The sequence below is a fragment of the Roseomonas sp. CECT 9278 genome, from assembly GCF_918698155.1.
Classification (GTDB): domain Bacteria; phylum Pseudomonadota; class Alphaproteobacteria; order Acetobacterales; family Acetobacteraceae; genus Neoroseomonas.
The window spans coordinates 1-44,901 of record NZ_CAKKLX010000040.1; the positions used below are offsets into that span (position 1 = coordinate 1).

At 71.8% G+C, this 44,901-nt stretch carries 48 protein-coding genes, 1 pseudogene and 2 riboswitches; of the genes and pseudogenes, 29 read left to right on the forward strand and 20 right to left on the reverse strand.

Annotated elements, in window-relative coordinates:
- Nucleotides 1-203: 203 nt before the first annotated feature.
- The 7 genes from LQ222_RS20215 (at nucleotide 204) to terL (ending at nucleotide 8,231) form a co-directional block, all read left to right on the forward strand.
- On the forward strand, nucleotides 204-1,037 hold the full coding sequence (locus tag LQ222_RS20215) for a phage capsid protein (RefSeq protein ID WP_230168654.1): 834 nt from the start codon (nucleotides 204-206) through the stop codon (nucleotides 1,035-1,037).
- A gap of 104 nt (nucleotides 1,038-1,141) precedes the next feature.
- On the forward strand, nucleotides 1,142-1,711 hold the full coding sequence (locus LQ222_RS20220; protein WP_230168655.1) for a hypothetical protein: 570 nt from the start codon (nucleotides 1,142-1,144) through the stop codon (nucleotides 1,709-1,711).
- A gap of 3 nt (nucleotides 1,712-1,714) precedes the next feature.
- The gene (locus LQ222_RS20225) at nucleotides 1,715-3,592 is read left to right on the forward strand and encodes a hypothetical protein (RefSeq protein WP_230168656.1); all 1,878 of its coding nucleotides are present in this window, start codon (nucleotides 1,715-1,717) and stop codon (nucleotides 3,590-3,592) included.
- A complete protein-coding gene (locus LQ222_RS20230; protein WP_230168657.1) occupies nucleotides 3,592-4,032 on the forward strand; it encodes a hypothetical protein in 441 nt (146 codons plus the stop codon). Before LQ222_RS20225 ends, LQ222_RS20230 begins: the two co-directional genes overlap by 1 nt.
- A gap of 191 nt (nucleotides 4,033-4,223) precedes the next feature.
- Entirely contained in the window at nucleotides 4,224-6,503 is a 2,280-nt protein-coding gene (locus LQ222_RS20235; protein WP_230168658.1) for a phage tail fiber protein, read from the forward strand.
- Entirely contained in the window at nucleotides 6,500-6,808 is a 309-nt protein-coding gene (locus tag LQ222_RS20240; protein ID WP_230168659.1) for a hypothetical protein, read from the forward strand. The genes LQ222_RS20235 and LQ222_RS20240 overlap by 4 nt, the downstream gene beginning before the upstream one ends.
- Nucleotides 6,783-8,231 (forward strand): phage terminase large subunit, encoded by a 1,449-nt coding sequence (gene terL, locus LQ222_RS20245; RefSeq protein ID WP_374202179.1) that lies wholly within the window; start codon nucleotides 6,783-6,785, stop codon nucleotides 8,229-8,231. The genes LQ222_RS20240 and terL overlap by 26 nt, the downstream gene beginning before the upstream one ends.
- Nucleotides 8,232-8,282: 51 nt before the next feature.
- Here terL and LQ222_RS20250 read toward each other — a convergent pair whose 3' ends face one another.
- Nucleotides 8,283-8,504, reverse strand: coding sequence for a hypothetical protein (locus tag LQ222_RS20250; protein WP_230168661.1), 222 nt, complete (start codon nucleotides 8,502-8,504; stop codon nucleotides 8,283-8,285).
- Nucleotides 8,505-8,588: 84 nt separating this feature from the next.
- On the opposite strand from LQ222_RS20250, the gene LQ222_RS20255 reads away from it, so the two are divergent.
- Genes LQ222_RS20255 through LQ222_RS20265 form a run of 3 tightly spaced genes read left to right on the forward strand, consistent with a single transcriptional unit; the run spans nucleotide 8,589 to nucleotide 9,738 of the window.
- Nucleotides 8,589-8,924 carry a hypothetical protein gene (locus LQ222_RS20255; protein ID WP_230168662.1) on the forward strand — a complete coding sequence of 112 codons (336 nt, stop codon included), beginning with the start codon at nucleotides 8,589-8,591 and terminating at the stop codon, nucleotides 8,922-8,924.
- Nucleotides 8,921-9,355: a cell wall hydrolase gene (locus tag LQ222_RS20260; RefSeq protein WP_230168663.1), complete on the forward strand. Its 435-nt coding sequence runs from the start codon at nucleotides 8,921-8,923 to the stop codon at nucleotides 9,353-9,355. Before LQ222_RS20255 ends, LQ222_RS20260 begins: the two co-directional genes overlap by 4 nt.
- Nucleotides 9,356-9,381: 26 nt before the next feature.
- A complete protein-coding gene (locus LQ222_RS20265) occupies nucleotides 9,382-9,738 on the forward strand; it encodes a DUF952 domain-containing protein (RefSeq protein ID WP_230168664.1) in 357 nt (118 codons plus the stop codon).
- On the opposite strand, the gene LQ222_RS20270 is transcribed toward LQ222_RS20265, so the two are convergent.
- On the reverse strand, nucleotides 9,711-10,583 hold the full coding sequence (locus tag LQ222_RS20270) for a DMT family transporter (RefSeq protein ID WP_230168665.1): 873 nt from the start codon (nucleotides 10,581-10,583) through the stop codon (nucleotides 9,711-9,713). The genes LQ222_RS20265 and LQ222_RS20270 overlap by 28 nt on opposite strands.
- Nucleotides 10,584-10,687: 104 nt before the next feature.
- Here LQ222_RS20270 and LQ222_RS20275 point away from each other — a divergent pair, with 104 nt between their 5' ends.
- From LQ222_RS20275 to LQ222_RS20285, 3 genes are read left to right on the forward strand one after another with little or no spacing between them, the layout of a single operon-like run.
- Nucleotides 10,688-11,743: a quinone-dependent dihydroorotate dehydrogenase gene (locus LQ222_RS20275; protein ID WP_230168666.1), complete on the forward strand. Its 1,056-nt coding sequence runs from the start codon at nucleotides 10,688-10,690 to the stop codon at nucleotides 11,741-11,743.
- Entirely contained in the window at nucleotides 11,743-12,603 is an 861-nt protein-coding gene (locus tag LQ222_RS20280; protein ID WP_230168667.1) for a TIGR01459 family HAD-type hydrolase, read from the forward strand. The genes LQ222_RS20275 and LQ222_RS20280 overlap by 1 nt, the downstream gene beginning before the upstream one ends.
- Nucleotides 12,600-12,953, forward strand: coding sequence for an MmcQ/YjbR family DNA-binding protein (locus LQ222_RS20285; RefSeq protein WP_230168668.1), 354 nt, complete (start codon nucleotides 12,600-12,602; stop codon nucleotides 12,951-12,953). The genes LQ222_RS20280 and LQ222_RS20285 overlap by 4 nt, the downstream gene beginning before the upstream one ends.
- 165 nt (nucleotides 12,954-13,118) lie before the next feature.
- On the opposite strand, the gene LQ222_RS20290 is transcribed toward LQ222_RS20285, so the two are convergent.
- Nucleotides 13,119-13,460, reverse strand: a complete 342-nt coding sequence (locus tag LQ222_RS20290) for a DHCW motif cupin fold protein (RefSeq protein ID WP_230168669.1) — start codon at nucleotides 13,458-13,460, stop codon at nucleotides 13,119-13,121.
- Between the two features lie 11 nt (nucleotides 13,461-13,471).
- On the reverse strand, nucleotides 13,472-14,062 hold the full coding sequence (locus LQ222_RS20295; RefSeq protein ID WP_230168700.1) for a YqgE/AlgH family protein: 591 nt from the start codon (nucleotides 14,060-14,062) through the stop codon (nucleotides 13,472-13,474).
- Between the two features lie 134 nt (nucleotides 14,063-14,196).
- Between LQ222_RS20295 and LQ222_RS20300 the strand changes: the two genes are divergently transcribed.
- Nucleotides 14,197-14,679: a peroxiredoxin gene (locus LQ222_RS20300; RefSeq protein WP_230168670.1), complete on the forward strand. Its 483-nt coding sequence runs from the start codon at nucleotides 14,197-14,199 to the stop codon at nucleotides 14,677-14,679.
- A 44-nt stretch (nucleotides 14,680-14,723) separates the two neighbouring features.
- Nucleotides 14,724-14,942 carry a hypothetical protein gene (locus LQ222_RS20305; protein WP_230168671.1) on the forward strand — a complete coding sequence of 73 codons (219 nt, stop codon included), beginning with the start codon at nucleotides 14,724-14,726 and terminating at the stop codon, nucleotides 14,940-14,942.
- Nucleotides 14,943-14,944: 2 nt separating this feature from the next.
- Here the strand turns inward: LQ222_RS20305 and LQ222_RS20310 are convergent, their stop codons facing one another.
- Nucleotides 14,945-15,913: a tripartite tricarboxylate transporter substrate binding protein gene (locus tag LQ222_RS20310; RefSeq protein ID WP_230168672.1), complete on the reverse strand. Its 969-nt coding sequence runs from the start codon at nucleotides 15,911-15,913 to the stop codon at nucleotides 14,945-14,947.
- A gap of 186 nt (nucleotides 15,914-16,099) precedes the next feature.
- On the opposite strand from LQ222_RS20310, the gene LQ222_RS20315 reads away from it, so the two are divergent.
- From LQ222_RS20315 to LQ222_RS20340, 6 genes are read left to right on the forward strand one after another with little or no spacing between them, the layout of a single operon-like run.
- Entirely contained in the window at nucleotides 16,100-16,663 is a 564-nt protein-coding gene (locus LQ222_RS20315; protein ID WP_230168673.1) for a GbsR/MarR family transcriptional regulator, read from the forward strand.
- Nucleotides 16,664-16,669: 6 nt separating this feature from the next.
- Nucleotides 16,670-18,013 (forward strand): cytochrome ubiquinol oxidase subunit I, encoded by a 1,344-nt coding sequence (locus LQ222_RS20320; protein WP_230168674.1) that lies wholly within the window; start codon nucleotides 16,670-16,672, stop codon nucleotides 18,011-18,013.
- Nucleotides 18,010-19,023: a cytochrome d ubiquinol oxidase subunit II gene (locus tag LQ222_RS20325; RefSeq protein ID WP_230168675.1), complete on the forward strand. Its 1,014-nt coding sequence runs from the start codon at nucleotides 18,010-18,012 to the stop codon at nucleotides 19,021-19,023. The genes LQ222_RS20320 and LQ222_RS20325 overlap by 4 nt, the downstream gene beginning before the upstream one ends.
- A 29-nt stretch (nucleotides 19,024-19,052) precedes the next feature.
- Nucleotides 19,053-19,811 (forward strand): MBL fold metallo-hydrolase, encoded by a 759-nt coding sequence (locus tag LQ222_RS20330; protein ID WP_230168676.1) that lies wholly within the window; start codon nucleotides 19,053-19,055, stop codon nucleotides 19,809-19,811.
- A complete protein-coding gene (locus LQ222_RS20335) occupies nucleotides 19,808-20,674 on the forward strand; it encodes a hypothetical protein (RefSeq protein WP_230168677.1) in 867 nt (288 codons plus the stop codon). Before LQ222_RS20330 ends, LQ222_RS20335 begins: the two co-directional genes overlap by 4 nt.
- A gap of 1 nt (nucleotide 20,675) precedes the next feature.
- Complete coding sequence (locus LQ222_RS20340) at nucleotides 20,676-21,620, forward strand: tripartite tricarboxylate transporter substrate binding protein (protein ID WP_230168678.1); 945 nt, start codon at nucleotides 20,676-20,678, stop codon at nucleotides 21,618-21,620.
- Here LQ222_RS20340 and LQ222_RS20345 read toward each other — a convergent pair.
- The gene (locus LQ222_RS20345; RefSeq protein ID WP_230168679.1) at nucleotides 21,607-22,815 is read right to left on the reverse strand and encodes an MFS transporter; all 1,209 of its coding nucleotides are present in this window, start codon (nucleotides 22,813-22,815) and stop codon (nucleotides 21,607-21,609) included. The genes LQ222_RS20340 and LQ222_RS20345 overlap by 14 nt on opposite strands.
- Before the next feature lie 107 nt (nucleotides 22,816-22,922).
- Between LQ222_RS20345 and LQ222_RS20350 the strand changes: the two genes are divergently transcribed.
- The gene (locus LQ222_RS20350) at nucleotides 22,923-23,540 is read left to right on the forward strand and encodes a hypothetical protein (RefSeq protein WP_230168680.1); all 618 of its coding nucleotides are present in this window, start codon (nucleotides 22,923-22,925) and stop codon (nucleotides 23,538-23,540) included.
- 3 nt (nucleotides 23,541-23,543) lie between these two features.
- Here LQ222_RS20350 and rnhA read toward each other — a convergent pair whose 3' ends face one another.
- The 3 genes from rnhA to ispH are packed head-to-tail and all read right to left on the reverse strand — an operon-like array spanning nucleotide 23,544 to nucleotide 25,929.
- Entirely contained in the window at nucleotides 23,544-23,996 is a 453-nt protein-coding gene (rnhA, locus tag LQ222_RS20355) for a ribonuclease HI (protein ID WP_230168681.1), read from the reverse strand.
- Entirely contained in the window at nucleotides 23,993-24,973 is a 981-nt protein-coding gene (locus LQ222_RS20360) for a homoserine kinase (protein ID WP_230168682.1), read from the reverse strand. The genes rnhA and LQ222_RS20360 overlap by 4 nt, the downstream gene beginning before the upstream one ends.
- Nucleotides 24,973-25,929, reverse strand: a complete 957-nt coding sequence (gene ispH / locus LQ222_RS20365) for a 4-hydroxy-3-methylbut-2-enyl diphosphate reductase (RefSeq protein WP_230168683.1) — start codon at nucleotides 25,927-25,929, stop codon at nucleotides 24,973-24,975. The genes LQ222_RS20360 and ispH overlap by 1 nt, the downstream gene beginning before the upstream one ends.
- Nucleotides 25,930-26,028: 99 nt before the next feature.
- On the opposite strand from ispH, the gene LQ222_RS20370 reads away from it, so the two are divergent.
- The 7 genes from LQ222_RS20370 (at nucleotide 26,029) to LQ222_RS20400 (ending at nucleotide 33,536) form a co-directional block, all read left to right on the forward strand.
- Nucleotides 26,029-26,577, forward strand: coding sequence for a hypothetical protein (locus tag LQ222_RS20370; RefSeq protein WP_230168684.1), 549 nt, complete (start codon nucleotides 26,029-26,031; stop codon nucleotides 26,575-26,577).
- The gene (locus LQ222_RS20375) at nucleotides 26,574-27,134 is read left to right on the forward strand and encodes a histidine phosphatase family protein (protein ID WP_230168685.1); all 561 of its coding nucleotides are present in this window, start codon (nucleotides 26,574-26,576) and stop codon (nucleotides 27,132-27,134) included. Before LQ222_RS20370 ends, LQ222_RS20375 begins: the two co-directional genes overlap by 4 nt.
- 206 nt (nucleotides 27,135-27,340) lie before the next feature.
- Nucleotides 27,341-27,432, forward strand: a riboswitch (glycine riboswitch).
- Nucleotides 27,433-27,435: 3 nt separating this feature from the next.
- Nucleotides 27,436-27,528, forward strand: a riboswitch (glycine riboswitch).
- Between the two features lie 48 nt (nucleotides 27,529-27,576).
- Nucleotides 27,577-28,686 carry a glycine cleavage system aminomethyltransferase GcvT gene (gcvT, locus tag LQ222_RS20380; protein WP_230168686.1) on the forward strand — a complete coding sequence of 370 codons (1,110 nt, stop codon included), beginning with the start codon at nucleotides 27,577-27,579 and terminating at the stop codon, nucleotides 28,684-28,686.
- Nucleotides 28,687-28,698: 12 nt separating this feature from the next.
- Nucleotides 28,699-29,076 carry a glycine cleavage system protein GcvH gene (gene gcvH / locus LQ222_RS20385; protein WP_230168687.1) on the forward strand — a complete coding sequence of 126 codons (378 nt, stop codon included), beginning with the start codon at nucleotides 28,699-28,701 and terminating at the stop codon, nucleotides 29,074-29,076.
- Nucleotides 29,073-31,988 (forward strand): aminomethyl-transferring glycine dehydrogenase, encoded by a 2,916-nt coding sequence (gcvP, locus tag LQ222_RS20390; RefSeq protein ID WP_230168688.1) that lies wholly within the window; start codon nucleotides 29,073-29,075, stop codon nucleotides 31,986-31,988. The genes gcvH and gcvP overlap by 4 nt, the downstream gene beginning before the upstream one ends.
- Nucleotides 31,985-32,545 (forward strand): NUDIX hydrolase, encoded by a 561-nt coding sequence (locus tag LQ222_RS20395; protein WP_230168689.1) that lies wholly within the window; start codon nucleotides 31,985-31,987, stop codon nucleotides 32,543-32,545. Before gcvP ends, LQ222_RS20395 begins: the two co-directional genes overlap by 4 nt.
- A 40-nt stretch (nucleotides 32,546-32,585) precedes the next feature.
- A complete protein-coding gene (locus tag LQ222_RS20400) occupies nucleotides 32,586-33,536 on the forward strand; it encodes an alpha/beta fold hydrolase (protein WP_230168690.1) in 951 nt (316 codons plus the stop codon).
- On the opposite strand, the gene LQ222_RS20405 is transcribed toward LQ222_RS20400, so the two are convergent.
- From LQ222_RS20405 to LQ222_RS20455, 11 genes and pseudogenes are all read right to left on the reverse strand, one after another.
- Nucleotides 33,537-35,117, reverse strand: a complete 1,581-nt coding sequence (locus LQ222_RS20405; RefSeq protein WP_230168691.1) for an ABC transporter substrate-binding protein — start codon at nucleotides 35,115-35,117, stop codon at nucleotides 33,537-33,539.
- Between the two features lie 137 nt (nucleotides 35,118-35,254).
- Nucleotides 35,255-35,740, reverse strand: coding sequence for a F0F1 ATP synthase subunit B (locus LQ222_RS20410; protein WP_374202180.1), 486 nt, complete (start codon nucleotides 35,738-35,740; stop codon nucleotides 35,255-35,257).
- On the reverse strand, nucleotides 35,740-36,342 hold the full coding sequence (locus LQ222_RS20415) for a F0F1 ATP synthase subunit B' (RefSeq protein ID WP_230168692.1): 603 nt from the start codon (nucleotides 36,340-36,342) through the stop codon (nucleotides 35,740-35,742). The genes LQ222_RS20410 and LQ222_RS20415 overlap by 1 nt, the downstream gene beginning before the upstream one ends.
- A gap of 128 nt (nucleotides 36,343-36,470) precedes the next feature.
- Nucleotides 36,471-36,695 (reverse strand): ATP synthase subunit C family protein, encoded by a 225-nt coding sequence (locus LQ222_RS20420; RefSeq protein WP_198372814.1) that lies wholly within the window; start codon nucleotides 36,693-36,695, stop codon nucleotides 36,471-36,473.
- Nucleotides 36,696-36,770: 75 nt separating this feature from the next.
- On the reverse strand, nucleotides 36,771-37,526 hold the full coding sequence (locus LQ222_RS20425) for a F0F1 ATP synthase subunit A (protein ID WP_230168693.1): 756 nt from the start codon (nucleotides 37,524-37,526) through the stop codon (nucleotides 36,771-36,773).
- Between the two features lie 43 nt (nucleotides 37,527-37,569).
- Nucleotides 37,570-37,860, reverse strand: coding sequence for an AtpZ/AtpI family protein (locus LQ222_RS20430; RefSeq protein ID WP_230168694.1), 291 nt, complete (start codon nucleotides 37,858-37,860; stop codon nucleotides 37,570-37,572).
- A 108-nt stretch (nucleotides 37,861-37,968) separates the two neighbouring features.
- Nucleotides 37,969-39,834, reverse strand: coding sequence for an ABC transporter ATP-binding protein (locus tag LQ222_RS20435; protein WP_230168695.1), 1,866 nt, complete (start codon nucleotides 39,832-39,834; stop codon nucleotides 37,969-37,971).
- A gap of 45 nt (nucleotides 39,835-39,879) precedes the next feature.
- The gene (locus tag LQ222_RS20440; protein WP_230168696.1) at nucleotides 39,880-40,338 is read right to left on the reverse strand and encodes a VOC family protein; all 459 of its coding nucleotides are present in this window, start codon (nucleotides 40,336-40,338) and stop codon (nucleotides 39,880-39,882) included.
- A gap of 132 nt (nucleotides 40,339-40,470) precedes the next feature.
- Entirely contained in the window at nucleotides 40,471-42,828 is a 2,358-nt protein-coding gene (locus tag LQ222_RS20445; protein WP_230168697.1) for a bifunctional diguanylate cyclase/phosphodiesterase, read from the reverse strand.
- Nucleotides 42,829-42,838: 10 nt separating this feature from the next.
- Complete coding sequence (locus tag LQ222_RS20450; RefSeq protein ID WP_230168698.1) at nucleotides 42,839-43,312, reverse strand: molybdopterin-dependent oxidoreductase; 474 nt, start codon at nucleotides 43,310-43,312, stop codon at nucleotides 42,839-42,841.
- Nucleotides 43,313-43,387: 75 nt separating this feature from the next.
- A pseudogene (locus tag LQ222_RS20455) lies at nucleotides 43,388-44,901 on the reverse strand (AAA family ATPase); the annotation flags it as partial.

Below are 44,901 nucleotides of genomic sequence, written 5' to 3' on the forward strand. Positions count from 1 at the left end.
CCGGCGGCCCCGCGCGCCTGGCGCGCGGCGGCCCGGGGCGGGCGCGCGCGCCCTGAACCAGGCCGCGCCGCCCGCCCCGTGAGTTCCCGGCCCGCGCACAACCCCTTCGGGGGCGCGCGGGCCGCGCCACGCCCGGCCCCTCTGCGGCCAACCGGGCTCACGGCGCATCCCCCCGCACACATCCATCATGAAAGGGCACCCGCATGTCGGGCACCATCGAACAGGCCTTCGTGAAGCAGTTCGAAGCCGAGGTCGCCGAGGCCTACCAGCGCCAGGGCAGCAAGCTGCGCCCGGCCGTGCGCTCCAAGACCGGCGTCAAGGGCGCGTCCACCATCTTCCCGCGCGTCGGCAAGGGTGTTGCCGCCGCCAAGGCGCGCAACGGCGTCGTACCGGTGATGAACCTGGAATACTCGAACGCCGAGTGCTTCCTGCAGGACTACTACGCCGGCGAGTGGATCGACCGCCTGGACGAGATCAAGACCAACATCGACGAGCGCACGGTCATCGCGAACGCCGGCGCCTATGCCCTGGGTCGCAAGACCGATGAGCTGATCGTCGCGGCACTCGACACCGCGACGGCCGAAGCCACCGGCACCGGCACCGGCCTGACGGACACCGATGGCCTCACCAAGCAGAAGGTGTTGATGGCCTTCGAGATGCTGGGCGGCGCCGACGTGCCCGATGACGGCAACCGCTTCGCGGTGGTCGGCTGGAAGCAGTGGAGCGAGCTGCTCGCGATCGACGAGTTCGCCCGCAGCGACTACGTGGGCGACGACGCGCTGCCCTGGAAGGGCACGCAGGCCAAGCGCTGGCTCGGCGCGCTGTGGATGCCGCATTCCGGCCTGACCAAGACCGGCGTGCTGCGCTACTGCTACTTCTTCCACAAGACCGCGGTCGGCCACGCCGTGGCGTCCGAGGTGGTGACCGACATCACCTGGCACGGCGACCGCGCCGCGCACTTCGTGAACAACATGATGTCGCAGGGGGCGGTGATGATCGACCCGACCGGCGTCGTGCGGATGCGCGCGAAGGAATAGCAAGGTCGGGGGGAGGGAACTCCCCCCGAACCCCCCTCCTTTTTCTGGCACTTGGGAACTGGCCGCGAAGGTCGGTTCCCATCCCCTTTTCCGGAGGTTCACCGATGGCGCTTTCCGCCCTCGCGCTCTGCTCGCGCGCGCTGCTCAAGATCGGCGCGCAGCCCGTCGCCTCGCTCGACGAAGGCACGGCCGAGGCCGAGGTCGCGGCCAACCTCTACCCGGGGATCCGCGACGCGCTGCTGTCCTTCCACCCGTGGTCCTTCGCCACCGCGCAGGCCGCCCTTGCGCGCCTGTCCGCCACGCCGCGCGCCGATTTCTCGGCCGCCTTCCAGCTGCCCGCGGGCTTCCTGCGCGCGCTGTCGGCAGGCACCGCAGGGCGTGCGCGCGGCATCGTCTACCGCCTGCAGGAGGACCGCCTGTTCACCGACGTGCAGGAGGTCGCGCTGACCTACATCTTCCGCCCCGACGAGAGCGCCTTCCCGCCGTACTTCGCGCAGGCCCTGGTCGCGCGCCTGGCCGCCGAATTCTGTATCCCGCTGACCGAGAACTCGTCGCGCGCCGAGATGCTGTTCCGCCTGGCCGAAGCGGAACTCCGCCAGGCCCGCCAGGCCGACAGCCAGCAGGCCAGCGCGCGCGTGCTCGAAGGCTTCACCCTCATTGACGTGCGGGGCTGAACCATGCCCGCCGTCAAGCGTGCCAAGACCAGCTTCGCCGCAGGTGAACTGGCCCCCGAACTCCTCGGCCGTGGCGACCTGCGCGCCTTCGAGAACGGCGCGCGCCGCCTGCGCAACGTCTTCATCCAGCCGACCGGCGGCGTGACGCGCCGGCCCGGCCTGCGCCATGTGCTGCCCCTGCCGGGCGCGGCGCGCCTGGTCCCCTTCGAATTCAATACCGAGCAGACCTACGTCATGGTGCTGACCGACGGTGCGCTGCGCGTGCTGCAGGGCGATGCGGTGGTGGCAACTCTGGCCGGGCCCTGGTCCGCGGCGATGCTGCCGCAGCTCGGCTTCACGCAATCCGCCGACACGCTGCTGCTGGTGCATCCGGCGATGCTGCCGCAGCGCGTCACGCGCACGCTGTCGGGCTGGACGATCGCGCCCTGGACCTTCGTGCGCGAGCCCTTCTTCCGCTTCGCCCCCCTCAGCGTGGCGCTGACGCCGAGCGCGACCGGCGGCTTCATCACCATCGCCGCGAGCGAGGCCGTGTTCGTGCCGGGCCACCTGGGTGCGCGGCTGCGCATCGGCGGCAAGCGCGTGGTCGTGACCGCCGTGCCGTCCGCCACGCTGGTGAATGCCGCGGTCGAGGAAGGGCTGTCCGGCACCGCGGCCACCACCGACTGGGACGAGGCCGCCTTCAGCAACGCGCGCGGCTGGCCGGTGAGCTGCGGCTTCCACCAGGACCGCCTGGTGGTGGGCGGGTCGCGCGACCTGCCGAACCGGCTGTGGTTCTCGCGCACCGGGGACCTTTTCAACTTCGACACCGGCAGCGGCCTCGATGACGAGGCGATCGACTTCGGCCTCGTCTCCGACCAGGTGAACGCGATCCGCGGCGTCTTCTCGGGCCGGCATCTGCAGGTCTTCACCTCGGGCGCCGAATGGATGGTGACGGGCGACCCGCTGACGCCCTCCTCCATCCAGCTCAACCGCCAGACGCGCGTGGGTTCGCCTGTCGATCGCCTGGTGCCGCCGGTGGATGTGGACGGCGCGACGGTCTTCGTCGCGCGTGGCGGGCAGGGCGTGCACGAATTCGCCTATACCGATGTCAGCCAGGCATATCAGGCGAACGACCTCGCGATCCTTGCGCGGCACATCGTCTCGACGCCGGTCTCCATGGCCTATGACCAGCGTGCGCGGCTGCTGCACATGGTCATGGCGGATGGCGGCATCGGCACGCTCACGCTCTATCGCGCCGAGCAGGTCACTGCCTGGACGCGGCAGGAGACCGCCGGCGCCTTCCGCGCGGTGGCGGAATCCGATGGCACCGTATGGGTCGTGACGGAACGCGACGGCGCCTTCGCGCTGGAGCGCTTCGAACACGGGCTCGCGCTCGATGCCGCGCTGACCGGCAGCGCGCCGGCGCCGCAGGATGCCTGGAGCGGGCTGTCGTACCTCGAGGGCCGCGAGGTCGGCGTGCTCGCCGATGGCGCGCCGCGCGATTCCGCGACCGTCGCCGGCGGCGCCGTGGTGATCGACCCGGCAGCGAACAGCGTGCAGATAGGGCTGTCCTATCGGCACGAGGTCGAACCGCTGCCGCCGGACATCATCACGCCCTCGGCCGCCGCGACCGGGCCGCTGCGCCTGGTCGCGGTGACCTTCCGGCTGCTCGCCACATCGGCGCTGTCGGTCGACCTCGGCCGCGGTGCGGAGGCCGTGCCGTTCCGCCGGCTGGATACCTCGCTGCTCGATGCCGCGCCGCCATCCTTCACCGGCGACGTCACGCTGCGCGGCCTTGGCTGGCGGCGTGACCGGCTGCGGCCGCTGTGGCGCGTCGAGGGCGATGCGCCGCTGCCCATGACGCTGCTTTCCGTCACCACCGAGATCAGGATGAACGACTGATGGCCCAGCTCGCTTCCCTCGCCTCGCTCGCCGGCACGGGCCTCGCCGTCTTTGGCCAGGTCCGCCAGGGCCAGCAGCAGCAGGCCACCGCGCGCGCGCAGGAGGAGAACCTGCGCGCGCAACAGGCCGCGCAGCAGGACCAGGTCGCGGTGCAATCCGCCGTCCAGGACCGCGAGCGGCAGGATCGCCTGGCGCGCACCATCGCCTCGGCCCGCGCGCGGCTCGCCGCCGGCGGCGTCGCGCCGGACGAAGGATCGGCCGCCGCGCTGACCACCGGCCTGCGGCGCGATGCCGCGCAGGACGCCGCGGAGGAGGCGGCGGTCACCGGCGCGCGGCTCGCGGCCGGGCGACGGTCGCTGCTCACGCCCGATGGCAGCCTCAGTTCCTTCCTGCGCGCCGGGCAGACGCTCGGCGGTGCGGTGCGATCGCTTTTGGATTGATCCCTCAGGCGGCGGGCGCCGGCCGTACGGCCGGCTTGCCTGCGCGCCATGCGCTGGTGCGCTGGCGGCGACGGATGGTCTGGGCGCGGTCGCGCCTTGCGCTCTCGGCTCGCGGCAAGGCCGCGAACCGCTTCTGCGTCCAGTTCCGGCCGGCGTCGGCCGCCCCACCCCTTCAAGACATCGAGGACATCATGGCCGAACACATCACGATCGGCGATGTCGCGCCGCGTGTGCAGTATGTCGCGGACGGATCGCTCGCCGACTTCACCTTCCCCTTCCCGATCTTCGACGAGGCCGACCTCGAGATCCGCCTGGACGGCGCGGTGCTGCTCGGCGGCGCGACCATCGCGGGCGCCGGCGCATCCGAGGGCGGCACCGTCACGCTGGCGGAGCCGCCGGCGGCGGGCACGCGCGTCACGTTGCGTCGTCGCCTCAAGATCGCGCGCGCCACCGATTTCCAGGACAACGGCATCCTGCGTGCCCGCGCGCTGAACGACGAGCTGGACTACCAGGTCGCCGCCATCCAGCAGGTGGCGGACGAGGTGTCGGGCACGGTGCGGCTCGATCCCGCCGATGGCGGCGCGTTGGTGCTGCCGCTGCGCGGGGCGCGCGCCAACCGCGTGCTGGGTTTCGATTCCGTCGGCAATGTCACGGTCTTCGACCGCGGCACGCAGTCCCTCGGCGTGCCGTATCCTGGCGGCGTGCCGCGCATGGTCGAGGACAAGCTGGGCGAACGCCTGACCGCGCGCGACTTCGGCGCTACCGGCGACGGCGTGACCGATGACGGCCCGGCGCTGGCCGCCGCCATGGCCGCCGCGGCGGCATCGGGGCGCGTGCTCGAGATCGGCGAGGGATCCTTCCGCTCCACCCAGCCGCTGGTGCTGGGCGGCGGTGCCGCGGGCCTCATCATGCACGGCGCAATCATCTATGCCGGGCCGGCGGGACAGACCGCGCTCACGCTCGGCGACGGCGCGGCGGTGCGCAACGCCGCCAAGCGCTACGAGGGGCTGCGCGTGCTGCGCGCGAGCATTTCCTCCTGGGATGACGAGGCCGACATCGGCCTGGTGATGCGCAACCTCGACGCATCCTTCGTCGAGATCCGCCAGGTGGAAGGCTTCACCATCGGCGTGCGCACGCTGGGCGTCGAGCGCGGCTTCGAGGACAGCACGCTGATGCTCGGCCGCATCGTGAACAACAGGATCGGCCTGGATGTCCGCACCGAGACGGCGGGCGCGTGGAACACCTCCGTGCGCTATTATGGCGGGCATTTCGCGCTCGGCAGCACGGTCTATCCGGACAAGGACCGCTATGGCGTGCGCTTCTCCGCCGCACCGGGCGCCTATGTCTCGCACAACCGCCATGTCTTCGACGGGCCGGGCTTCGAATTGCAGGCCGAGGGCCGCCCGATCAGCGGCATTCCCTTCCTGATCGAGGTCAACAGCCGGTCGGTCTGGGCGCGCGCGCTGCGCATGGAGGGCTGCTCGCCCTTCGTCGCGCGGCACACCGGCGCGGCGCAGGACCACATCTACGAAGTGGCCTGGGCGAGCCAGACCTACCAGGTGGAGGTCGACTACACCGACACCGCGACGCGCGTCGGCGCCGTGGTGCGCGCCTCCCACCAGGCCGCGGCGTTCCGCGAGGCATCGCGCGAGGTCGCGTCGGTGTCGAACCTGCGCGCCGCGCGCATCCGCTGGTCGAACACCGAATGGGGCTTCGAACGCCTCGCCTGCCTGTCCACCAACGTCGCGGGCACGCCGGGCACGCTGGCGGATTTCGCCTTCGCGGCGCTGGACAGCTACGGCTTCAGCAATGACGGCGTGGTGCTGACCGGCGGGCGCGGGCTCGGCTTCGTGGTGGATGCGCGGACCTGCCGCGAATTCGCCCTCGCGGTCGATGCGGATGCGCCGCGGCTTGTCGTGCAGTGCTTCGATGCCGCGCGCAACCTGCTGAGCGACACCGGCACGGCGCTGGTGCGTGCGTCGGGCCAGTCGATGGTCTGGAACGCCGCGGCGCGCTGGTGGCAGGGGTCGGCCGACATGGCGGATGCCACCTTCACCCGCCCGCAGGTGGTGCGGCTCGCGGCCAATGTCGCCTATGCCATCATCGGCGTGGCGCGCATCGGCGCGGATTACGAGGTGCGCGCCATCCGCCTGGCGTGTGATCCGCTGTTCGCGCCGCCGCTGCTGTTCGCGCAGCCGGGCCTGCCGCATGGCGGGCGCGAGCTGGTGGCGGAGGCCGCCTGGGATCCGCCCTCCATCGCCGCCGGCGCCATCGCGCAGGTGAACGTGACGCTGCCCGGCGCGCGGCCCGGCGACTTCGCCTCGGCGGCCTTCACGCTGGCCACCTCGGGCGTGGTGTTCCTGGCGCAGGTGGGGGCGACGGATGTCGTCACCGTCACCGCCTGGAACCGCTCGGCGGTGGCGATCGACCTGGGCGCCGGCACCGTGCGTGCGCGCGTGGTGAAGGCATGACGGGCCGTCGCGAGCCGGTGGTTCGCGGCCCCGACCTGCGCAGCGCGATGGACCTGGTGGCGGAAAGCTACCTCGGCTTCGTGCGCTGCGGGCCGGAGCCCGGCACCGGCGACGACGCCAAGGCGTTCACGGCCCACCACGCCGCCTGCAAGGCCGCGCTCGCGCATCTCGATGCGCTGGTGAAGCTCGCGCGCAGCGTGGGTGCCGCGCCGGCCGAGGCGGAGGAGGCCGCGATCATGGTCATCGAGGCGCGCGAGGCGCTGTCGCAGTTCCAGGAGGATGACGCCGGTGAGGAGCAATGCTGATGCGGGCTTCCTCGAATTCGCCTGGGTGTGGAACCGGCGGCAGCGCATGGAGACGCCGCCGGTCCATCGCCGCATCGCGCGTTGGCTGGAGGCGCGCCAGGCCGCCGGCGAGACGCGCCTGCTGCTGATGGCCTTCCGCGGCTGCGGCAAGTCCACGCTGGTCGGGCTGTGGTGCGCCTGGCAGCTCGCGCGGACGCCGGAGACGCGCATCCTGGTGTTGGCCGCCGATGCGCCGCTGGCGGTGAAGATGGTCGCGACGGTGCGGCGCATCGTCGAACGCCATCCGCTGTGCCGGCACCTGATCCCCGAGGGCGCGGAATCCTGGGCGTCAGACCGCTTCACGGTGGCGCGGGATGGGGCGCTGCGCGATCCATCCATGATGGCGCAGGGCATCGGCGGCAATGTCACCGGGTCGCGCGCCGAGGTGATCGTCTGCGATGACGTTGAAGTCGCGGGCAATTGCGACACGCCCGGCAAGCGCGCCGAACTGCGCGAGCGCCTGGCGGAGGCGGAATTCATCCTCACCCCCGGCGGCACCATCCTGTTCGTCGGTACGCCGCATACCGAGGACAGCCTCTATCGCGACCCCAGGGAGGATGGTGCCTTCCTGCGCGGCTACCGGCGCCTCGCGGTGCCGGTGATGAATGCGGCGGGTGCCTCCGCCTGGCCCGAACGCTTCCCGCGCGAGGCGATCGCCGCGCTGCGCGAGCGCGTCGGCCCGCTGCAATTCCATCGGCAGATGCTGCTGCAGCCCGTCGCGGCCAGCGCGGTGCGGCTCGATCCCGCTGCCATCATCCGCTACGGCGACGAACCCGACTACCGGGAGGCGCAGGGCAGGGGCGTGCTGACGCTGCTGGGCCATCGCCTGGTCTCCGGCGGCGCCTTCTGGGACCCGGCGTATGGCCGGCCGGGGTCGGGCGATGCCTCGGTGCTGGCCTGCTGCTTCTCGGATGGCGAGGGGCGGTTCTTCCTGCATCGGCTCGGCTACCTCACGCATGACCCGTCCTCGCCCATCGACCCCGCCACGCAGCAATGCCGCAAGGTGGCGGCGCTGCTGGGCGAATTGCTGCTGCCGATGGTGCGGGTCGAGACCAATGGCCTCGGCAAGTTCCTGCCGGCGCTGCTGCGGCGCGAGCTCGGCCCGGCCGGCGTCGCCTGCCAGGTGATCGAGCACGCCAGCACGCGGGCCAAGGAGGACCGCATCCTCGCGGCGCTCGAGCCCGCGCTGGCGGCGCGGCGGCTGCATGCGCATGAGAGCGTGTTCCGCACGCCCTTCGCGGCCGAGATGGCGGAATGGCGGCCCGGCGCGCCGGGCGCGCGCGACGATGCGCTGGATGCGGTGGCGGGCTGCCTTCTGGCCGAGCCGGTGCGCCTGGTGCGCGGGGTGCGGCCGGTGCCGCGCCCATCCTGGCGCGGTGCGTAGGGCGCCTTCCGCTCAGCCGGCGGCCATTGCGTGCAGGCGCCGCAGCGGTGCCTAGGCCGCCCGGCGCTTCAGGATCTCGTGGCGATGCCGGTCACGCCCGGCATCGGTGATCTCGAAGCGCCCATCCTCGCGCGGCTGCGCCAGGCCCATCGAGGTCAGCCGGTTCAGGCAGGGCCCGTCCTTCAGCCCCGGCGGACGGCCATGCGGGCCGACCAGCGTCAGCCGGTGCAGCGCCGAACGGCAGCAGGTTTCGAGATACGGCTCGTTCCACATCGCGGCGCGGTCACTCCGGAGATGTCCCCAGGGTGGGCCGGCGGCCGCTTCCCTTCAAGGTTCCAGCAGAAGGCAGTTCAGAGAATGCCGATCCAGATCGAACCCACCTGGTGGATCACCGCCATCGAGGCACCCATCGTCGCCGCGCTGTTCTACATGATCCATGGCCTGCGCAAGGACGTGAACGACCGCATCGAGCGCGGCGACCAGCGCGATTCCGATGCGCTGAGCCGCACGCGCGAGGACCTCGCGCAGTTCAAGATCGAGGTGGCGCGCACCTATGTCCCGCTGTCGCTGATCCGCGACCTGGATCGCCGCATCGCCGACCACCTGGTCCGGATCGAGGAGAAGATCGACGGCGTGACCCGTGCGGGCATCGCCGTGGCCCAGGCGGCGCGCCGCATGGAGGACCGGGAATGAGCGCCGCCCTGCATGTCGGCCCGCGCGAGGCCGCCGCCGAGACCCTGGCCCTGACCCTGTGGGGCGAGGCCGCCGACCGCCCCGTCCGCGCCATCGAGGCGCTGGCCGCGCTGGTGATGAACCGCGTGCGCGCCGGCGTGCCGCATTGGGGCATGGGGGTGGCCGGCGTGTGCCGCGCGCCCTTCCAGTTCCCCTGCTGGAACCGCAACCATCCGCGCCACGCGCGGCTGCGCGAGATCCCGCCGGGCGACGCCGCGCTGGCGATCTGCCGGCGCATTGCCGCGCGTGCGCTCGCCGGCGCCCTGCCCGACCCCACCGCGGGCGCCACGCATGTCCATGACGCGGCGGTGCTGCCGGGCTGGGCGCTCGGGCGGCCGGCGGCGGCGGAGATCGGCGGCCTGTGCTTCTACCGCGCCGAGGACCTGACCTGAGCGACCAGGCGCGCTACACCCGGCCGATGGAACGCCTGATCTACACCCTGGTCCGCGCGGCGGAATGGCGCGCGGCGGAAGCCACCGGTGCCTATGCCGGCAGCGCGGATGATGCGCGCGACGGCTTCCTGCATTTCTCGACCGCGGCGCAGTTGCGCGCATCCGCCGCCAAGCATCGTGCCGGCGTGCCGGACCTGGTGATGGTGGAAGCCGATGCCGCGGTGCTGGGCGATGCGCTGCGCTGGGAACCCGCCGCCGGCGGGTCGCGGCCCGGGCTGTTTCCGCATTTGTACGCGGCGCTGCCGATCGCGGCCGTGATGCGCGCCGTGGCGGTGCCGCTCGGCGCCGATGGGCGTCACGTCTTTCCCGCGGGCATTCCCTGAACGCGCGTCGCGGCGCGCTGGCTCATCACCAGGGCGAAGACCACGACGACGGAACCCCCCAGCGTCCAGCCGGTCGGCCAGACCTGCCAGACCAGCAGGTCGAGCCCGACGGCGAAGACCAGCGCGCTGAATTCCAGCGGCGCCAGCCGTGCCGCCGAATCATGGCGGAAGGCGATGGCCAGGCACACCGTCGCCCCGCCCGCCAGCAGCCCGTTCGCCGCCAGCGCCAGCCAATCCGCCAGGCCCGGCGCCACCCATCCCGTCGCCGCGAAGGGCGAGAGCACCAGCAGCCCCGGCAGCGACGACCACAGGATCAGCGCCGCGGCGCCGGTCTCGTGCCGCAGCAGGCGGTTGATGGTCAGCACCGCCGCGTAGCAGACCGTGGCGCCGAAGGCCCACAGGTAGGCCCCCCACGGCCCCTCCGCCGAGAGCCCCGGCCACATCGCCAGCGCCACCCCCGCGAAGCCCAGCAGCGACCACGCCCAGACCGCCGGCCCGGTGCGTTCGCGCAGCACCAGCGCCGCCAGGCCCAGCGTCATGAAGGGCGCGGTGAAATAGACCAGGTAGCCCTCGGCCAGCGGGATGGTGCGCAGCGCCTGGAAGAAGCCGACGCCCGACCCGATCATGCAGGCCGCGCGCATCAGGTGCAGGAAGGGATGCGCGGTATCGAGCCGACCGCCGAGCCCCGGTGCCGCGGCACGCGCCGCGAACAGCACCAGCAGCAGCGCCGCGTAGCGGATCGCCACCACCTGCGCGACCGGATAGGTGCCGGACAGCAGCTTGGAATTCGCGTCCAGCAGGGCGAACAGCCCCATGGCCGCGACGATGTACAGCGGGCCCCGCACCCTGTCCTTCGTTCTGCCGTGTGTGGCGTGGGTTCTGGCCGGGCGGGGCGGGGCGCGTCAACCGGGCTTCCGTGACGCGCCGGGCCGGGGCACAAGGGCGCGCCATGACCCCCTCCATCGCTTCCGCCCTCATGCCGCTGATGCGCGGCCTCGATGCCGAGACCGCGCACGGGATCGCGCTGAAGGCGCTGGCCGCCGGCCTGGCCGGGCGCGATTCCGGCCGCGACGACCCGGTGCTGGAAACCCATGCGCTGGGCCTGCGCTTCCGCAACCCGATCGGCCTGGCCGCCGGCTTCGACAAGGATGCGGTGGCGGTGGCGCCGCTGATGCGCCTGGGCTTCGGCTTCGTCGAGGCCGGCACCGTCACGCCCCGCCCGCAGCCGGGCAATCCCCGCCCGCGCCTGTTCCGGCTGGCCGAGGATGCCGCGGTGATCAACCGCATGGGCTTCAACAATGGCGGGCTGGATGGCTATGTCGCGCGGCTGCGCGACCTGCCGGCGGATCGCCCCGCCGTGTTCGGCGCCAATATCGGCATCAACAAGGAAGGTGCGGATCCCGAGCGCGACTACCCCGGGCTCTATGCCGCCGTCGCGCCGTTTGCCGACTACGTGACGGTGAATGTCTCCTCCCCGAATACGCCCGGTTTGCGCGACCTGCAGGGCGAGGAAAGGCTCGCCGCCATCCTCGATGCCATCGCCGCCACGCGCGCGACGCTGGCGCGCACGCCGCCGCTGTTGGTCAAGATCGCGCCCGACCTGGCGGACGATGCGCTGGCGCCGATCGTGACGGCGTGCCTCACGCGCGGGGTGGCGGGGCTGATCGTGTCCAATACAACCATCGCGCGACCGCCCTTGCGTTCGCCACACGCGAAGGAAGCGGGCGGGCTGTCTGGCCAGCCGTTGTTCGACCCGTCCACCGAGGTGCTGCGCAAGGTGTTCCGCATCGCGCGCGGGCGCCTCGTGCTGGTGGGTGTCGGCGGCATCGCGACAGCCGCGCAGGCGCTGGCAAAGATCCGCGCCGGGGCTTCGCTCGTGCAGGTCTATACCGGCTTCGCCTATGCTGGTCCGGCGATGCCGCGGCGACTCGCCGATGGCCTTGCCGCGCTGCTGAAGCGCGATGGCTTCGCGTCGGTCAACGACGCGGTCGGGAAGGATGCGTGATGGAGATTCTCGACGGCATCGCCGCGATCGCCGATCGCTACGACGGCTATGTGCTCGACCTCTGGGGGGTCGTGCATGACGGGCGCAAGCCCTATCCGGGCGTGCCGGAGGCGCTGGCCGAACTGAAGGCGCGCGGCAAGGCGGTGGTGTTCCTGACCAATGCGCCGCGCCGCGCGCATGTGGTGGCCGGCATGCTCGACCGCATGGGCCTCGACCGCGGCCTTTACGATGGCATCGTCTCCTCGGGGGAGGTGTCCTGGCACCACCTGCGCCATCGCCATGATCCCTTCTTCGCCGGGCTCGGCCGGCGCTGCGTGCATATCGGGCCGGAGCGCGACCTCTCGGTGGTCGAGGACGGCGTGGCGCAGATCGTCAGCGCGCCGAAGGATGCCGATTTCCTGCTCAATACCGGCCCGGACGACCAGCGCGGGCCGCAAAGCCCCGACCCCTACCGCGCGGTGCTGGCGGCCTGTGCCGCGCTTGCCTTGCCCATGGTCTGCGTGAACCCCGACCGCGCGGTGATGGTGGCGGGGCAGAAGGTGATCTGCGCCGGCGCGCTGGCCGATATCTACCTCGAGCTCGGCGGCGCGGTGCGCGAGATCGGCAAGCCCGATCCCGAGGTCTATGACCCCGTACTGGAGCTGATGGGCAATCCGCAGCGCGCGCATGTCCTGGCGATCGGCGACAGCCCGCATACCGACCTGGCGGGCGCGCAGGCGGCCGGGCTCGATTCGCTGTGGGCGCTGACCGGCCTGGCGGCGGATGCGCATGGCGAGGCGCCGGACGCGGCCTACCTCGCCGCCGTGGCGCGTCAGGAAGGCGTGCAGCCGATCGCCGCATTGCGGTCCTTGCGCTGGTGAACCAGCGGGCGATCACGCGCCTGCGGACGATCTGCCTCGCGCTGCCGGAGGCCGAGGAACGCGAGACCTGGGGCATCGCCACCTGGCGCATCCGCGACCGCATCTTCTGCATGTGGTCCACGACCGACACGCCGGAGGCCGCGCTGTGGTGCAAGGCGCCGCCGGGCATCCAGGGGATGCTGGTCGAGGCCGCGCCGCAGCGCTTCTTCGTGCCGCCCTATGTCGGCCACAAGGGCTGGATCGGCGTGGTCCTCGATGCCGGCGTGGCATGGGAGGAGGTGGCCGCGCTGGTGCGCCGGTCCTGGCGCATGACGGCACCCAAGCGGCTGGCGGCGACACTGCCCGAGTGAAGCGCATCGCGATCGGTGCGCCAAGGCCGCGCGGGACGACCGCCACGGCAGCGATGTCCCGCGCCGGCATCGCCGGAGCCGATCCCGATCGGAAGACGTCATGCGGTCGGGTCGCGGTGCTCGTGAAGGCCAGGGTCTCGGGGCGGCGTGGCGCGCGAAAACGCCTCAGTCCACGATGAACAGCTTCGCGCCCTTGGCGGTGCGCGACCGATGCGCCTCCGCGCCATCGGCCACCTGGTAGGACATGCCGGGCGTCAGCGTGAAGACGCGGCCATCGGCCAGCGTGGTCTCCAGCTCGCCCTCCAGCACCAGCAGCACATGGCCCTTCTGGCACCAGTGGTCGGAGACGTAGCCGGGCGAATATTCCACCATCCGCACGCGGATCGGGTTCTCCGCCGGGCCGACCTGGCGGGTGCGCCACAGCGCCTCGCCCACGTCGCCCGCATGGCGCGTCGGTTCGACCGACGACCAGTCGGTGGTGTCGAAGGGGATCGCGGCCATCTGCATCGGAACTGCCCCTACGCGTGGCCGGCGCTGCCGGACAGCAGCGCCGGGTCGATCCGCAGCTTGGCCAGCGCGGCATCCCAGCTGCGGGAGAGATCCTCGCGGAACACCAGCGCCTGGTCGGCCGGCACGCTGAGCCAGGCATTGCGCTGGATCTCGTCCTCCAGCTGGCCGGGGCCCCATCCGGCATAGCCCAGCGCCAGCACCCCGTCGCGCGGCCCGCCGCCGGCGGCCAGGGCGGTCAGGATGTCGGTGCTGACGGTCAGCGTCAGGCCGGGCGTGAAATGCAGGCTGCCCTCGGTGGTCCAGTCGTCGGTGTGCAGCACGAAGCCGCGCCCGCTCTCGACCGGCCCGCCCGAGACCATGCGGATGCGCCGCTGCGGGGGCAGCGGTTCGACCTTCAGCTGCCGCAGCAGGTCGTCGAACATCATGCCCGCCAGCGGCCGGTTCACCATCACGCCCATCGCGCCATCGGCCGAATGGGCGCACAGGCACACCACGCTGTGGTCGAAGCGGGGGTCCTGCATGCCCGGCATCGCGATCAGCAGGTGGCCGGCGAGGTAGCCCTCGGCGGGCTCCGGCGCGGGGAGGGAGGAGGAGGCCATCACCCTCACTTGGCGCAGCCTCCCCGGTCCCGCAAGCCGCCCCGATGCGCCATCGCGGCTGCCCGCACGGCGACCCGCCCCATGACAGGCTTGCCGGCCCGCGCTACATCAGCCGGACAAGCGAGGAGATCGACATGCCGATCAGTGTTGGCGACGCCATTCCGGCGGTGAAGGTGATGCAGGCCACCGCCGAGGGCCCCAAGGAGCTCGACACCGTCGAGTTCTTCAAGGGCCGCACCGTCGTGCTGTTCGGCGTGCCCGGCGCCTTCACGCCGACCTGCTCGGCCAAGCACCTGCCGTCCTTCGTGCAGAACGCCGACGCGCTGAAGGCCAAGGGCGTCGACGCGATCGCCTGCATGTCGGTCAACGACGCCTTCGTCATGGGCGCCTGGGCCAAGGACCAGGGCATCGCCGACCAGGTGGTGATGATCGCCGACGGCTCGGCCGCCTTCACCAAGGCGATGGGCCTGGAATTCGACCTGACGGCGCGCGGGCTGGGCGTGCGCTCGCAGCGCTTCGCGCTGGTGGCGAAGGACGGCAAGGTCACGCACGTCGCGGTCGAAGCCCCCGGCGCCTTCGAGGTGTCAAGCGGTCAGGCGGTCCTCGCCGCGCTTTGACCCCCTTCGACGCCTGGCGCTTCCTCGCGGAAGCGCAGTCCGTGATGCTCCGCCGCAGCCTGGCGCTGTGGGCGGAGCCTGAATCCGCGGGCCCGGCCCTGGCCCGCATGGTGGCGGAGAAGCAGCGCGCCTTCGTCGATGGCGCGATCGCGGCGGGATTCGCCGCGGCCAGCGGGGCGCATCCGGCGGCGGTGGCCGCGGCCGCCATCCGCCCGACGCGCAGCCGCGTGCGCCGCAACCTGCGGCGCACCGGCCTGTCCTGACCTCAGCCCTCCGGCTGCACGCCGGAGACGCGCACCAGGTCCCGCCAGGTGCCGCGCTGGGCGCGCATCAGCGCCTCGAACTCGGCCGGGGTGGACGGGAATGGCACGTTGCCGTTGGCATCCAGGCGCCGGATCATCGACGCGTCGCGCAGCCCGGTGTTGATCGCCTCGTTCATGCGCCGCACGATCGGCTCCGGGATGCCCTTCGGCCCCATGACGGCCGAGAATGACGGCAGGTCGAAATCCGGCACCCCCTGTTCCTGCACGGTCGGCATGTCGGGCGCCAGCGGCCAGCGCGTCGGGTTGGTCACGCCCAGCGCGCGCACCTGCCCCGCGCGGATGGCGCCGATCACGCCCGAATAGCTGTCGAACACCACCTGGATGTTGCCGGCGATCAGGTCCGCCAGCGCCGGCGCCGCGCCGCGATAGGGCACGTGGGTCAGGTCGGTCCCGGTGCGCAGCATGAACAGCACGCCGAGCATGTGGTTGGCCCCGCCCGCCCCGGCCGAACCGTAGTTCAGCCTGCCCGGATTGGCCTTCGCATAGGCCACCAGCTCCTGGATGTTGCGCACCGGCACGGCGTTGTTGACGCAGCAGATGGCGGTGCCGGTGGCGAAGGTGGCGATGGCGGTGAAGTCGTCCACGCCGTCATAGCCGGCGTTGCGGAACAGCAGCGGCGCGCCGAGATGCGACGACGGCGAGGCCATCATCACCGTGTAGCCATCGGGCGCCGACTGCGCGACGTGCAGCGTGCCCACGGTTCCGCCCGCGCCGGAGCGGTTGTCCACCACGCAGGGCACGCCCAGGGCGGCCTGCAGCGCCTCCGCCTGCAGCCGTCCGGCGATGTCGGACGCGCCGCCCGGCGGGTAGGGCACCACCAGGCGGATGTTGCGGCTGGGCCAGGCGGGCTGCGCCAGGGCCGGCGTGGCAAGGCCGGCGGCGAGGGCGGGCAGGGCGCGGCGGCTGATCATTGGGGGTCTCCTCGGCAGGCTGGAGAGCAGCATGGCGTGCCGCGCGGGGCGCGCAAGCGGGGATGCGGCAGGTTTCTGGTGGCCGGCGCCCGGCGGTGCCTGCGCGATGGGCAGGGCGCCGTCGGGGCTTGATCTGGATCAAGCGTGGCTCTAAATTTCAGAAAGTTCTGAAATCACGGGCATGGCATGAATCTTCCGCCGCTGATCCAGTCCTTCGTCCTGCACTTCGGCGAAATGGGCTCCCGCTGGGGCATCAACCGCACGGTCGGGCAGATCTATGCCCTGCTGTACGTGTCGCCGCGCCCGCTCAATGCCGACGACATCGTCGAGGCGCTGGGCGTGTCGCGTTCGAACGTGTCGATGGGGCTGCGGGAATTGCAGGCGTGGAACCTGGTGCTGCTGCGCCACATCCCCGATGACCGGCGCGACCATTTCACCACGCCCGACGATGTCTGGCAGATCCTGCGGACGCTGGCGGAAGAACGGAAGAAGCGCGAGGTCGACCCCACCCTGTCGGTGCTGCGCGAATTGCTCATGCTCGCCCCCGGCAGCGCCGAGGAACGCCACGCCCAGGCCCGCATGGCCGAGATGCACGGGCTGATCGAACGCCTGACCACCTGGTACGACGACGTGAAGCGCCTCGAGACCGAACGCATGACCGCGCTGCTGGCGCTGGGCGCGCGCGTCACCAAGTTGCTCGATGCGAAGGACAAGGTCGTGGGCCTGGTCCGTGGACGCAAGGAAGGCTGAACACCGATGGACGCGCTCATTCTCGCCCGCATCCAGTTCGCGGCGAACATCTCCTTTCACATCCTGTTCCCCACCATCACCATCGCGCTGGGCTGGGTGCTGTTGTTCTTCAAGCTGCGCTTCAACGCCACCGGCGACGACAAGTGGATGGACGCCTACCGCTTCTGGGTGAAGGTGTTCGCACTGTCCTTCGCGATGGGCGTGGTCTCGGGTATCACCATGTCCTTCCAGTTCGGCACGAACTGGCCGGGCTTCATGGAGCGCGTGGGCAACATCGCCGGGCCGCTGCTGGCCTACGAGGTGCTGACGGCCTTCTTCCTGGAAGCCACCTTCCTGGGCATCATGCTGTTCGGCTGGAAGCGCGTGCCGGGCTGGGTCCACACCGGTGCCACCGTGCTGGTCGCTTTCGGCACCACCATGTCGGCCTTCTGGATCCTGGTGCTGAATTCCTGGATGCACACGCCCCAGGGCTTCGAGATGCGCGAGGGCGTCGCACACGCGACCGACTGGTTCGCCATCGTGTTCAACCCGTCCATGCCCTATCGCCTGTCGCACATGCTGATGGCGAGCACGCTGACGGTCGCCTTCCTGCTGGCCGGCATCTCGGCCTGGCGCTGGCTGCGCGGGGACCGTGCGCCATCGGTCCTGGCGGTGCTGCGCACCGGCATCGTGATGGCCGCGGTGGGCGGCCCGATCCAGGCCTTCCTGGGCGACGCGCATGGGCTCAATACGCTTGAACACCAGCCGGCCAAGGTTGCCGCCATGGAGGGCAATTGGGAAACGCAGGGCTCGGTGCCGCTGCTGCTGTTCGCCATCCCGGACGAGGCGGCGCGCGAGAACCGCTTCGAGATCGCCATCCCCTATGGCGCCAGCCTGATCCTGACGCACAGCCTGCGCGGCGAGGTTCCCGGCCTGAACCAGTTCCGCGGCAACCACCCGCCTGTGGCCCCGGTGTTCTTCGGCTTCCGCATCATGGTCGGCACCGGGCTGCTGATGATCGCCTTCGGCCTGGTCGGCGCGTGGTTCCTGTGGCGGCGCGGCGCGCTGCCGCGGATCATGATGTGGGGCCTGGTCGGCATGACCTTCTCCGGCTGGGTCGCGACGCTGGCCGGCTGGTACGTCACCGAGATCGGCCGCCAGCCCTGGCTGGTGACCGGCGTGCTGACCACCGCGCAGGCCGCGGGTCCGGTGCCGGCGGCCAGCATCGGCACGACGCTGGTCATGTACCTGGTGATCTACGTGCTGCTGCTGGCGGCCTATATCGGCACGATCTACCGCCTCGCCGCGCGCGGGCGCATCGCGGAGGCCATGCCCGGCAGCGTCATGCCGACGCCGAAGGCCGTGGCATGACCCCCTTCCTGCCGCCCGAATGGCTGCCGGTGATCTTCGCCGGGCTGATGGCGTTGTCGATCCTGTTCTACGTGGTGCTCGACGGCTTCGACCTCGGCGTGGGCATCCTGCTGCCGCGCGTGCATGAGGAAGCCGACCGCGACCGCATGATCGCCGCGATCGGCCCCTTCTGGGACGCGAACGAGACCTGGCTGGTGCTGGGCGTGGGCCTGCTGCTGGTGGCCTTCCCCTCGGCGCATGGCGTGATCCTGACGGCGCTGTACCTGCCCGTCGCGATCATGCTGGTCGGCCTCACGCTGCGCGGCGTGGCCTTCGAATTCCGCGCCAAGGCGCATGACCTGAAGACCAAGCGGCGCTGGGACCACGCCTTCGTGGCGGGATCCGTCACGGCGGCGCTGTCGCAGGGCTGGATGCTCGGCCACTACGTGCTGGGCTTCGCCGAGGGCTGGGCCGCGACCGCCTTCGCCGCGATGTCGGCGGTCGGCCTTGCCATCGCCTATGCGTTCATCGGCGCGGCCTGGCTGATCTGGCGCACCGAGGGCGCACTGCAGCGCCAGGCGATCGGCTGGGCGCGGCTGGCGATCTGGCCGCTGGGCGTGGGCATCCTGCTGGTCAGCGCCGTGACACCGCTGGTCAGCCCGCGCATCTTCGAACGCTGGTTCTCCTTCCCCGAGGTCTTCCTGCTGGCACCGCTGCCGATCGTGACCGCCGCGCTGCTGCTGGGGGTGGGCAACCTGCTGAAGCACATGCCCTTCCCGGACGATGCGTTGCGGCGGCTGCCCTTCTGGGGCGCGGTGGCGCTGTTCTCGCTGTTCTTCGCGGGGCTCGCCTGGTCGTTCTTCCCCTATGTGGTGCCGGAACGCCTGACCATCTGGCAGTCGGCCAGCGCGCCGGAGAGCCTGTCGCTGATCCTGGCAGGCGCGATCTTCGTCCTGCCCGTGATCCTTGGATACACGGTGCTGGCGTGGCGCATCTTCGGCGGCAAGGCGCGCGACCTGACCTACTACTAGGCGCCGCCTGGTCATGGCACGATGCTGCCATGACCACCGACTTCGCCCGCAGCGGCGCCCTGCCGCGCCTGATCACGCCCGATTGCCTGTGGACGGGCGGGTGCATCATCGCCTCCGTGCCGGGCTACCTCGCGCATTATTCATGCTTCCTGCTGAAGGGGTCGCGGGCGTCGGTGCTGGTCGACACCGGCCACCCGATGCATGCCGCGCAGGTCGAGCGCGACATCGCCGCCTTCATGGGCGACCGCCCGATCGACTTCGTCTTCCCGACGCATGGCGAACTGCCGCATGCCGGGCTGCTGGAACGCTGGCTGCGCAAATGGCCCGATGCGCTGGCGGTGGGCGACATGCGCGACTGGCATCTCTACCTGCCCGATTTCGCGCATCGCTTCCGGCAGGTGGCGCCGGGCGACACGATCGACCTGGGCGATCGCGCCTTCGCCTTCCTGCCCGCCATCTGGCGCGACCTGCCCGACAGCCTGTGGGGCTGGGACCCGAAGGACCGCATCCTGTTCCTGTCGGATGCCTGCGCCTGCTTCCATCCGCATACGCCCGGACAATCCGACCACTTCACCAGCGAGATCGCACCGCCCGACATCCCGCTGATGCAGGATTTCAACGCCAAGGCGCTGCATTGGCCGCGCTTCACCGACAGCACCGGCAGCTTCGCCGCGATGGACGCGCTGCTGGCGCAATTGCAGCCGCGCCTGCTGTGCAGCGCGCATGGCGCGGTGGTGGACCGGCCCTTCGATCTCATGCCGCTGTTCAAGGCCGGCCTCGCGGCATGACGCTGCACACCATCATTCCCGGCACGCTCGCTGCCGCGACCGGCTGGCTGCGCGCCGATGCGCGGCCGGTCTCGTGGATCCCGCCCGGCCTGCCCGGCTACCTGCCGATCAGCGCCTATGCCCTGGGCGACGGGGCGGAGTGGATGGTGATCGACACCGGCCTGCCGCTGCATTGGCCCGCGATCGAGGCCGCGCTCGCGCAGACCATCGCGGGCACGACGCGCCGGCGCATGATGAACACGCGGCGCGAACAGGACTGCATGGCGAATTTGCGCGCCCTGGTGGAACGCTTCGGCATCACCGAGGTGCCGTATGTCGGCGCGCTCAATCCGCTCGACCTCGCCGGCATCATCGAGGCCGACGAAGCCCATGCGCGCATCGAGGCCATGGCCCCGGTCCGCGCCATCCGCATCGATGTCGGCCAGGTGGTCGAGGCCGGGCGGCTGCGCCTGGAGCCGCTGCGCGTGCAGCTGCGCCTGCTCGCCACCAACTGGTTCTACGAACACGCGACGCGCACGCTGTTCACCAGCGAATCCTTCGGCTTCCTGACGCGCCCCACGCCCGATGCGCCGCTGGTCCGCGCGCCGGGCGAAGCGCCGATCGTGGCTGATGACATCGCGCGGATGCTCTCGGCGAAGTTCGACTGGCTGGTCGGCATCGACCCGGCGCCGATCCTGGCCGACCTCGACGCCATCTTCGCCGCCCGGGTGGTCGACCGGATCTGCCCCTGCCAGGGCTGCGTCATCGACGGCCCCGCCGCCGTGGCCGAGGCGCTGGCGCGCATGAAGGACGCCATCGCGATGCTGGCGGCGCGACGCAAGCCCGCCATCGACCTTCCGCTTCCCGCCAAGGAGACCGCCTGAGATGCGCCGACGCTCCCTGCTCGCCGCGACCCTTGTTGCCCCCGCGCTGCCCGCGCGCGCGCAGGCGCGGCCGCTGCGCCTGATCGTGCCGTTTCCGCCGGGCGGCACCGTGGACCTGCTCGGGCGCCTGGTGCAGCCGGAGCTGGAACAGCGCCTCGGCCAGACCGTGGTGGTGGAGAACCGGCCCGGCGCCGGCGGCATGATCGGCTCCGACGTGGCGGCGAAGGCGCCCGCCGATGCCGGCGTGCTGGTGATCTCCAACATCGCCTCGCATGGCGTGGGCGCCGCGGTGAACCGCGCCATGCCCTATGACCCGCTGCGCGACTTCACGCATATCGGCCTGATCGCGGCGGTGCCGAGCGCGCTGGGCGTCTCCGCCGCCGGCCGCTTCGCCACGCTGGCGCAGTTCATCGACGCGGCGCGCGCGCAGCGCGGCGCGGTGCGCGTCGGTTCCTCCGGCAATGGCACCACCGGCCACGCCAAGACCGAGATGCTGGCGCGCGCCGCCGGCGTGGAACTGACCCACGTGCCCTATCGCGGCGCCGCGCCGGCGGTGACCGACGTCATCGGCGGGCAGACCGAGGGCGTGATCGCCGCCGTCGCGGATATCGGGCGCAACGAACGCCTGCGGCTGCTGGCGATCACCAGCGCCGAACGCGCGACGCGCTGGCCCGACGTGCCGACCTTCAAGGAACTGGGCTTCCCGACGCTGGAGGCGAACAACTGGTTCGGCCTGTCCGGCCCGGCGGGGATGGACCCGGCGGTGGCCGCGCGCATCAATGCCGCGCTGGTGGCCGCACTCGCCACGCCGGCCATGGCGCAACGCCTGACCGACCTCGGCACCACGCCCAACCGGATGACGCCGGCGGACTATACCGCGCTGGTCGCGGCCGAACTCCCGCGCTGGGCGCGCATCGTGCAGGAAGCGAACATCAGGGCCGACTGACGGCGCGCTGGCGCTGGATCAGGAACCCCACCAGCGCCAGCTGCACGATGTTGACCGCGATGCCCGCCCACCAGGCCGCCGCGTAGAACCCCACCGCGTCGTAGATCGCGCCCGCCAGCCAGGCGCCGAAGGCCATGCCGGACAGGCTGAGGAACAGCAGCGCGGGCACCCGCCAGGATGCCTCGATGGCCGGGAACTTCTCGCGCACCGTCAACACATAGGCCGGGATGATGCCGCCGAACCCCAGGCCATAGGCGGCGGCGACGAAGAACAGCCCGGCCTCGTCCTGCGTGGCCAGGAAGCCGAGCATGCCCGCGACCTGCGCGCAGGATCCGGCGAAGACCGTCCACAACCCGCCGATGCGGTCCGACAACCAGCCCCAGAACTGCCGCGCCACGAAGGCCGACAGCAACAGCACCGACAGCATCGCCGCCCCGCGCGACGCCGCGATGCCCAGGTCCCCGCAGAACGCCACCAGATGCGCCGCCGGCATCGCCATCGGCACGCAGCACAGGAAGGACGCGATCGCCAGCAGCGCCTGCGCGGCATTGGGCGCCATGCCCAGCACGCGCTGCCCGGGCACCACGCGCATCGCCGCCGTGCCGGTGGGCATCGGCGCCGGCCGCACCACCAGCACCGCCAGCGTGATCACGACCGTCGCAGCGAAGACGCCATAGGCCAGCATCGTCGCCTGCCAGCCGTAGGCCGCGATCGATCGTTCGAACACGAAGGGCCAGACGAACCCCGCGACATATTGGCCCGACGAGACCAGCGCGAGCGCCGTGCCGCGCCGCCGGTCGAACCACAGCGAGACATACGCGACCATCGGCGCGAACAACGCGCCATTGCCGAACAGCCCGACACCCAGCCCCAGCCCCGCCAGCAGCGACCACCCCTGCCCGAGCGAGGCCAGCGCCAGCCCGCCCAGGATCGCCGCGCCGCCCATCATCGCCACCACGCGCTGCCCGAATCGCGCCGCCAGCAGCCCGCACATCACGCCGCCCACGCCGGTGCCCAGATACGCCAGCGATGTCGCGAGCGAAGGCAGTGACCGCCCGCCGCCCAGCGTCTCGCTGATCGGCACCAGGCCGATCACCACCGTCAACGGCGCGCCCGCGGCCAGCGCCAGCATGGTCACGGCAGTGATGGCGATGATCCAGGATTGGCGGGTCTCGACGCTGTCGGCGTCCGTCATGCGGTTCCTTCCCGCGCTCAGTCTCCGCGCGACCACGCGCGGCGACAAGGGCTGGCCACGCCGCCGTCGCGCGTGCTGCACTGGCCGTCGCTGACGGAGACGACGCGATGACCCACCGCACAAGGCGCGTGCTGCTGCTCGCCGCGATGCTGGCCGCCGCGCCGGCCCTGGCGCTGGCGCAGGCCATGCCGCGCCCGGACACCGCGGCAGTGTCGCGGGCCCTGACGCAGGAGGTGCTGGGCATCTTCCAATCCGTCTGCCTGGCCTCGGCGGTGAGCGGCGAGGCCGTGCCCGCCGCCGTGGCGCGCGTGCTGGGCCAGGCCGCCTCCGGCCTGCCCGCGGGGCAGCTGCGCGGCAACGACCGGGTGCGCGAGACCGCAGGCTGGCTGATCGACGGCCAGCACGGCCGGTACCGCCTCAGCACCATCGAGCCCGGCGGCCAATGCGGCCTGACGGCGGAAGGGGTGGACCACGACGCGTTCCTCGACGGCACCGCGCAGATCATCGCGCGCGGCACCGAGCTCATGCCGGGCTGGACACCGCCCGCCGCGCCGCACCGCTCATCCGGCGAGCGCCCCTTCGGCACGCTGACCTACGTGGCGGCGAACTTCACCCGCGCGACCGCGCCGCGCGTGCTGTCGGTCACGGGTTCGGCGGCGTCGCGCACGGATGGGCGGCCGAATACCGGCGTGATCAGCTCCGCGCTGCACGACCGGATGCCCTGACGCCTACCCCGCCGCCGCATCCCGCGCCGCCGTCGCCAGCACATCCGCGCGTTCGTTCATCGCGTCCCCGGCGTGGCCGCGCACCCATTTCCACTCGACCTCGTGCGGCTTGGCGGCGGCCAGCAGGCGCTGCCACAGGTCCATGTTCTTCACCGGCTCCTTCGCCGCGTTGCGCCAGTTGCTGCGCACCCAGCCATGGATCCAGCGGCTGATGCCGTCGCGCACGTATTGGCTGTCGGTGTGCAAGGCCACGATGCAGGGCTTCTTCAGCGCCTCCAGCGCCATGATGGCGGCGGTCAGTTCCATGCGGTTGTTGGTGGTCTCGGGCTCGCCGCCGGTCAATTCGCGCTCATGCTCGCCGAAGCGCAGGATGGCGGCCCAGCCACCCGGCCCCGGGTTGGGCTTGCAGCCGCCATCGGTCCAGATCGCGACATGCGGGCGCGGGTCGGCGGTCATGCGCCGAGTGCGGCCGGGCTGTCGGCCATTGCGAAGAAGCGCAGCTTGCGCAGGTATTCCAGCGGGTCCTTGCGGGTGACCAACGCGCCGGGCGGCGTATGCGTCCAGTCGAACAGCCGCGTCAGCAGGAACCGCAGGGCCGCCCCGCGCGCCAGCACCGGCAAGGCCGCGCGCTCGGCCACCGACAAGGGCCGCACCGCGTCATAGGCGCTCAGCAGCGCGCGCGCCTTGGTCACGTTGAAGGCGTAGTCCGGCTCGAAGCACCAGGCATTCAGGCAGACCGCGACGTCGTAGGCGAGCAGGTCGGTGCAGGCGAAGTAGAAGTCGATCAGGCCAGAGACCTGCGGTCGCCCGTCCTCGCCCGGCAGGAAGAAGACGTTGTCGGGGAACAGGTCGGCATGGATCTGCCCGCGCGGCAGCGTGCCCTCGGCCGGCCATGCGGCCAGGATGCCCGCCAGCGCCGCGTCCAGTTCCGCGACCAGCCCGGGCTGCACCTCGTCCCCGCGTGCGCGGCAACCATCGAGCAGCGGCGCCCATCCGCCGGGGCCGAGCGCATTGGGGCGCAGTGTCGAGAAGCCCTCGCCCGCCACATGCATCCCGGCCAGCGCACGCCCCAGCGGCGCGCAGTGTTCCGGCCGCACGCGCCGCGGCCAGACGCCGGGCAGGAAGGTGACGATCGCCGCCGGGCGTCCGGCCAGCAGGCGCAGCGCCTGCCCGTCCCGCCCATGCACCGGCGTCGGGCAGGCCAGACCGTGCCGCGCCAGGTGGTCCATCAGTCCCAGGAAATAGGGCAGCTCCGCCGGGTCCACGCGCTTTTCGTACAGCGTAAGGATGAAGTCGCCGTGCTCGGTCTTCAGCGCGTAGTTGGAATTCTCCACGCCCTCCGCGATGCCGCGGAAGGCGACCAGCGCGCCGAGCGCATACTCCGCCAGGAAGGCGCGCAGCGCCTCGTCCGAGACCTCGGTATAGACCGCCATCAGGCGACGGCGCGCATGCGCGGCAGGCGGAACGTCACGTCCTCGACCGCCACCGTCACTTCCTCGGTGGTCACGGCGAAGCGTTCGCGCAGGCGGTCCACCACCTCCTGCACCAGCACCTCGGGCGCCGAGGCGCCGGCGGTGATGCCGACCGTGGCGCAGCCATCGGCCAGCGCGGGGTCGAGCTCGGCGCCGCGCTGGACCATCACGGCGCGCGGCGCGCCGGCGCGCTCGGCCACTTCGCGCAGCCGCACGGAGTTCGACGAATTCGGCGCCCCCACCACGATCACCAGGTCGCTTCGCGCGGCCACCGACTTCACCGCGGCCTGGCGGTTGGTGGTGGCGTAGCAGATGCTCTCCTTCGCGGGCTCGGCGATGCCGGGGAAGCGGGCGCGCAGGATCGCGACGATCTCGGCGGTGTCGTCGACCGACAGCGTGGTCTGGGTGGTATAGGCAAGCGCCGCGCCGGCGGGCGGGGTGACGCTCAGCGCCGCGGCGGCATCCTCGACCAGGGTCATCTCGCCCTCCGCGAGCTGGCCCATGGTGCCGACCACCTCGGGGTGCCCGGCATGGCCGATCAGCAGCAGGTGCCGCCCGCGGGCGTTGTGGCGCTCGGCCTCGCGGTGCACCTTGCTGACCAGCGGGCAGGTGGCGTCGAGGAAATACATCTCGCGCGATGTGGCCTCGGCCGGGACGGATTTCGGCACCCCATGGGCCGAGAACACCACGGGCTGCCCGTCATCGGGCACCTCGGACAGTTCCTCGACGAAGATCGCGCCCTGGCGTTCCAGCCCCTCGACGACGAAGCGGTTGTGCACGATCTCGTGGCGGACATAGACAGGCGCGCCGTGGCGCTTCAGCGCTTCCTCCACGATCCTGATGGCGCGGTCGACGCCGGCGCAGAAGCCGCGGGGGCCGGCGAGCAGGACATGGAGGCGGGGCTTCTCGGGCGTCATGGACTCGCGCGGCGCTGCAGGGGCGGGCAGGTTGCTCCCTGCCCAGGGCGGGCGGCACACTATAGACGGGGCGCCCGGGGTCATAGGGGGGATGGAAAGGTGGCGAAGATGCGGCTGAGGGCGGCTTACGGTCTGGCGGCGGCGGCACTGCTCGCCGGCTGCGGCGGCGGCACTTCCCTGTCCACCAACCCGCCGGCGCCGTGCCCGCGAATCACCATCCTGGCCGATGGCGCCGACCTCACGCGCCATCGCGACGGCGCGGTGCCTGACCTCGCCTCGATGACCAGCGACGCCCGGCTGATCGGCTTCAACGCGAATTGCGACTACACGCGCCGGCGCGACGGCGTGTCGGTGCGCATCAGCGCGATCTTCGATGTCGAGCGGGGGCCGGCGGCGACCGCGCCGCGCGTCTCGCTGCCCTGGTTCATCGCGGTGACCGATGCCGGCGACGGGCAGATCATCGAACGGCGCGACTACGTCACGCCGGCGGAATTCGCGGCCAATGCCAACCGCGTGCGGATCGCCAGCACCCCGGTGGTGCTCAGCTTCCCGGCCGAGGAGCGCCTGGTCGAGAACCACAATGTCCGCCTGTCCTTCCAATTGACGCCGGACGACCTCGAGCGGAATCGGCGCCGCGGGCCGCGGTGACCGCGCGGGGCCTGTTTGTCTCGCATCCCGAGGTGGTGATCGACCCGGCGGTGCCGGTGCCGCGCTGGCATCTGTCGCCGGAGGGAATCGCGCGGCTGCGGCGCCTGGTCATCGACACCGCGCCGGCGGCCGTCTGGGCGTCCGACGAGACCAAGGCGATCGAATCGGCGGGCATCCTGGCCGCGCGCTTCGGCCTGCCGGTGCAGGTGCATCGGGGCCTGGCGGAGATGGACCGCAGCAGCACCGGCTACCGCCCACGCGCCGCGTTCGAGCGCCTGGCGGATGCCTTCTTCGCCAGGCCCGAGGAAAGCATCGAGGGCTGGGAACGCGCGGTGGACGCGCAGCGCCGCGTGGTCGCGGCGGCACAGGAGATCCTGTCCGGCCATGGGGGCGGCGACATCATCATGGTCGGCCATGGCGGCACCGGCGCGCTGCTGATGTGCGCGCTGGCGGGGCTGCCGATCACGCGGGCGCATGACCAGCCGGCGGCGGGGTGCTGCTGGCGCTTCACCCTGCAACCATTGCGCGTGACCGAGGCCTGGCAGCCCTTCGGGTAGGCGTTCGGCGCCGGCGGGGCCTTGGGCGCGGTCGTGAAGCGTCTGGCGCGGCAGCCCCGCGAGCGCGAATGCGCGACCGCGCCCAACCCGCCCGTCATCCCCAGCGCAACAGCGCAGGGCGTGAAGGCCAGGCCCGCGGATGCGGGCCGCCCGCCGTTTGAGGGCATGACAATACACTCCCGATCTGTCAGGAAGGCGCACCCCGCAGATCCCGCGCGGGAGAGAGGGGCGGCGACGCCCCCGCCGAAGGCGCAACCGGCCCCCGGAAACGCTCAGGCAAAAGGGCCGCGCGGGGAAGGGGCCTCTGGAAAGCCCGTGGCATGCGCGCCACGGCACCGACGGAGTAAGGCGAGGGAACGCCCCCGCCGAATCTCTCAGGTCCATCCGACAGAGGGGGGCCACGGAACTGAACCCCAATCGCCGCGCTGCGGCGGGAGGCACCGTGGCCGATTCGACCGACGCCGTCCTGGAAACCCCGCTCGCCGGGCTGCACCGCGAACTGGGTGGGCGCATGGTGCCCTTCGCGGGCTATGCGATGCCGGTGCAATACCCCGCCGGCATCATGGCGGAACACCTGCATTGCCGCGCCGCCGCGTCGCTGTTCGACGTCTCGCACATGGGCCAGGCCGAACTGGTGGGCGAGGGCGCGGCCGCCGCGCTGGAACGCGCGACACCCGCCGATGTGCAGGTCCTGAAGCCTGGCCGTCAGAAATACGGCCTGCTGACCTTGGATGACGGCGGCATCCTGGACGACTTCATGGTCGCGAACCTCGGCGACCGGCTGTTCCTGGTGGTGAACGCCAGCCGCAAGCACCTGGATTTCCCGCGCATCGAATCGCTGCTGCCGGCCGGCGTGACGCTGAAGCCATTGCCGGACCGCGCGCTGATCGCGCTGCAGGGGCCGGGCGCGGTGGCGGCCATCGCCACGCTGGCGCCGGGCATCGCCGAACTGGCCTTCATGGGTGTGGGGCACTTCACCATCGCGGGCGTGCCGGCGCTGGTGTCGCGCTCCGGCTACACGGGCGAGGATGGCGTCGAAGTCTCGGTCGCCGCCGAGGATGCCGAAGGCTTCGCCCGCGCGCTGCTGGCCCTGCCCGGCGTGCTGCCGGCGGGCCTCGGCGCGCGCGATTCGTTGCGCCTGGAAGCCGGGCTTTGCCTCTATGGCAACGACATCGACGAGACGACCAGCCCGGTCGAAGCCGCCCTCACCTGGACCATCGGCAAGCGCCGCCGCATGGCGGGCGACTTTCCCGGCGCGGCGCGCGTCGCGCAGGAATTGGCGGATGGCACGACGCGCCTGCGCGTGGGCATCCGCCCCGAAGGCCGCCAGCCGGCGCGTGGCCATACGCCTGTGCATGCGCCGGGTGGTGCTGCCATCGGCGAGATCACTTCCGGCGGCTTCGGCCCCTCGCTGAACGGCCCCATGGCCATGGGCTATGTCGCGCGCGAGCACGCCGCCGACGGCACCGCCCTCGAACTGATGGTGCGCGGCAAGCCGCTGGCGGCCCGCGTCGCGCCCATGCCCTTCATTCCCCACCGCTACGCCCGCTGAGGAACCGCACCGATGTCCGAGACCAAATTCACCAGTGACCACGAATGGGTGCGGCTGGATGGCGGCGTCGCCACCATCGGCATCACCGACCACGCGCAGAATGCGCTGGGCGACGTGGTCTTCGTCGACCTGCCCGCGATCGGCCGCGAGGTCACCGCCGGCGAGGCCATCGCCGTGGTCGAGAGCGTCAAGGCGGCCTCGGACGTCTATGCCCCGATCGCCGGCAAGGTCGTCGCGGTGAACGCCGCGCTGGCCGACACGCCCGGCGCGATCAATTCCGCGCCGACCACCGATGGCTGGTTTTTCAAGATCGAGACCTCCGACCCCGGCGCGCTGGACGGGCTGATGGACGAGACCGCCTACGCCGCCTTCGTGGACACCTTGGCATGAGCGGACCGACCGACCTCCTCGCGCTCGAGGAGCATGACGAATTCGCCCGCCGCCACATCGGCCCCTCCGAGGCCGAGGTCGCGGCGATGCTGAAGGTGGTCGGCGCCGAGAGCCTGTCGGCGCTGACGGCGCTGACGGTGCCGGGCACCATCCGCGGCGCCGACCTGTCCGCCCTGCCGCCGCCGGTGACGGAAGCCGAGGTCATCGCGGAACTGCGCGAACTGGCCGGGCGCAACCGCGCCGACATCAAGTCGCTGATCGGGCTGGGCTACCACGGCACGCTGACGCCGCCGGTGATCCTGCGCAACGTGCTGGAGAATCCCGGCTGGTACACGGCGTACACGCCCTACCAGGCCGAGATCGCGCAGGGGCGCCTCGAAGCCCTGGTGAACTTCCAGACCATGGTCTGCGACCTGGCGGGCCTGCCGGTGGCGAATGCCTCGCTGCTCGATGAAGGCACCGCGGTGGCCGAGGCGATGGCCATTGCGCATGGCGCCACGCGCGGCAAGTCCGACGCGATCGTGGTGGCGGCCGACCTGCATCCGCAGACGCTGGCGGTGCTGCGCACGCGCGCCGAACCGCATGGCTGGCACGTGCATGTCGTACCGGTGGCCGATATCGCGGCCGCCTGCGCCGCGCATAAGCCCTTCGCGCTGGTGCTGCAGTATCCCGGCACGACCGGCGAGGTGCGCGACCTGACGGCCGAGATCGCCGCCGCGAAGGCCGCCGGTGGCCTCGCGATCGTTGCCGCTGATCCGCTGTCGCTCACGCTGCTCAAGCCGCCCGGCGAGATGGGTGCCGACATCGTCGTGGGCAGCACGCAGCGCTTCGGCGTGCCCATGGGCTATGGCGGCCCGCACGCCGCCTTCATGGCGGTGACCGACCCGCTGAAGCGGCTGATGCCCGGGCGCCTGGTGGGTGTCTCGGTGGATGCCGCCGGCGCGCCGGCGATGCGCCTGGCGCTGCAGACGCGCGAACAGCACATCCGGCGCGAGAAGGCGACGTCCAACATCTGCACCGCGCAGGTGCTTCTGGCCGTGATGGCCGGCATGTATGCCGTGTGGCACGGCCCGGAGGGGCTCAAGCGCATCGCGCGCCGTGTGCGCCTGCAGGCGCGGCTGCTCGGCGATGCCGCGCAGAAGGCGGGGCTGTCGCTGCGCCACGAAGGCTTCTTCGACACCATCGCGATCGAGGCCGGGTCGCGCGCGGATACGCTGATGGCCGCCGCCCTGCGCCGCGGCTTCAACCTGCGCCGCGTCGATGACGGTTGCGTCGCCGTGGCGATGGACGAGACCGTCACGCGCGCCGACCTCGATGCGCTGTGCGCTGTCGTGGCGGAAGTGACGGGCACGGCGCCGGCCTCGCTCGGCATGCTCTCGCCGGCCGGCGACCTGCCGGAATCCGTGCGGCGGCTCAGCCCCTTCATGACGGCGTCGGTCTTCGACAGCCACCATTCCGAGCACGGGATGCTGCGCTACCTGAAGTCGCTGGAAGACAAGGACGTCGCGCTCAACCGCAGCATGATCCCGCTCGGGTCCTGCACCATGAAGCTGAACGCGACGGCGGAGATGATCCCGGTCACCTTCCCGGGCTTCGGCAACATCCATCCCTTCGCGCCGGTCGATCAGGCGGCGGGCTACATCGCCATGATCCGGCAGCTGGAATCCTGGCTGGCGAAGATCACCGGCTTCGCGGCGGTGTCGCTGCAGCCCAATGCCGGCAGCCAGGGCGAATATGCCGGGCTGCTGTCGATCCGCGCCTACCACCAGGCGCGTGGTGAGGGGCATCGCAAAATCTGCCTGATCCCGTCCAGCGCGCATGGCACCAACCCGGCCTCGGCCGTGATGGCGGGCATGCAGGTCGTGGTGGTGGGCTGCGACCGCGACGGCAATGTCGATGTCGCGGACCTGCACGCCAAGATCGCGCAGCATGGCGCGAACCTCGCTGCGCTGATGGTGACCTACCCCTCCACCCACGGCGTGTTCGAGGCCGCGATCAAGGAGATCTGCGCCGCGGTGCATGCCGCGGGCGGGCAGGTCTACATGGATGGCGCGAACATGAACGCGCAGGTCGGGCTGACCAGCCCGGGCGGCATCGGCGCGGATGTCTGCCACCTGAATCTCCACAAGACCTTCTGCATCCCGCATGGCGGCGGCGGCCCGGGTGTCGGGCCGATCGGCGTTGCGGCGCATCTCGCACCGCATCTGCCGAACCACCCGATGCTGGCGGAAGCCGGCCCGGCCACGGGCTTCGGGCCGGTCAGCGCCGCACCCTTCGGCAGCGCGTCCATCCTGCCGATCAGCTACGCCTATATCCGCATGATGGGCGCGGAGGGCCTGACGCGCGCGACCGAGGTCGCGATCCTGTCGGCCAACTACATGGCGAAGCGGCTCGAGGCGCATTTCCCCGTGCTGTATCGCGGCGCGAACGGCATGGTCGCGCATGAATGCATCCTCGATTGCCGCGGCTTCCAGCAGGGCGGCGGCGTGCTGGTCGAGGACATCGCCAAGCGCCTGCAGGACTACGGCTTCCACGCGCCGACCATGTCCTGGCCGGTCGCGGGCACGCTGATGGTGGAACCCACCGAAAGCGAGCCCAAGGCCGAGATCGACCGCTTCATCGATGCGATGGTGGCCATTCGCGCCGAGATCCGCGCGGTCGAACAGGGCCGCATGGACAAGGCCGACAACCCGCTGAAGAACGCCCCGCACACCGCGGCGGAGGTCATCGCGGAGACCTGGACGCATCCGTACACGCGCGAACAGGCCGCCTTCCCGCTGCCCTTCGTGAAGGCGCGCAAGTACTGGCCGCCGGTCAAGCGCGTCGACAACGTCTATGGCGACCGCAACCTGGTGTGCTCCTGCGCGCCGCTGGAGGCCTACGCCAACCAGCACCAGATCGCCGCCGAATGACCGCGCTCAAGCCGTGGACGGTGACCGCGAGCCGCATCGTGCTGGCGGATCGCTGGATCCGCGTGCGGGCCGACAGCTGCATCGCCGCCAATGGCGACGCGATCGACCCGTTCTACGTGCTGGAATATCGCGACTGGGTGCATGTGGTGGCCCTGACCGATGACGACCGGCTGGTGATGAACCGCCAGTATCGCCACGGTGCGGGCGAGGTTCACCTCGAACTCCCCGGCGGCGTGATGGATGCCGAGGATGACGACGCGGTCGCCGGTGGCGCGCGCGAATTCCGCGAGGAGACCGGCTTCGCCGCGCGCGAATTCCGCCACGTCGTGACGCTGCGCCCCAACCCCGCCACGCATACCAACCGCGTGCATACGGTGCTCGCGCTGGGCGCGGCGCCGGCCGGCGCGCAATCCTTCGACAATGGGGAGGAGATCGCCGTCGAGCTCATCCCCGTGCCCGAGGTGCTGCGCGTGATCCGCGAGGGCGGCGTGCAGCAATCGACGCATGTCGCCTCGCTGCTGCTGGCGCTGGCCGCGGCGGGGCGCATAGCCTTCTGACCCGGTTGCGCGCCGGCCCCGCGGCGCGCAGCATCGGCGAATGCACCGCTTCGCCAACCGCGCCGCGCGGCCGGGCTGTCCCCGCCGCCGCGGTGCTGTCCCGCGCGGCGCGGTCCTTCTGCTGCTGTTCGCGCTGGCCCTGCCGGCGCGCGCGCAAACGCCCCTCGCGCTGCCCGGCAGCCCGCCGCCGGCGGGGGCGCTCTGGCTGCCCGACGGCGCCGCGCGCGCGCCGCTGGTGCTGCTGCTGCACGGCGCGGGCGGGACCTTCGCCGACCACGCGCCGCTCGCCGCCGCGCTGGCGCGGGCCGGCATCGCCGCCCTGGCGGTGACGCAGGAAGCCGACCGCGCCGCCCCCAACGCCTTCGCCCGCATGGCTGCGCGGGCGCGCGACGCATCGCGCGTGCTCGACCAGGTGCTGGCGGCGCAGCCGGCGCGTGTCGATCCCGCGCGGATCGGCGTGTTCGGCTATTCGGCGGGTGGTACGGCGGCGCTGCTGCTGGCCGGCGGGCGGGCCGACCCGGCGCGCTGGGTCGCGCTCTGCGCCGATCATCCCGACGAACGGCTCTGCCATTCCCCCTTCGGCCGCGCGGCGCTGGAGGCCGCGGCGGGCCTGGCCCCCTTCGCCGCGCCCGATGCCCGGGTGCGCGCCGCGTTGCTGGCCGCGCCGGCGCTGGGCTTCCTGTTCGCCCCTGACGGGCTGCGCGCCGTCCCGCCCACCACGGCGGTGCGGCTGTGGCGCGCCGGCGACGACACCGTGCTGCGCGAACCCCACCATGCCGAGGCGATCGCGCCGCTGCTGCCCGGCCGACCGGTGCCGGTGGTGGTTCCGCAGGCGGGGCATTGGGTGTTCATGCCGCCCTGCGACGCGCAACGCCGCGCCGCGCTGCCCTTCCTGTGCGCCGACCCGCCGGGGCTCGACCGCGACGCCTTCCTGGCGGGCTTCGCGGCCGATGCGGTGGTCTTTTTCAGCGCCGCGCTGGCGCCGCGCTGATCACTGCCCCACGCGCACCAGGCGCAGCGGGAAGAAGTTGTCCGCCAGCTGCTGCAGCGTGATGTTCTGCCGCGCCGCCCAGATCACCACCTGCTGGTGCAGCGGGATATGCCCGGCCTCGCTGGCATGCAGGCGCATCGCCTCGTCGATCAGCGCGGTGCGGCGCGTGCGGTCGGTCTCCACCGCGATGCGGTTGGTCAGTTCGTCGAAGCGCGGGTTGGAATAGCCGCCGGGGTTGAACACGCCGCGCGTGCCGTCGCGCGTGCCCATCAGGTTGAACAGCGCGTTGTGCGCGTCGTAGGTCGGCGGCGTCCAGCCCAGCATGAAGAACGACGTGCGATAGGACGGCCCGAGGATCTCGGCGAAATACCGCGCGCGCGTCTGGGCATTGAGCTGCACGCGCACGCCGATGCGCGCCAGCATGGCGACGGCGGCGGTGCAGATCGCCTCGTCATTCACATAGCGGTCGTTCGGGCAGTCGAGCGTCACGCCGAAGCCGTTCGGGTAGCCGGCCTCGGTCAGCAGGCGGCGGGCTTCCGCCACGTTGGGGCGCACGCGCACGGCGGTGTCCAGCGCATCGGTGTGGCCGTTCACGCCCGGGCCGACCATCAGGCCGGTGGCACGCGCCTGGCCGCGCATGACGGTGCGCACGATCGCCTCGTTGTCGATCGCCATCTGGAAGGCCTGGCGCACGCGCACGTCGCGGAAGGGGTTGCGGCCGCGCACGTCGGACTTCAGCAATTCCTCGCGCGTCTGGTCCATGCCGAAATAGATGGTGCGCAGTTCCGCCTGCTGGTGCACGCGGATGCCCGGCGTGCGCGACAGCCGGTCGGTGTCCTGCGGCGGCACGGTATAGACCATGTCCACCTCGTTGCTGATCAGCGCGGCCACGCGCGTCGCGTCGTTCGAGATCACGTTGAACTCGACGCGCGTCAGGTTGTGTTCCGGGCGGTCCCACCAGCTCGGGTTCGGCGCCAGCACGGTGCGGCGGTCGGGCTCGCGGCTGACCAGCACGAAGGGGCCGGTGCCCATGGCGTTGCGGGTGGCGAAGTTCTCGGCGCGCTGGGTCAGGTCGGCGGTGCGCTGGGCGTTGTTCCGCTCGGCCCAGCCGCGCGACATGATGCCCCAGAGGGTGATTTCCTCGAGCTGGATCGGGTTCGGGTTGTGCGTCTCCAGCTCGACCACGGTCGGCGAGACGGCCCGCGCCTCCTTCACCGAGGCCAGCACGGCGGTGATGTTCGACCCCTGCGCGCGGGCGCGTTCGAAGGAGAAGACCACGTCATCGGCGGTGAAGGGCGTGCCGTCGGAGAAGCGCACACCCTCGCGCAGGTGGAAGCGCCACACGGTCGGCGAGGGCTGCTCCCAGCGCGCCGCCAGGGCCGGCTCCACGGCCAGGTTGCGGTCGCGGCGGACCAGCGGTTCGTAGATGTTGGCATTGAACGAGAGCAGGAAGGTCTCGTTGCGCGCATAGGGGTCCATCGAGTTGACGTCGCCGTCATTGGCCCAGCGGAAGGTATTGGCCTGGGCCGCGAGCGTGGTGGCGGCCAGGAGGAGGGTGGCGAGGGTCGTGCGGCGCAACATGATGGCTCCCGGATTCTTGCGTGATTCTATCGTTAATCCCTTTCAGGTTGTGCGGGAAGGGGAAGAGATGCACGCAGAACGAGAAAGGGCGCCCTTCTCGCGAAGGGCGCCCGTGTCGATCGGCAGCGCGGCCGGGGTCAGGCGGCGCGCAGCGCCTTGGGCAGGTCGGCGACCGACTGGTCGACCAGCGCACCGTCGGCGGTGGCATCCAGCGTCTCGGCGATGACGGTGCGCGCGGCCGCGCCAGCGATATCGGCGGCGGCATTGCGGACTTCCGCCACGGCGGAGGCCTCGGCGGCGGCGATGCGGTCTATCGCCATGCGCTCGCGGCGGCGGGCGGCGGCCTCGGCCTCGGCGGCGGCGGCGGCGGCCAGGCGCTCGGCCTCGCTGCGCGCGCGGGCCAGCAGGTCCTCGGCCTCACGGGCGGCGGCGGCGCGTTCGGCCTCGGCCGCGGCGAGCATCTGCTCGGCCTGGGCGCGCAGCTCGGCGGCCTCGGCCAGCTGGCGGCGGATGCCCTCGGCCTTGCCGTCCAGCGCGGCGGTCATCACGCCCCAGATCTTCTTGCCCAGGAACAGGAAGAACAGGACGAAGGAGACGGCAACCCAGAATTTCGGATCGGACATCAGGCCCTCCCGCTGCTGGCGAGCACGCGCCCGACGGCGGCCTCGACGGTGGCGCGGTCGGCGCGGCCGACCAGGCGGGCGACCAGCGCCTCGGCCGTGTCGGTCGCGACGCCGCGGATGGCGCCCATGGCGGAGGCGCGGGCGGCATCGATCTGCGCCTCGGCATCGGCGATCTGCTTGTTCAGGCGCGCGGCGAGCGCGGCGGATTTCGCATCGGCATCGGCTTGCGCGGCATGGACGGCGCCGGCGACGGCGGCGCGGGCCTCGGCGCGGGCGGCCTCGGTGCTGGTGCGGTGCGCGGCCATGGCGGCGTCGGCTTCGAGCTTCGCGGCTTGCGCGGCCTCGAGGTCGGCGGCGATGCGGGCGTGGCGGCCTTCGATCACGGCGCCGACGCGCGGCAGCGCGACATTCGCCATCATGAAGTAGAGCGCCGCGAAGATCAGCAGCAGCCAGACGATCTGGCCGACCAGCAGGCGGCCCTGCTCGGGGTGGCCGAAGGCGAGCTGCGGCATGCCATCGACCGGCACGGCCGAGGTGCTCGCGGCGATCGCGATGCCGGGCAGTGCGGCGGCCAGGGCCGCCAGGAACATCATTCGGCGCATCGCCGTCTCCTTGCCGCCAGAGCAATATCCGATCAGCGGGATCCCGATGGCCGGATGTCTTGCTCTAGAACCGAAAGGTCAACGCAGGTGCCCCGCCGCGCCCGGATGGGCGGGGCGGGGCGCAGGCGTCAGGCGAACAGGATCAGGAAGGCGATCAGCAGCGCGAAGAGCGCCACGGCTTCCGTCAGGGCGAAGCCCAGGATGCCGATCGGGAACACGACGTCACGGGCCGCCGGGTTGCGCGCCACGCTGTTGATCAGCGAGGAGAAGATGTTGCCGATGCCCAGACCCACGCCGAACAGCGCGATGACGGCGATACCGGCCCCAAGGGCCTTCGCGGCGGCGACTTCCATGATGATCGTCCTTCCTGAGTTACATGGAGGTTCTGAACGTACGCGTGTGCGCCGGCACCCCGGTCACATGGCGGGTCAGTGCAGGTGCACCGCGTCGTGCAGGTAGATGCTGGTCAGGATCGCAAACACATAGGCCTGCAGGAACGCGACCAGGAATTCGAAGCCCACCAGGGCGACATTCACCGCCAGCGGCATGGCGGCGATGAAGGGGCCGACCGCGCCCAGGCCGCCCAGCAGCACGACGAAGGTGGCGAAGACCTTCAGCATGACGTGGCCGGCGACCATGTTGGCGAACAGGCGGACCGAGAGGGACACCATGCGGGAGAGGTAGGAGATGATCTCGACCGGGATGATGATCGGCGCCAGCCAGGTCGGCGCGCCCTCGGGGAAGAAGTAGCTGAAGAAGTGCATGCCGTGGCGCTGCAGCGCGATCACGGTGACCGACACCCAGACCACCGCCGCCAGCGTCAGCGTCACCGCGATGTGCGAGGTATAGGTGAAGGCATAGGGCAGCATGCCCAGCAGGTTGCCGAACAGCACGAACATGAAGATCGAGAAGACGAAGGGGAAATACTTCTTGCCCTCGTCCCCGACCTGGTCGCGCACCATGCCCTGGATGAATTCATAGGCGCTTTCGCCCAGCGCCTGCAGGCGCCCCGGGACCAGCGCGCCACGGTCGGCGGTCGCCTTCATCAGGAACCAGGTGAGCGCGACCGCCACCACCATGAACAGGTTCGACTGGCTGAAGGACACGGCATGCCCGAAGACGCCCAGGACCGGGGAGAGCTCGAACTGGCTCAGCGCGTCGATCGTCTTGCCTTCAACCGCCACCGTCTGGTCCCCCGATTGGCGTCGCGCCGCAGGCGCGCCGTCGTCACTTCCCGCCAGGGCGCGGCATGAACAGGCGATACACGTTGCCCACCCCCGCCACGCTGCCCAGGACGAAGAACACCAGGAACAGCCAAGGCCAGGTGCCCAGCCAGCGGTCCAGCAGGAAGCCGATCCCGATGCCCACACCCAGGGCCGAGACAACCTCGACCCCCGCGCGCAATCCGATCCCCCAGGGGCCCTGCGGCAGGTTTCCGCGCCCTTCCGGACGCTTGTCGAGCCCTTCACGGGCCCGCGCCTGCCGCAACCTCTCGTCGAAACCGTTGCGTTCGTTCACCTTGGCTCCCTGGCGAGACCCCGCCGGAAGGCAGGCCGCGCTTTACGGTTCGTCCATGAGGCTGTCAAGCGCGTGCGCCGCACAATCCGGCGGAATGCGGCGCTTTTCCTACGCCTCCACGAAGCCGCCGGACTGCCTTTCCCACAGGCCGGCATAGACACCGCCCAGCGCCAGCAATTCGGCATGCGTGCCCTGTTCCGCCACCCGCCCATGGTCCATCACCACCAGCCGGTCCATGCGCGCGATGGTGGACAGCCGGTGCGCGATGGCGATGACGGTCTTGCCGGCCATCAGCGCGGCGAGCTGTTCCTGGATCGCGGCCTCGACCTCCGAATCGAGCGCGCTGGTGGCTTCGTCCAGCACCAGGATCGGCGCATCCTTCAGCAGCACGCGCGCGATCGCGATGCGCTGGCGTTGCCCGCCCGAGAGCTTCACGCCCCGTTCGCCCACATGCGCGTCGTAGCCCGATCGCCCGCGCCAGTCGGTCAGCGCCATGACGAAGTCATGCGCCTGGGCCTGGCGGGCGGCGGCCTCGACCATGGCGTCGGTGGCGTCCGGGCGGCCGTAGCGGATGTTGTCGCGGATCGACCGGTGCAGCAGGGCGGTGTCCTGCGTGACCATGCCGACGGCACCGCGCAGGCTCTCCTGCGTGACGCCCTCGACATCCTGCCCATCGACCAGGATGCGGCCGCGCTCCGGCGCGAAGAAGCGCAGCAGCAGGTTCACCGCGGTGGTCTTGCCGGCGCCGGAATGCCCGACCAGGCCGACGCGTTCGCCGGGCTTCACCACCAGGTCGAAGCCGCGCAGCACGCCGGCCGTGCGGCCATAGGCGAAGTGCACGCCCTCGAAGCGGATCTCGCCCTGCGCCACGTTAAGCGTCGTCGCATCCGGCGGGTCGGCGGCGGTCGGCGGCACCGCGATCGACCCCATGCTCTCCTGCACCACGCCGATATTCTCGAAGATGGCGGTCACGTTGAACGCCACCCAGCCGGAGATGTTCGCGATCTGCCAGGCCATCGGCAGGGCGGTCGCGACCGTGCCGATGCCGATCTGCCCGCGCTGCCACAGCACCACCGACACGGTGGCGACGGCGACCATCAGCGAGGCGTTCAGCACCGACAGCAGCAGCCCGTTCAGCGTCACCAACCGCACCTGCCGCCCGAAGGCGGTGTTCAGGCCGAGCAAGCCCTCGCGCACGAAGGCGTCCTCATCCTTCGCGCGGGCGAAAAGCTTCACGGTCAGGATGTTGGTGTAGGAATCGACCACCCGCCCGGTCAGCGCGCTGCGTGCCTCCGACGCCGCGCGTGACCGGTCGCGCAGCCGCGGCACCAGGAACCGCAGCAGCACCGCATACAACGCGAACCACACCAGCACCGGCAGCGCGAGCCACAGGTCGGCACTCGCCAGCCACAGCATCGCGCCGGTGCCGTACACCAGGATGTACCAGACGGCGTTGACCGACTGCACGATGCTCTCGCGCAGCGCCGGCCCGGCCTGCATCACGCGGGTTGCGATGCGGCCCGCGAAATCCTCCTGGAAGAAGGCCCAGCCCTGGCGCACCACATGCCAATGCGCCTGCCAGCGGATCATCGACGTCACCGCCGGCACGATCCCCTGCTGCGTGATCAGGTTCTGCGCCGTGATCGCCACCGGCCGCCCCGCCAGCAGCACCACGGCCATGCCCACCAGCACGTGCCAGGCATTGTCCCACAGCGCGTCGGGCCCATGCGCCGCCAGCAGCGACACCAGCGTGCCGATGAAGACCGGGATCAGCGCATCCAGCAGCGCCACGCACAGCCCGGCGACGAACAGCGCGCCGAACAGCCCGCGCGCCTGGCGGGCGAAATGCCAGTAGAAGCCCAGCAGGCTGCGCGGCGGCGCATGGTCGGGCACCGGCACGCCGAGGAAGCGCGCGGCAGCCTCGCCCGGCGGCGTGACGGGATCGACCAGGCGTTCGAACAGGCGGACAGGCATGGGTGCAGGACGCGCCGCGCGCGCGCCGGCGTCAACCGCGCCGCGCTATTCCTGCGGCATGGCTGAAATGCGCCGCTGCGCTTCCTCGGTGCTGACATCCTCGACATGCGTCGAGATGCTCCAGCGATGCCCGAAGGGATCGCGCAGCGACCCGCTGCGGTCGCCGTAGAACTTCGTCTCGACCGGCACGAGCGCCGTCGCGCCGGCCGCCACCGCGCGATCGAAGACCGCGTCCGCATCCTCGACATACAGGTGCAGCATGACCGACACGGCCGTGCCCTCGGGCGGTGCGAAGCCCATCTGCGGCCAGGCGCCGCCCAGCATCATCACGCTGTCGCCGATGTCGATCTCGGCATGGCCGATGCTGCCGTCCGGCATCATCAGGCGCATCCGTTCCCTGGCGCCGAAGGCCTTCTGGTAGAAGGCGATGGCGCTGGCCGGGTCGGACACCGACAGATACGGCGTCAGCGTCGCGTAGCCTGGCGGGATGGGTGGCACGGTCATGGTGGCGATCTCCCTTCGTCCGGGCCGATGCTGCCACCGCCAAGCGACGCGCGCCAGAACAAAACTGGAACAATTGCGTGACGGTCGGAGGACGACGATCGCCCCCCGCGAGGCACGGCCCGGCGCCGCGACTCAGGCCACCCCGGCCAGCCGCGGCACCGGCCGCACGGTGTTCGCCGCGTCCTCCTGCTCGACCAGGCGCAGCAGCGCCTCGGGCGCCATCGGCTTGCCCAGCAGGTAGCCCTGCACGTCGTCGCAGCCGATCGCGCGCAGCCGCGACAATTGCAGCGCGTTCTCCACCCCCTCCGCCACCAGCGTCGCGCCCAGCCCGTGCGCGATACGCACCACCGCCGCCACGATCTGCTCGGTGCGCTCGCTGGTGCCCAGCCCCATCACGAAGGACCGGTCGAGCTTGATGACGTCGAAGGGCAATTGCTGCAGGTAGCCCAGCGACGCATAGCCGGTGCCGAAATCGTCGAGCGCCAGGCGCACCCCCTCGCGCTGCAGCGCCGCCAGCGTCTCGGCCGCCTCGCCAGGGTCCTTGATGAACACGTCCTCGGTCACCTCGACCTCGAGCCCCCTCGGCCGCTCGCCCTCGGCGGCCAGCGCCTCGCGCAACAGCGCCGGCGCCTGGCCGGACACCACATGGCGTGCCGACAGGTTCACCGCGACCGGGATGTCGTGGCCGGCCTCGCGCCAGGCGCGGCGCTGGCGCAGCGCGGCGCGCAGCGTCAGCAGAGCGAAGCGGGCGGACAGGCGCGCCGTCTCGGTCAGCGGCACGAAGGTCGATGGCGGCACCACCCCGCGCACCGGGTGTGTCCAGCGCGCCAGCGCCTCGCACCCCACGAAGCTGAGGTCCCGCACGCTGAACTTGGGCTGGAAGGCGAAGTGGATGGCCCCATCCTGGATCGCCTGCTCCAGGTCGGCCTGCAGGCGCCGCCGCTCGACCAGCTGTGCCTCCATGGCGCTGGAATAGCGCTGCGCCCGGCCCTTGCCGGCGCCCTTGGCGCGATAGAGCGCGATGTCGGCACGCTGCAGCAGCGCCTGCGCGTCCATGCCGTCCACCGGGCCGATCACGGTGCCGATGCTGGCCCGCGCGCTGACCAGCTGCCCCTCGAGGAGCTCGGGCTCGGCCAGCACCCGGCCGATGCTCTCGGCCTTGAGGTCGGCCTCGGTCTCGGCGTGGATGCCGGTCTGGATCACCGCGAATTCGTCGCCGCCCAGCCGCGCCAGCGATTCCCCCGGCCCGAGGCTCGCGCGCATGCGTGCCGCCGCCACCACCAGCAGCGCGTCGCCCGCCACATGGCCCATCGAATCGTTCACGTCCTTGAAGTCATCGAGGTCGATGAGGTGCAGCGCCACCATCCCGCCGCGCGCCAGCGCGCTGTCCAGCGCCTCGCGGAAGACATGCCGGTTCGACAGCCCGGTCAGCGCATCGTGCTCGGCCAGGTGGCGGATGCGCTGCTCGGCCTCCTTGCGCTCGGTGATGTCGAGGCTGATGCGCACCGCGGTCTCGGCCGGCCCGCCGGCCTCCGCGACCGGCGCGGTGGTGGTCAGCAGCGTGCGCGCCCGGCCGCCGGCATCCTGCGCCGCCACTTCGCGGAACCCCAGCCGCTGCCCGCCCGACAGCGCCGCCGCGACCTCGCCGGCATCGCCGGGCTGGCCGGTCACGGCCTCCAGCCGCTGGCCAACCAGCCGGTCCTCCGGCTGGCCGAGGAATTCCGAGAGCGCGTCGTTCGCCAGCACGAAGCGCCCATCCTGGTCGTGCGCCGAGACCATCACCGGCAGCGCATCCACCAGCACCCGCAGCAGGCGTTCGGACCGATCGGCGCGCGCCCGCGCGCCCTCGGTCTCGACCAGCAGCCGCTGGGTGCGCCGCCACTGCCAGAACAGCATGCCCGACAGCAGCGCCACGCTCGCCACCAGGCCAAGCGCGCTGGCGCCGAACGCCGCGCGCAACTGGCCCAGGCCGCGCGCGGTCGCCTCCGCCATGATCTGGCGGTCCTGGTTCAGCTCGCGATGCGCGGCGCCGACCTCGCGCACCAGGTCGGCCAGCGTCGCCTCGGCCGCGGCGAAGGCCGCCGGGTCACCGGCGATCGCCGGCGCCAGCAGCGCATCGATCGCGCGCATCTGGTCGAAGATCTTCGGCAGTTCGGCGCGCACCGCTTCGAGCGCCGGCAGCCGCTGGCCGTCGTCCCCGGTCGCCTGCAGCAGATCGAGCCGGCTCCAGAGGATGTCGAAGCGCAGCCGCAGCGCCGCGCCGTCATCGCGCGTCACGCCCTGGCGGTAGAGCTCCGCGCGCAGCCGCTGCGCCTCGCTGAGCGCCTGGCTGCTCTCCCAGAAGCCGACGCGATTGGCGTTCGCCTCGAGCCGCGCCTGATGCAGCAGCCGCCCGCCGGTGACCCCCAGCGAGGCCACGAAGACGATCGCAGCGGCGAGGAACCCCAGCAGGGGCAGGGTGAGCCCGCCCCGGCCGCGCCACCATCGCATGGCGGCGCGTTCAGCTGACGTCGAGCCGCGCGAGCTGCCAGACGGCCCACTGCCGCACCACCGCGGAGTCGAGCTCGGCCCGACGGCTCCACGGGAAGACGATCCAGAACGGCCCGCGCTCCCGCACGCTCAGGGGCTGCCCGGCCTGGCGCGTCGCGATGGTCGCGTCGGCGGCGATGGCGGGCGCACGGGGAATCGTGACCTGGTAGTCGTTCAGCGCGATCGCGGTGAGGGTCTCGCCACGCGCCCCCAGGCTGGCAAGCAGCGCCTGCAGCGGCACGCCCGAGAAATGCTGCGTGCCGTTGGTCCAGGGCGTGGTGGTGACCACCTCCACCATGCCCAGCGCCTCGAGCTCCGGCAGCGACAGCCGGCGGCGCGTCGGCGGTGCGATGGCGCCGGTGACATCCAGGCCCGCGGCCGGCTGTGCGGCCGCCAGGCCCGGCAGCAGCCCCGCCGCAAGCATCGGTCGTCGAGCGAAACGCATGCCCTGGGCCTTCCCTATCGAATGAATGGGATGCCTACAGCCTGCGGGGTAAAGTGTTCGTTACCCGCGCGGCGCTCACGCCGCGACCGGCCCCTCCGCCATCTCGACCGCCTGGCCGAGATCCACGCTCAGCAGCCGCGACACACCGCGTTCCTGCATGGTCACGCCATACAGCCGGTGCATCCGCGCCATGGTCAGCGGATGGTGCGTCACCACCAGGAAGCGCGTGCCGCTCTCGGCCGCCATGGCGTCCAGCAGGTCGCACAGGCGCTCCACATTGGCGTCGTCCAGTGGCGCATCGACCTCGTCCAGCACACAGACCGGCGCGGGCTGGCAGCGGAACACCGCGAAGATCAGCGACAGCGCGGTCAGCGCCTGCTCGCCGCCCGACAGCAGCGACAGCGTCGCGAGCTTCTTGCCCGGCGGCTCGGCATAGATCTCGAGCCCCGCCTCCAGCGGATCATCCGACCCGACCAGCGCCAGATGCGCCCGCCCGCCGCCGAACAGCCGCGAGAACAGGTTGCGGAACTCGGCATCGACGCGGTCGAACACCTCGCGCAGCCTTTCGCGGCCTTCGCGGTTGAGGTGCCCGATCGACCCGCGCAGCTTGGCGATCGCCGCCTGCACCTCGTCGCGATCGGTGGTGATCTGGCCGACGCGCTCCTCGATCTCCGCCACCTCGATCTCCGCGCGCAGGTTGACCGGGCCCATCTCGTCGCGCTCGCGCGCCAGGCGCTCGACCTTGCGGCGCGCCTTGTCCTCGGCGGCGTCGGAGAGTTCGTCGGGCGCTTCCGGCAAGTCGGCATCCTCGCCGAGCCGCTCGGCGATGCGCGCGGCAACGGCCTCGCCGGCGGTCTCAGCGGCCTCGGCGGCGGCCTCGGCGCGCACCTGACTTTCGCGCGCGGTCGCGAAGGCGGCGTCGATGCGGCGGCGGGCGTCGGCGGTGTCGCGCAGCCGCGCCTCGGCCGCGGCCAGGGCGCTGGCGGCGGCGGCATGGGCGGCTTCGGACTCCGCCAGCATCGCGGCGGCACCGCGCAGCCGCGCACCGGCATCCTCCGGCGCCTCGGCCAGCGCGTCGCGTTCGGTCTGCGCCTCGCCCCCGCGGCGGCGCAGGTCGATGACGCGGGCTTCCGCATCCTCCCCGCGCGTGGTCCACAGCGCGGCTTCCTCGGCCACCGCTGCCAGGCGGGCGGCCACGCGCGTGCCCTCGGCCTGCAGCGCGGCGATGTCGCTGCGCGCCGTCACCTCCGCGCCGCGTGCGGTGGCCAGCGCATCGCGCGCGGCGGTCACCGCGGCGCGCAGCGCATCGAGGTCGGGCAGCGCCGCCTGCTGCGCCACCGCCTCGGCCAGCGCCGCCTCGGCGTCCGCGCATTCGGTGGCGAGCCGCGCCAATTGCGGCGCCAAGGCCGCCAGCCGGCTCTCGGCCTCGGCGGCGCGGGTCGCCAGCGTCGATTCATGCTGGCGCGCGCCACGGGCGGTGTGCTCGGCCGCGCGCCGGGCCTCGCGCGCGGCGTGCTCGGCGGCCTGGGCGCGGGTCTCGGCGGCGCCGGCCTCCTCCGCGGCGCGGCGCAGCGCGGGCAGGTCGGGCA

Coding starts and splice junctions, on each gene's coding strand:
- LQ222_RS20215 (WP_230168654.1), top strand. CDS start 204: ATGTCGGGCACCATCGAACAGGCCTTCGTGAAGCAGTTCGAAGCCGAG.
- LQ222_RS20220 (WP_230168655.1), top strand. CDS start 1,142: ATGGCGCTTTCCGCCCTCGCGCTCTGCTCGCGCGCGCTGCTCAAGATC.
- LQ222_RS20225 (WP_230168656.1), top strand. CDS start 1,715: ATGCCCGCCGTCAAGCGTGCCAAGACCAGCTTCGCCGCAGGTGAACTG.
- LQ222_RS20230 (WP_230168657.1), top strand. CDS start 3,592: ATGGCCCAGCTCGCTTCCCTCGCCTCGCTCGCCGGCACGGGCCTCGCC.
- LQ222_RS20235 (WP_230168658.1), top strand. CDS start 4,224: ATGGCCGAACACATCACGATCGGCGATGTCGCGCCGCGTGTGCAGTAT.
- LQ222_RS20240 (WP_230168659.1), top strand. CDS start 6,500: ATGACGGGCCGTCGCGAGCCGGTGGTTCGCGGCCCCGACCTGCGCAGC.
- terL (WP_374202179.1), top strand. CDS start 6,783: ATGACGCCGGTGAGGAGCAATGCTGATGCGGGCTTCCTCGAATTCGCC.
- LQ222_RS20250 (WP_230168661.1), bottom strand. CDS start 8,504: ATGTGGAACGAGCCGTATCTCGAAACCTGCTGCCGTTCGGCGCTGCAC.
- LQ222_RS20255 (WP_230168662.1), top strand. CDS start 8,589: ATGCCGATCCAGATCGAACCCACCTGGTGGATCACCGCCATCGAGGCA.
- LQ222_RS20260 (WP_230168663.1), top strand. CDS start 8,921: ATGAGCGCCGCCCTGCATGTCGGCCCGCGCGAGGCCGCCGCCGAGACC.
- LQ222_RS20265 (WP_230168664.1), top strand. CDS start 9,382: ATGGAACGCCTGATCTACACCCTGGTCCGCGCGGCGGAATGGCGCGCG.
- LQ222_RS20275 (WP_230168666.1), top strand. CDS start 10,688: ATGACCCCCTCCATCGCTTCCGCCCTCATGCCGCTGATGCGCGGCCTC.
- LQ222_RS20280 (WP_230168667.1), top strand. CDS start 11,743: ATGGAGATTCTCGACGGCATCGCCGCGATCGCCGATCGCTACGACGGC.
- LQ222_RS20290 (WP_230168669.1), bottom strand. CDS start 13,460: ATGCAGATGGCCGCGATCCCCTTCGACACCACCGACTGGTCGTCGGTC.
- LQ222_RS20295 (WP_230168700.1), bottom strand. CDS start 14,062: ATGGCCTCCTCCTCCCTCCCCGCGCCGGAGCCCGCCGAGGGCTACCTC.
- LQ222_RS20300 (WP_230168670.1), top strand. CDS start 14,197: ATGCCGATCAGTGTTGGCGACGCCATTCCGGCGGTGAAGGTGATGCAG.
- LQ222_RS20305 (WP_230168671.1), top strand. CDS start 14,724: ATGCTCCGCCGCAGCCTGGCGCTGTGGGCGGAGCCTGAATCCGCGGGC.
- LQ222_RS20310 (WP_230168672.1), bottom strand. CDS start 15,913: ATGATCAGCCGCCGCGCCCTGCCCGCCCTCGCCGCCGGCCTTGCCACG.
- LQ222_RS20315 (WP_230168673.1), top strand. CDS start 16,100: ATGAATCTTCCGCCGCTGATCCAGTCCTTCGTCCTGCACTTCGGCGAA.
- LQ222_RS20320 (WP_230168674.1), top strand. CDS start 16,670: ATGGACGCGCTCATTCTCGCCCGCATCCAGTTCGCGGCGAACATCTCC.
- LQ222_RS20325 (WP_230168675.1), top strand. CDS start 18,010: ATGACCCCCTTCCTGCCGCCCGAATGGCTGCCGGTGATCTTCGCCGGG.
- LQ222_RS20330 (WP_230168676.1), top strand. CDS start 19,053: ATGACCACCGACTTCGCCCGCAGCGGCGCCCTGCCGCGCCTGATCACG.
- LQ222_RS20335 (WP_230168677.1), top strand. CDS start 19,808: ATGACGCTGCACACCATCATTCCCGGCACGCTCGCTGCCGCGACCGGC.
- LQ222_RS20340 (WP_230168678.1), top strand. CDS start 20,676: ATGCGCCGACGCTCCCTGCTCGCCGCGACCCTTGTTGCCCCCGCGCTG.
- LQ222_RS20345 (WP_230168679.1), bottom strand. CDS start 22,815: ATGACGGACGCCGACAGCGTCGAGACCCGCCAATCCTGGATCATCGCC.
- LQ222_RS20350 (WP_230168680.1), top strand. CDS start 22,923: ATGACCCACCGCACAAGGCGCGTGCTGCTGCTCGCCGCGATGCTGGCC.
- rnhA (WP_230168681.1), bottom strand. CDS start 23,996: ATGACCGCCGACCCGCGCCCGCATGTCGCGATCTGGACCGATGGCGGC.
- LQ222_RS20360 (WP_230168682.1), bottom strand. CDS start 24,973: ATGGCGGTCTATACCGAGGTCTCGGACGAGGCGCTGCGCGCCTTCCTG.
- ispH (WP_230168683.1), bottom strand. CDS start 25,929: ATGACGCCCGAGAAGCCCCGCCTCCATGTCCTGCTCGCCGGCCCCCGC.
- gcvH (WP_230168687.1), top strand. CDS start 28,699: ATGTCCGAGACCAAATTCACCAGTGACCACGAATGGGTGCGGCTGGAT.
- gcvP (WP_230168688.1), top strand. CDS start 29,073: ATGAGCGGACCGACCGACCTCCTCGCGCTCGAGGAGCATGACGAATTC.
- LQ222_RS20395 (WP_230168689.1), top strand. CDS start 31,985: ATGACCGCGCTCAAGCCGTGGACGGTGACCGCGAGCCGCATCGTGCTG.
- LQ222_RS20400 (WP_230168690.1), top strand. CDS start 32,586: ATGCACCGCTTCGCCAACCGCGCCGCGCGGCCGGGCTGTCCCCGCCGC.
- LQ222_RS20405 (WP_230168691.1), bottom strand. CDS start 35,117: ATGTTGCGCCGCACGACCCTCGCCACCCTCCTCCTGGCCGCCACCACG.
- LQ222_RS20410 (WP_374202180.1), bottom strand. CDS start 35,740: ATGTCCGATCCGAAATTCTGGGTTGCCGTCTCCTTCGTCCTGTTCTTC.
- LQ222_RS20415 (WP_230168692.1), bottom strand. CDS start 36,342: ATGCGCCGAATGATGTTCCTGGCGGCCCTGGCCGCCGCACTGCCCGGC.
- LQ222_RS20420 (WP_198372814.1), bottom strand. CDS start 36,695: ATGGAAGTCGCCGCCGCGAAGGCCCTTGGGGCCGGTATCGCCGTCATC.
- LQ222_RS20435 (WP_230168695.1), bottom strand. CDS start 39,834: ATGCCTGTCCGCCTGTTCGAACGCCTGGTCGATCCCGTCACGCCGCCG.
- LQ222_RS20440 (WP_230168696.1), bottom strand. CDS start 40,338: ATGACCGTGCCACCCATCCCGCCAGGCTACGCGACGCTGACGCCGTAT.
- LQ222_RS20445 (WP_230168697.1), bottom strand. CDS start 42,828: ATGCGATGGTGGCGCGGCCGGGGCGGGCTCACCCTGCCCCTGCTGGGG.
- LQ222_RS20450 (WP_230168698.1), bottom strand. CDS start 43,312: ATGCGTTTCGCTCGACGACCGATGCTTGCGGCGGGGCTGCTGCCGGGC.